Annotated in this window: 40 protein-coding genes, 3 tRNA genes and 1 pseudogene (2 of these 44 cut by a window edge); 18 read left to right on the top strand and 26 right to left on the bottom strand. The window is 70.5% G+C overall.

The window, feature by feature from the left end; translation table 11 throughout:
* Positions 1 to 950, bottom strand: partial view of a C40 family peptidase gene (locus tag V3N99_08630; GenBank protein ID MEO3936808.1) — the 5' portion only. 124 nt of this gene lie to the left of the window's left edge; 950 of the gene's 1,074 nt are visible here — the first part of the coding sequence; the start codon lies at positions 948 to 950; its stop codon lies beyond the left edge, outside the window.
* 75 nt (positions 951 to 1,025) lie between these two features.
* Here V3N99_08630 and V3N99_08625 point away from each other — a divergent pair, with 75 nt between their 5' ends.
* A complete protein-coding gene (locus V3N99_08625) occupies positions 1,026 to 1,526 on the top strand; it encodes a hypothetical protein (protein ID MEO3936807.1) in 501 nt (166 codons plus the stop codon).
* Here the strand turns inward: V3N99_08625 and V3N99_08620 are convergent.
* Both V3N99_08620 and V3N99_08615 read right to left on the bottom strand, forming a co-directional pair.
* On the bottom strand, positions 1,516 to 1,929 hold the full coding sequence (locus tag V3N99_08620; GenBank protein MEO3936806.1) for a hypothetical protein: 414 nt from the start codon (positions 1,927 to 1,929) through the stop codon (positions 1,516 to 1,518). The two genes, V3N99_08625 and V3N99_08620, sit on opposite strands and share 11 nt — an antisense overlap.
* Positions 1,926 to 2,468, bottom strand: a complete 543-nt coding sequence (locus V3N99_08615; protein ID MEO3936805.1) for a hypothetical protein — start codon at positions 2,466 to 2,468, stop codon at positions 1,926 to 1,928. The genes V3N99_08620 and V3N99_08615 overlap by 4 nt, the downstream gene beginning before the upstream one ends.
* Positions 2,469 to 2,743: 275 nt before the next feature.
* Here V3N99_08615 and V3N99_08610 point away from each other — a divergent pair, with 275 nt between their 5' ends.
* Positions 2,744 to 3,925, top strand: coding sequence for a hypothetical protein (locus V3N99_08610; GenBank protein ID MEO3936804.1), 1,182 nt, complete (start codon positions 2,744 to 2,746; stop codon positions 3,923 to 3,925).
* Here V3N99_08610 and V3N99_08605 read toward each other — a convergent pair.
* Together V3N99_08605 and V3N99_08600 are read right to left on the bottom strand one after the other, a co-directional pair.
* Entirely contained in the window at positions 3,863 to 4,393 is a 531-nt protein-coding gene (locus V3N99_08605; protein ID MEO3936803.1) for an NUDIX hydrolase, read from the bottom strand. The two genes, V3N99_08610 and V3N99_08605, sit on opposite strands and share 63 nt — an antisense overlap.
* Positions 4,394 to 4,526: 133 nt before the next feature.
* A complete protein-coding gene (locus V3N99_08600) occupies positions 4,527 to 4,802 on the bottom strand; it encodes a hypothetical protein (protein MEO3936802.1) in 276 nt (91 codons plus the stop codon).
* A 582-nt stretch (positions 4,803 to 5,384) separates the two neighbouring features.
* Here V3N99_08600 and mobF point away from each other — a divergent pair.
* The 8 genes from mobF (at position 5,385) to V3N99_08560 (ending at position 28,674) form a co-directional block, all read left to right on the top strand.
* Positions 5,385 to 8,363, top strand: coding sequence for a MobF family relaxase (mobF, locus tag V3N99_08595; protein ID MEO3936801.1), 2,979 nt, complete (start codon positions 5,385 to 5,387; stop codon positions 8,361 to 8,363).
* Between the two features lie 873 nt (positions 8,364 to 9,236).
* A complete protein-coding gene (locus V3N99_08590) occupies positions 9,237 to 10,151 on the top strand; it encodes a DNA-processing protein DprA (GenBank protein ID MEO3936800.1) in 915 nt (304 codons plus the stop codon).
* 1,183 nt (positions 10,152 to 11,334) lie between these two features.
* On the top strand, positions 11,335 to 16,566 hold the full coding sequence (locus tag V3N99_08585) for a DEAD/DEAH box helicase (GenBank protein MEO3936799.1): 5,232 nt from the start codon (positions 11,335 to 11,337) through the stop codon (positions 16,564 to 16,566).
* Positions 16,563 to 19,439: a helicase-related protein gene (locus tag V3N99_08580; GenBank protein MEO3936798.1), complete on the top strand. Its 2,877-nt coding sequence runs from the start codon at positions 16,563 to 16,565 to the stop codon at positions 19,437 to 19,439. The genes V3N99_08585 and V3N99_08580 overlap by 4 nt, the downstream gene beginning before the upstream one ends.
* On the top strand, positions 19,436 to 23,500 hold the full coding sequence (locus V3N99_08575) for an N-6 DNA methylase (GenBank protein MEO3936797.1): 4,065 nt from the start codon (positions 19,436 to 19,438) through the stop codon (positions 23,498 to 23,500). Before V3N99_08580 ends, V3N99_08575 begins: the two co-directional genes overlap by 4 nt.
* On the top strand, positions 23,497 to 26,190 hold the full coding sequence (locus V3N99_08570) for an AAA family ATPase (GenBank protein ID MEO3936796.1): 2,694 nt from the start codon (positions 23,497 to 23,499) through the stop codon (positions 26,188 to 26,190). The genes V3N99_08575 and V3N99_08570 overlap by 4 nt, the downstream gene beginning before the upstream one ends.
* Positions 26,174 to 27,385 carry a hypothetical protein gene (locus V3N99_08565; protein MEO3936795.1) on the top strand — a complete coding sequence of 404 codons (1,212 nt, stop codon included), beginning with the start codon at positions 26,174 to 26,176 and terminating at the stop codon, positions 27,383 to 27,385. Before V3N99_08570 ends, V3N99_08565 begins: the two co-directional genes overlap by 17 nt.
* Positions 27,382 to 28,674 (top strand): hypothetical protein, encoded by a 1,293-nt coding sequence (locus V3N99_08560; protein ID MEO3936794.1) that lies wholly within the window; start codon positions 27,382 to 27,384, stop codon positions 28,672 to 28,674. Before V3N99_08565 ends, V3N99_08560 begins: the two co-directional genes overlap by 4 nt.
* 257 nt (positions 28,675 to 28,931) lie before the next feature.
* Here the strand turns inward: V3N99_08560 and V3N99_08555 are convergent, their stop codons facing one another.
* The 3 genes from V3N99_08555 to V3N99_08545 form a co-directional block, all read right to left on the bottom strand.
* Positions 28,932 to 29,762: an abortive infection family protein gene (locus tag V3N99_08555; GenBank protein MEO3936793.1), complete on the bottom strand. Its 831-nt coding sequence runs from the start codon at positions 29,760 to 29,762 to the stop codon at positions 28,932 to 28,934.
* Between the two features lie 763 nt (positions 29,763 to 30,525).
* Positions 30,526 to 30,599 (bottom strand) — tRNA-Phe (locus V3N99_08550).
* A gap of 152 nt (positions 30,600 to 30,751) precedes the next feature.
* Positions 30,752 to 31,582, bottom strand: coding sequence for an SDR family oxidoreductase (locus V3N99_08545; protein MEO3936792.1), 831 nt, complete (start codon positions 31,580 to 31,582; stop codon positions 30,752 to 30,754).
* Positions 31,583 to 31,629: 47 nt separating this feature from the next.
* Here V3N99_08545 and V3N99_08540 point away from each other — a divergent pair, with 47 nt between their 5' ends.
* Together V3N99_08540 and V3N99_08535 are read left to right on the top strand one after the other, a co-directional pair.
* On the top strand, positions 31,630 to 31,998 hold the full coding sequence (locus V3N99_08540) for a DUF202 domain-containing protein (GenBank protein ID MEO3936791.1): 369 nt from the start codon (positions 31,630 to 31,632) through the stop codon (positions 31,996 to 31,998).
* The gene (locus V3N99_08535; protein ID MEO3936790.1) at positions 31,995 to 32,312 is read left to right on the top strand and encodes a DUF202 domain-containing protein; all 318 of its coding nucleotides are present in this window, start codon (positions 31,995 to 31,997) and stop codon (positions 32,310 to 32,312) included. Before V3N99_08540 ends, V3N99_08535 begins: the two co-directional genes overlap by 4 nt.
* Positions 32,313 to 32,378: 66 nt before the next feature.
* Here the strand turns inward: V3N99_08535 and V3N99_08530 are convergent.
* From V3N99_08530 to V3N99_08485, 10 genes are all read right to left on the bottom strand, one after another.
* Positions 32,379 to 32,452, bottom strand: a tRNA-Asp gene (locus V3N99_08530).
* 49 nt (positions 32,453 to 32,501) lie between these two features.
* Positions 32,502 to 32,574, bottom strand: a tRNA-Glu gene (locus V3N99_08525).
* Between the two features lie 75 nt (positions 32,575 to 32,649).
* Complete coding sequence (locus tag V3N99_08520; protein ID MEO3936789.1) at positions 32,650 to 33,702, bottom strand: PHP domain-containing protein; 1,053 nt, start codon at positions 33,700 to 33,702, stop codon at positions 32,650 to 32,652.
* A 24-nt stretch (positions 33,703 to 33,726) separates the two neighbouring features.
* The gene (locus V3N99_08515) at positions 33,727 to 34,455 is read right to left on the bottom strand and encodes a hypothetical protein (protein ID MEO3936788.1); all 729 of its coding nucleotides are present in this window, start codon (positions 34,453 to 34,455) and stop codon (positions 33,727 to 33,729) included.
* Positions 34,452 to 34,994 carry a SigE family RNA polymerase sigma factor gene (locus tag V3N99_08510; GenBank protein MEO3936787.1) on the bottom strand — a complete coding sequence of 181 codons (543 nt, stop codon included), beginning with the start codon at positions 34,992 to 34,994 and terminating at the stop codon, positions 34,452 to 34,454. The genes V3N99_08515 and V3N99_08510 overlap by 4 nt, the downstream gene beginning before the upstream one ends.
* 102 nt (positions 34,995 to 35,096) lie before the next feature.
* On the bottom strand, positions 35,097 to 35,792 hold the full coding sequence (locus V3N99_08505; protein MEO3936786.1) for a hypothetical protein: 696 nt from the start codon (positions 35,790 to 35,792) through the stop codon (positions 35,097 to 35,099).
* 87 nt (positions 35,793 to 35,879) lie between these two features.
* The gene (locus V3N99_08500) at positions 35,880 to 36,455 is read right to left on the bottom strand and encodes a peroxidase-related enzyme (GenBank protein MEO3936785.1); all 576 of its coding nucleotides are present in this window, start codon (positions 36,453 to 36,455) and stop codon (positions 35,880 to 35,882) included.
* Between the two features lie 12 nt (positions 36,456 to 36,467).
* On the bottom strand, positions 36,468 to 37,049 hold the full coding sequence (locus tag V3N99_08495) for a TMEM165/GDT1 family protein (GenBank protein ID MEO3936784.1): 582 nt from the start codon (positions 37,047 to 37,049) through the stop codon (positions 36,468 to 36,470).
* A 237-nt stretch (positions 37,050 to 37,286) separates the two neighbouring features.
* On the bottom strand, positions 37,287 to 38,570 hold the full coding sequence (locus V3N99_08490) for a hypothetical protein (protein ID MEO3936783.1): 1,284 nt from the start codon (positions 38,568 to 38,570) through the stop codon (positions 37,287 to 37,289).
* A 409-nt stretch (positions 38,571 to 38,979) separates the two neighbouring features.
* Positions 38,980 to 40,041: an AraC family transcriptional regulator gene (locus V3N99_08485; GenBank protein ID MEO3936782.1), complete on the bottom strand. Its 1,062-nt coding sequence runs from the start codon at positions 40,039 to 40,041 to the stop codon at positions 38,980 to 38,982.
* A 299-nt stretch (positions 40,042 to 40,340) separates the two neighbouring features.
* Here V3N99_08485 and V3N99_08480 point away from each other — a divergent pair, with 299 nt between their 5' ends.
* Positions 40,341 to 40,700 carry a hypothetical protein gene (locus tag V3N99_08480; protein MEO3936781.1) on the top strand — a complete coding sequence of 120 codons (360 nt, stop codon included), beginning with the start codon at positions 40,341 to 40,343 and terminating at the stop codon, positions 40,698 to 40,700.
* A gap of 25 nt (positions 40,701 to 40,725) precedes the next feature.
* Here V3N99_08480 and V3N99_08475 read toward each other — a convergent pair whose 3' ends face one another.
* The 8 genes and pseudogenes from V3N99_08475 to V3N99_08440 form a co-directional block, all read right to left on the bottom strand.
* Entirely contained in the window at positions 40,726 to 42,051 is a 1,326-nt protein-coding gene (locus tag V3N99_08475) for a M1 family metallopeptidase (protein MEO3936780.1), read from the bottom strand.
* Positions 42,048 to 45,941, bottom strand: a complete 3,894-nt coding sequence (locus V3N99_08470) for a Pls/PosA family non-ribosomal peptide synthetase (protein MEO3936779.1) — start codon at positions 45,939 to 45,941, stop codon at positions 42,048 to 42,050. The genes V3N99_08475 and V3N99_08470 overlap by 4 nt, the downstream gene beginning before the upstream one ends.
* Before the next feature lie 204 nt (positions 45,942 to 46,145).
* Entirely contained in the window at positions 46,146 to 46,436 is a 291-nt protein-coding gene (locus V3N99_08465) for a hypothetical protein (GenBank protein MEO3936778.1), read from the bottom strand.
* Between the two features lie 114 nt (positions 46,437 to 46,550).
* Positions 46,551 to 47,471, bottom strand: coding sequence for a cation diffusion facilitator family transporter (locus tag V3N99_08460; protein MEO3936777.1), 921 nt, complete (start codon positions 47,469 to 47,471; stop codon positions 46,551 to 46,553).
* Positions 47,472 to 47,625: 154 nt separating this feature from the next.
* On the bottom strand, positions 47,626 to 50,475 hold the full coding sequence (locus V3N99_08455) for a hypothetical protein (protein ID MEO3936776.1): 2,850 nt from the start codon (positions 50,473 to 50,475) through the stop codon (positions 47,626 to 47,628).
* A gap of 652 nt (positions 50,476 to 51,127) precedes the next feature.
* Positions 51,128 to 51,316 carry a hypothetical protein gene (locus tag V3N99_08450; protein MEO3936775.1) on the bottom strand — a complete coding sequence of 63 codons (189 nt, stop codon included), beginning with the start codon at positions 51,314 to 51,316 and terminating at the stop codon, positions 51,128 to 51,130.
* 273 nt (positions 51,317 to 51,589) lie between these two features.
* Positions 51,590 to 52,396, bottom strand: a complete 807-nt coding sequence (locus tag V3N99_08445) for a calcium-binding protein (GenBank protein MEO3936774.1) — start codon at positions 52,394 to 52,396, stop codon at positions 51,590 to 51,592.
* An 808-nt stretch (positions 52,397 to 53,204) separates the two neighbouring features.
* A pseudogene (locus V3N99_08440) lies at positions 53,205 to 53,387 on the bottom strand (ISL3 family transposase).
* 888 nt (positions 53,388 to 54,275) lie between these two features.
* Here V3N99_08440 and V3N99_08435 point away from each other — a divergent pair.
* The 5 genes from V3N99_08435 to V3N99_08415 form a co-directional block, all read left to right on the top strand.
* Positions 54,276 to 54,482 (top strand): helix-turn-helix domain-containing protein, encoded by a 207-nt coding sequence (locus V3N99_08435; GenBank protein ID MEO3936773.1) that lies wholly within the window; start codon positions 54,276 to 54,278, stop codon positions 54,480 to 54,482.
* 316 nt (positions 54,483 to 54,798) lie between these two features.
* Positions 54,799 to 55,407, top strand: a complete 609-nt coding sequence (locus V3N99_08430) for a hypothetical protein (GenBank protein ID MEO3936772.1) — start codon at positions 54,799 to 54,801, stop codon at positions 55,405 to 55,407.
* Positions 55,408 to 55,640: 233 nt separating this feature from the next.
* Positions 55,641 to 56,306, top strand: a complete 666-nt coding sequence (locus tag V3N99_08425; GenBank protein ID MEO3936771.1) for a hypothetical protein — start codon at positions 55,641 to 55,643, stop codon at positions 56,304 to 56,306.
* A gap of 84 nt (positions 56,307 to 56,390) precedes the next feature.
* The gene (locus tag V3N99_08420) at positions 56,391 to 57,134 is read left to right on the top strand and encodes an SAF domain-containing protein (GenBank protein MEO3936770.1); all 744 of its coding nucleotides are present in this window, start codon (positions 56,391 to 56,393) and stop codon (positions 57,132 to 57,134) included.
* Between the two features lie 5 nt (positions 57,135 to 57,139).
* Positions 57,140 to 57,671, top strand: partial view of a hypothetical protein gene (locus V3N99_08415; GenBank protein ID MEO3936769.1) — the 5' portion only. It continues 293 nt past the right edge of the window; only the first 532 of its 825 coding nucleotides appear in the window; it begins with the start codon at positions 57,140 to 57,142; its stop codon lies off the right edge, out of view.

Raw genomic sequence — 57,671 nt, 5'->3', positions numbered from 1 at the left:
TGCCCGGGCAGGGCCAGGCTGCCGTCACTGCCGGGGGTTAAGACCAGGTCGCCAGGAAGCAGATGTGCGGCATCCGTCGGCGTGCCGTCGTGGAGCTGGGTGTAGGTGGTGCGGCTGATCATCACGCCTGCTTGCGCCCAGGCGCTCTGCAGGAGCCCCGAGCAGTCGAATGCCGCCGGGCCGGTGGCGCCCCACTGGTAGGGCTTGCCGAGTTGGGCCAACGCGAAGGCCGCCGCGATCCGGGCCTCGAAGCTGGTGCCACCCGGGATCGCCCACGTTGGCGGGAGTCCATAGGCTCCTGGGCTCGCTGGCGCGACTGGCCCGCCGCTGGCGCCGCAGTCGAGGCGTGCGGCGTCAGCGGAGACGATCCCTAGCACCGTGACGGCAAGGGGCTGCTGGTCACGGTAGTTCGCTCCCACGACGGCCGACCTGCCGTTGGCTGCGCTTGGCGTGCCGTCGAAGGCTGAGCGTTGGACGAGCTGGGCGGCCACCGCGGGAGGCTTGCTCTGCCAGTTCGGCAGTGCCATCAGCGCGTCGACGAACAGGTCGGTGGAGGCGGTCGGGTCCATCCGTTGGGCCGCGCTGCCCCAGCTGGGCCGCTGCTGAAAGATCCCGAGGGAGTCGTGGTCGTAGCCGACGCCGTCGTGGGGGTAGGCCGCGCCCCCGGGGTCGTTGGGGTTGGCCAGCACGCGCATGCCGGACTCGGCAAGACCGACCATGAGGGCCACCATGGCCGCGGTCGGACCGCCTCGCGCAGACGCGGTGGCCGCGACGATCCGTGCGTTCGTGGCCTGGGCGGGAGAAAGCCCCGTCATTGGTCCGGTGGTGACGCAGAGCGGACCGGGCGCCGGCGTGTCGGTGCCCAGCGTCGAGGCGGCGGCGGACCCGACGATGAGAAGGAGCGCGGCGAGCGAGGCGCCGACAACTGTCATCACGGGCTTGGCGGTCATGGGCGGAGTAGGAGCTGCTCGGGGCACGATGGGTTGAGGCGTTGCGATGTCGTGCCCCGGCGCGACAGTGTTGCCATGGACAGCAAGGTGAGGGAGCGACGGATGCGGCTGCGGAAGCACAGTGACGCACCGCCGGCAGTTGGGCCGGCGGAGGCCGGTGATGCGCGCGCTCTGGCTCTCGAGCTCGCCGGTCTACAGGCTGAGCGCCCCGTCGACCCGATGACGCTGGGTGTGGTGCTGGAACCGGGAGAGGTGCTGTGGCGCTTGTCAATGTCGTGGCTGCGCGTCCGGATCGACGGTTTGTGGAGCGACGCGTCGTGGTCTCAGGTGTTGATCACGGATCGGCGACTTCTGGTGCGGCTCGCCTCCAGTGATCTGGTGTCTCTGTGGTGGGGGTCGATGGTCGGCTTCGAGGTCGACCTTCGCGCGGGCCATGTTGTTCTCGACTTTGGTGACGGCCGGCCCCGGCTGCTCTCAGGGCCAGCGGTCGCTGTGGTGGCGGTGGCGGGTGTCGCGCAGCTTTACGGCATCCCGGCGCTGGTGACGCATCCGAGCCTTGCGCCGCTCAGGACCTGACCGTCGCACGCTCCCGGGGTGGCTCGGGTTGCTTGCCGCGGAGGCACAGCAGCTGGCGGCGGGCATATTGGCGCTGCCGTGCATCGAGGGCCACGTTCTCGGCGTAGAGCCTCAGCAGCCCGGGCCATCCGGAGGGTGACCCGGCCAGCAGGCGGTGAACGGCGCGCCGTTGCCCGGGGGTGAAGCCGAGCTGCTCGAGCATGCGGCGAGTGCAGGCTCGGGAGTTGCCGCCGGCCCGCTTGCCGGAGATGGTCACGAGAGGGTTCCTCGCCCCCCGGCCAGCGGCGGCTTCGAGCCGCGACAGGAGCAGGTCGAATGCCGCGATGACCTTCGCCGTGACCAGCACCTCAGGGTCGACGTCGAGCTGCTCGGCGGCCCACCGATCGAAAGGCTGCCGGCTCACGACGCCACCTCGCTCGGGTCCGCGTCAGACCAGACGACGGGTTCGCCGGGAACGACATGGGTGATTCCGCGCAGTGCGTCCGCTCTCGCGGCCCGGCCGGAGCCGTGAGACCCCCGAGTCGCGACGCCGCGGAGCCTAACGAAGAGCTGCAGCGGCTGCATCGCCCGGGCCTGGTCCTCATGCCTGGTGAGCCACTCCATCGCGGAGATGAGCTCGTCGGTGGCCTGCTCGTGGGTAACGGTGATGGAGGCGTCCGAGCCGAGCGGCGTCACGCTCGCCAGCCCTCGCGTGCAGACAGTGGACTGCACGACCAGCCACAGCTCGTCGCGCTCTGGTGACGACGAGCCCAGGGATGGGCAGGCACCCAGAGACTGAGCGATCTGTTTGCCCTGCACTTCTTGCCGGCTCATGTGACCACCTGGACCTTCCCGTTCGGCATATGGAGATATGAGAGAACAGCCGACGACGTGGCGGAAGACCATGACGCCCCAGGTGTGGACAAACATCCTGTCCATTGCGGGCCTGTGGATGACCGCCACGGGCGATATCCACAGCGGCGGCCGATCCCGGCCAACACCGCCCCGGTTATGCACAGGCCGCCGAAAGGCGCGACAGTCGCCTGCGAATCGGCCCACCATGGTCGGGTGCGACCAGAGAGTCCCCGTTGCGACACATCGGCCGCGGCCGGCCGATGCCGCGGTGGCCGCTGCACGGCTGTCGCACAACCTGATTCGGTGTTCATGGCCCTTCCCTCCCCGTGCCGCGTTGCACCTAGGTTCGGTCGCGACGACGCCTGTCCGGAAGGTGACGGACGGTGACTAGGGGTGACTACCAGCAGGTCCCGGGGCCTGCCTCGCCGCTACGGCAGGCGCGTCACAACGCTGGCTGGACGCAGGGCGCCGCGATGCACCGGTTCGTCGAGGCCGTCACAGCGCGTGGGGTCATCCCTCCCCGGGGCGCTTCTCTGAAGCGGATGTTCGCCTACTGGGAGGCCGGCGACCGTTCGGTCACCGTGCCGGTCTACCAACAAGCGTTCTGCGCGATGTACGACGCTTCTCCGGCCGCGCTGGGCTTCGACCCTGCCGTCCCACCTGGCGTCGACCCCCAGCTCGCGGAGCTGCTCGAGCGGCGGCTCGACCTGGTCGACGTCGACAAGGCTCTCGTCGACCTGCTCGAGGCCCAGACCCACGACCTCCGGCTGCTGGACCGTCGACTCGGCTCAGGCGCCCGAGCGGCCATGGCGGAGGATCACGCCGAACAGCTGACTGACCTCCTGCACCGATCGCTCGGGAGGCATCGTGCGGCGCTGGCGGCGGCGACAGCCGAGGCGGCCCTTCTCGCCGGCTGGCTGGCTCTCGATCGGTCTGACATCAAGACCGCATGGCACTGGCACAGTCGCGCGCGCAGCGCCGCCATCGAGAGCGGATCTGGAGACCGCATCGCCCACGCCATCGGCCAGCAGGCGATCGTCCTGCTCGATGCTGGCCAGACCATGGCTGCGCTGAGTGCCGCCCGGGAGGCGTCACAGGTGGCAGCCGATAGCCCGCCGATCCTGCGAGCGTGGATCGCGGCGACCGAGGCCGAGGTCCTCTCGGCAACCGGCGACCGTGTGGGGGCCGCTCGCCGCTTCCGCGATGCTGCCCTGCACCTTTCCAGCAACGGCGAAGAGGAGGTGCCATTCATCATGCTCACCGATATCCACCTCGAGCGCTGGCGAGGGCACGTCCTCCTGACGGCGCACGACGCTGCGGCCCTCGAGACGCTCACCGGGGCGCTCGCCGCAGATAGTGACTCGGTCCGCGCCGCCGCGAGTCTGCATACCGACCTCGCGATCGCCATCCTGCGACACGGTGATCGAGAGGCTGGTCTCCACGAAGCAGGTCGTGCCGCCGAACTGGCAAGTCGCTCGGGCTCGGTGCGGCAGGCCAGGCGGCTACGCGCCGCCCTTGACGCGGTCGGAGGCCAAGAGGTGAAGGAGGCCGACAAGGGTTCCTGAGTTGCGGATCTTCCCGTCAGCGATCAGTGCCGGCACATCGGCGACGCTGACCCACTCGAACAGGCCCTCGTCCCGCTCGACAGGTTGCGCGACCTGGCTCTCAGCCCGGCCGACGAAGACGTGATGCGGGCTGTTGACCATGCCGATCATCGGCTCGAATGACACGACCTCAACCAGGTCCCCAACCGTGTACCCCGTCTCCTCGAGAATCTCCCGCTCGATCGTCACGGCCGGACTCTCGTCGTCCTCAACGATCCCGCCGGGAAGCTCGTAGTTCCAGATCCCGGGCACGAACCGGTGACGCCAGCTCAGCAGGACGTGATCTGCTGCCTCGTTGAGGACGACCCCGACCGCGGCGGCCGGCAAGCGCACCGTGTGGTGCTCGAAGTGCTGACCGGATGGCAGCTCGACCTCGGCGAGACTGACGGTGACCCAGCGGCTCTCGTACAGGGGCCGGCTGCTGTGCACCCGCCAGGCGTCCTCGGCTGGCGTTGTGGCCATCAGGATGCACCTTTCGTCCGCCGTGCGCCGGCCACGCGGTCCGGGCTGTGGCCTCAACCCTAGATGTCGGTCCACCGGCTGGACAGAGGGCGCAAGCTCGTCATTGACTGTCGACCGGCGTTGCCTTCGCTTCACGCATCAGGCGGCGCAGCTCGGTCGGTGGCACGTTGGTCAGTACGGCAGCCCGGCCCAGACCCGACACGCTGACGAGGTCGAGCTTCGCCCGGCTGAGGACCGCGTCCGCCCGGTTGACCTTGACCTGCACCCGCTCGCGGGCTCGGCGGGCATCGTCTACGGCGCGCAGTGCTTCAGCCTCGGCGCGCTGTGCCTCCAGCAGGCGTTGCCGGGATGTCTCGTTGACGGGGTAGCGGGCCATGGTTCGTCTCCTGGGTCGTCGAGGTGGTCGCCGAGGTTCACCATCGATGGCGGGTCACCATGGGATCCCCGCGCTCTGTCGGGTGGACGACGGGCCGGCGTACTTGCTGCACGGCAGGCGAGATACGGCTCGCCGGCGGCGACCTCCAGGGCCCGGGCCGTCGTACCGCCGCCCGAGGACGTCACCGGACCGAACCTCAACGGCTACTGCTTGGCTGGAAACCCGGCCTGACCCTCCCCGGCCCTGGTCCGGCGTCACCGTGCAATGGCGTCGTGGCCCCAACGTCTGGTTGCCCTCGGGCACCGACATCGTCACCGAGGACGACACGTCCATGACCGTCTCACCCATCGTGCCCGCCTGAGTCCTCGGACCGGCCGTCACCCCGAAGCCCCTCCATCGGCCCTTCCGCTCCTGGCCATCGACGCGCCACCACGGGCCGCCCTCGAGCCTCCGCCGCCCCAAGCCCACAGGGCATCCACCCGCCCGGCACCAACACCATCCTCTTCCCGCTCCACACGTCTGGCACCCGCTGCGCGGGTGGACCGGTGGTGCCCCCCGGTGCCGGTGAGCCGGGTCGTGACGATGTCCATCAGGCGCATGACGCTGGGAGCGGGGTACCGCTACCTCATGTCCTCCGTCGCCCGGATGGACCAAGCAGGTCCCGCGGCCGGGCTGCAGGCGTACTACGCCGCCAACGGCACCCCGCCCGGCCGGTTCCTGGGCGCCGGCCTCGCCGGCCTCAACGACGGCAACGGCATCCAGCCGGGGGAGGTCGTCACCGAGGAACACCTGTGGCGGATGCTCGGGATGCTGCAGGACCCCGTCACCGGCGCGCAGCTCGGCCAGACCCCACCGGCCCAGCGCACCATCGCGGTCGACCACCTCGGCCGGCCCAGGAAGCCGCCGCAGACCGTCGCCGGATTCGACCTGACGTTCTCCGCGCCGAAGTCGGTCTCTGTCGCGTGGGCGCTCGCCGACCAAGTCACTCGGGCGAGGATCTACGCGGCACACCGTCGCGCCCTGGACGCGGTCATCGCCTACGGCGAGAGCCAGGTCTTCGCCACCCGAATGGGCCAGGCTGGCGTGGTCCAGGAAGACATCCGTGGTGTCGTGGCGACCGCGTTCGACCACTGGGACTCCCGCGCCGGCGACCCGCAGCTGCACACCCACGTCGTCGTGCTCAACCGCGTCCAGGCCGTCACCGATGGGGTCTGGCGCACCCTCGACTCCAAGGCCCTGTTCCGCGCCGCGGTCGGCATGTCCGAGCTCTACAACGGTGTCCTGGCCGACGAGCTGACCGCCGAGCTCGGCTGGGGTTGGACCCCCGAGCAGCGCCGCCGGTCGGCCGAACCGAAGTGGGAGGTCGACGGGGTCCCGCAGCCGCTCCGTGAGCACTTCTCCCAGCGCTCCAGCGCCATCGAGACCGTCAAGGACGACCTCGTCACCGCCTTCGCTGCGTCCCACGGTCGACAGCCCACCGCCCGCGAAGTCATCCAGATGCGGCAGCAGGCCACCCTCGCCACCCGTGGAGACAAGCACGTCCGGCCCCTGCGGGAGCTGATCACCGAGTGGAAGGCGCGCGCCCGCCCTTTCGTCGGCACCGACCCTGACACCTGGGTCGGAAGGCTCACGAAAACCTCACCGCCGCGGCTGCTGTCGGCAGCCGATCTCGACGACGGGCTGCTGCGTGACGTCGCCGCCATAGTGCTGGCAAAGGTCGCCGACAAGCGCGCCACCTTCACCCGGGCTAACCTGCTCGCCGAGACCCTCCGCGAGCTGCACGGGGTCCGCTTCGCCACCCCCTCCGACCGCGTCACGGTCGCAGAGACGACCGCGACGTACGCCGTCGAGCGGGCGGTCATGCTCACCCCACCAGAGCTCGGGCTCGTTCCCGCAGCGCTGCAGCGCGCGGACGGGTCGAGCAAATTCCGGGCCCGCAACAGCGAGCTCTATGCCACCCAGGAGCTCCTCGACGCCGAAGCCCGCCTCCTCGACGCGGCCGCCGCCACCGACGCCCCGACCGCACCCGTCCTGCCAGAGCCAGACCCCGCCGAAGCGGTCGCGGCCGGCCGGGCGGTGCTCTCGATAGAGCAGTCTGCCGCCGTGTCTGCGGTCGTCACCTCCGGACGCCAGCTCGACCTCATCGTCGGCGCCGCCGGCACCGGCAAGTCCACCACCATGGCGGGCGTCCGCGCCGCGTGGGAAGCCGCCCACGGCCCCGGCATGGTCATCGGCCTGGCCCCCTCCGCCGCCGCCGCGGAAGTCCTCGCCGACGTCGTCGGCATCCCCACCGAGAACACCGCCAAGTGGATCATCGAACACCGTCGCCTACCCGAACGGCGCCAAGAGATCCAGGCGTATGCCGCTCGGCTGGCACGCGCCTACCCCTCCCCGGCCACCCGCGACCTAGAGAAGCAGGCGGCAGCCAGCACAGCGGCATACGAGAGGATCTGCCTGCGGCCGGGGCAACTGGTGATCATCGACGAGGCGTCCATGGCCGCGACGGTGGACCTGGACTACATCACGACTGCGGCCAAACGGGCGGGTGGGAAGGTGCTGCTGGTGGGGGACTGGGCGCAGCTGTCACCCGTGCAGGCCGGAGGCGCGTTCAAGCTGCTGGTCGACACCCGGCGTGACGCGCCCGCCCTGCACGACGTACGCCGGTTCCGGCACGAATGGGAGCGCAATGCTTCGCTCCAGCTCCGCGCAGGAAGGACGTCCGTGGCCGCGGCCTACGTGCGCAACGGGCGGGTCGAGTCCGGGCGCCGTGAGGACATGATCGACCTCATCTTCGATGGCTGGCTCACCGATGTCACCGCCGGGCGAGCGTCGCTCATGCTGGCCGCAGACGCCCAGACCGTCGCTGACCTTAACGACCGGGCACGGACGCACCGCGTCGCGGCAGGGGAGGTCGCTGCGCAGGGGGTGCGGCTCGCCGACGGTGTCACGGTCGGGGTGGGCGACGTGGTCGTGACCCGGCACAACCAGCGGGCCCTCATGACAGGACGCGGCTGGGTCAAGAACGGCGACGACTGGGTCGTCCAGGCCATCGACCAGGACGGGTCGATGCGGGTGCAGCGGGCCGGCGGGGGAGCGGCCGCGCAGCTGCCCGCGGCCTACGTGCAGGCGCATGTTGAGCTCGGCTACGCCAGCACCGCGCACCGTGCGCAGGGCCGCACGGTTGACACGGCCCACGCGCACGTCAGCGCGGCCGTGGTGCGCGAGCCGTTGTACGTGATGGCCACCCGGGGCCGTGAGTCCAACCGGCTCTACGTGGACACGACCTACGATCCAGACGTGGCCACAAGCCACGATGACGCCGTTCAATCGGACCCGGTCGAGGTGCTGGAGGGCGTGATCGGGACCAGCGGCACCGAACTCTCCGCGACGGCAACCCGCCAGGCAGAGGAGGAAGCTGCTCACGCCGAGCGGCGCGTCATGGCCCAAGGAGGGGCTGTCCTCGACGTGCACCGCCAGCGACGCATCCCCGCCGGTCGTCAGGCAGAGCAGTCGCGGCTTTACCACGATCGCGGCCTGGCTCCCGGCGGCCCCAGGCTGTGACGAAGACCGGTTGCTGGGAGCCTGACGATATGACAGCAGAACTGCATCTTTGCCACTGAGGTCGTCACCGCCGCCAAAGACCGCCTCGTCGACATTACGGATGCGGTCGACGCCGCGCTCCCGCTGGTGGACCGCGCGAGGAGGACGAGCTGGCGAGGACGGCGAGGCTGCCTAACCCCGGGCCGGACCTCACCGTGGCCCGTGCTTGTCGAACGGACCAGTTGCTCACCGAGCGGCTGGTCCGTTCGACGTCAGGGTGCGGGCTGGGCGGCTCACGCCGAGCGGGACGCGCTCCGACTGCGCTGCCTGACCGCCGCCGGACGGTATCGGTCATGAGCATCGAACCCGAGCACACGGTGCCTGAGGCGGCCGCCCAGCTCGGCTGCGCCCCAGACGCCCTCCGCGACAAGTGCACTTGACACCAAGGCCCCCCACCATCGGGCGCCCCGCGGTCAATGGGGTCTACCTGACCGAGTCCGACATCGCGGAAATCCGGGTGTCTCGGGCTCGTGCCCCCGAGTCAGTCCGGGAACGCTCAGTCAGTGGCAGACCCCAGGGAGAGCAGCGGCGTCCTAAGCTCCCCCCTCGAAACCAGCGGCGCGGTGGGGTTGACGACCACGCCTCCCCGGACACAAACACGACCGCCGCGATCGCCGCGCTGCAAAGTACGGAGCTAGGATTCGCGGACGGCACGTGCCCTGATCGCCCCCTGGCTGCTGCCCGCAGCTGCTGACGTCCGGAATCGCCTCCGCCGCTCCCGGAGGCCTTCAAATGAGTGCCACGGGCCTGTGCAACCATGGCGCAAGCGGCGTCGAGCCGACGGACGGTCATGTCGGTGGTCGAACATATGATCGAAACCATGAGCGAGGTCCTATGCGCGAAATAGACGAAAGTGACGCCCTACTCCTCGCCCTCGTGACCAACCGAGGGAGTGGGCAGACCGTCGCATCACTCGTGTCTGAGGTCCTCACCGACGGCGTCAATGACGTCTGGCGTGAGAGGTTCCCCCCAGACCTACTCGGATCGGCGCATGACGACCTGCTTGAGCGCGCCTCTGATGAGGTTCGCGACTGGCGGGTCAAGGGCTATCGCTTCACCTCGATCCTGCGGGCTGACTACCCCAGGCGGCTGCGAAGCGTTCACGATGCTCCCCCTTTCCTCTTCTACCGGGGCGAGCTTGGGGTCGTGCAGTCCGGCGGCATCTCCGTGGTCGGGTCCAGAGACGCCTCGCCCGAGGGCACCCAGAGAGCGGCCGACGTCGCACGGCACCTCGTCGAGCGCCAAATAGCCGTCATCTCAGGGCTGGCGCGCGGCATCGACTTCGCAGCCCACACCGCTGCGCTGGAGGCCGGCGGGGTCGCACTGGGAGTTATCGCCAGCGGTATCGCGGGCACCTACACCCCCGCCTCCTCCCGCGACCTTCACGACGCAGTGGCTGCTCGTGGGGCGCTCGTCTCGCAGTTCTGGCCCTCCGCCCACGCCCTCCGCCACACCTTCCTGCAGCGAAACGCCACGATGAGCGGACTGGGCTTCGCTACCTTCGTCATCGAAGCAGGGGAGACCAGCGGAGCCCGAGCGCAAGCCCGCCTCGCCATGCAGCACGGTCGCCCGGTGATTCTCACGGACCGCGTCGTCGAACGCACTCAGTGGGGCCGGGCTCTCGCCGACGGTCAGCGAGCCAACGTGCACGTCGTCACGTCACGGGCCGAAATGCATGACGCCGTCTCGCTGGTCACGAGGACGACAAGCCTGTCCACCCTGGACGACATGCTCGTTGCCTCCCTATGACTGGACCTGCCCAGATCGACCCACAAAGCTTCCTGGGAACCCTCGCTGGCACCTACCTGCGCAATGTCTGGCGGAGCGCAGGAGCATGCCGGCTGTGCGGAGGTAGCGCGAATCCCGGATTTGAGACCTGCTACACCTGCAGCTGCTACGCCCCGGGCGACCAACCCTCCGCCGCTGGCTTTCTGGCGTACGGTGCGAACGGCACGACGGCGGGCACGCTCATGTACGGGTACAAGGACCCCGCAGCGACCATCGACCAGCAGGCCATCGTCAAGCTACTGGCTGCTCGCGGATTCGCTCATGCTCGGTGCGCCGAGCGACTGGTAGGGAGCCGCGTCACACACTGCGCCACTGTTCCGTCGACGAAGGCCCGACCGGATGGACACCCACTCGAGCATATGGTGCGCCCGTTCCTGCCGTGGCCTCTGCACCCGATGCGACACAACCCCGAAGTGGCCGCGGTAAGGCAGCGAGTGCAACCCGACCTGTTCGTCGCCGCCGAGCGGCTCCCGGCCGACAGTCACGTGCTGCTCATTGAGGACACGTGGACGTCGGGAAACAAGCCACTGTCCGCAGTGGCTGCTCTCCGCGCTGCTGGGGCAGGACACGTGAGCCTCCTGTGCCTGGCGCGTTGGCTGTCCTTCGATTTCATGGTCAGGCCACCAGGGCCCGCTCCCACAGGACTTCCAGCCACGATCCTCGAGCAGACCGTGTTCGACCTGAGCATCTGTCCGTTCACGGGCTCCGCCTGTCCCTGAGCAGGCCACTCGCAGCGCGTCCCTCGCCCCGTCAGTGGTCGCTGTGATGATCCGTTCGCGCCCACGCCGGCGCGGTCGTCTCACGCGGTTACGGCCACCGCTTGCACCTGGTCGCCGAGGACCGTTGCCGTTGGACGAGGAGTGAGCTAGTTGTATTGACTCGGGAGGTTGTGGACTGAGACGGCGGCCAGGCCAGCCGCGCTAGCGCAGACCGATCTGGCCATGCGGCGCCTCGAGAACCCCAGGCTGGTAACAGCTCTGATAGCTGCCGGGGGTAACCGTGCCGGTCGCCGACCCGTACGGGCTGGTCCCGCTCCTGCAGGCTCCGACTCCGTCGTATTGATCCGATTTCGCACCCTAGGGCGAGGGTGACGTAGGTTGGCGCCTGTAAGAATCTGTCAGGCGTCGAGGGGGCCGAAAGCAGCATGGACGTCTTCAAGGTCCATGAGCAGGTGATCGCCGACTACCGCGCGTTCACGTCGGGGTTCGTGGAGGTACGGGACGAGCGCATCAAGGCATTCGTCCACCAGCAGTTCGACGACGGTGTGCAGTGGCCCGACCCGTGGGTTGGGCTGAACCCCTCCTTTGCGACGGGCGGGTCCGTACCGGAGCTTGTCCGAGAGGGTCTGCTGCACCCGGAGACGGAGCGGATCTTCCGCCACAAGTCCGACCCACAAGACGCCGGCCGTGACCCGATCGTTCTGCACCGTCATCAGCGCCAGGCGGTTGAGATCGCCCGGACGGGCGCGAGCTACGTCCTGACGACCGGCACCGGCTCGGGCAAATCCCTGGCCTACATCGTCCCCATCGTCGACGCGGTGCTCCGCGAGCACGATGATCGGGGCAGCCGCCGTCCCGGGGTGAAGGCGATCATCGTCTACTCGACCAATGCGCTGGCCAACTCCCAGGTCGAGGAACTGCGGAAGTTTCTGCAGTTCGGCTATCCCCAGTGTGGGGAGCCGGTCACGTTCGCCCGGTACACCGGCCAGGAGACGGCGGATGAGCGGCGCCGGATCCTCGCAGACCCACCGGACATCCTGCTGACGAACTACGTGATGCTCGACCTGGTGCTGACGCGCCCGGACGAACGCAACCAGCTGGTCCGGGCCGCACAGGGGCTCCGCTTCCTGGCGTTGGACGAGCTGCACACCTACCGCGGCAGGCAGGGCGCGGACGTGGCGATGCTGATCCGCCGCCTGCGTGACGAATGCCAAGCTGACGACCTCCAACTCATCGGAACCAGCGCCACGATGTCGAGCGAGGGCACGATCGAGGATCGTGCTCGCGTGGTGGCCGGCGTAGCGACCCGCATCTTCGGCACCGACGTCCGGCCTGAACACGTGGTGGGGGAGACGCTGGTGCGGGCTACCCCGGACGTCGACGCCAACGGTGCCCTACTGGCAAATGCGGTCAGCGCGAACGAGAGTCAGCAGCGGCGACCGTTCGAATCCTTCATCAGCGACCCACTGACCAGCTGGGTCGAGACCACGTTCGGCCTCGCTCACGAAGTGACGGCGGATGGTGGGCAGCGACTGGTCCGCCGACCGCCCACCACACTGCCCGAAGCCGCTGAGACGCTGGCCGAGCTGACCGACGTCGACCGGCTGGCGTGCGCCGTGGCACTGCGCAACGTCCTGCGCGAGGGGTCGACCGTCACCCATCCGACGAGCAAGCGGCCGATCTTCGCGTTCCGTCTCCACCAGTTCCTGTCCAAGGGCGACACGGTGTACGTGTCCCTGGAACCCGAGCTCACCCGCCACATCACCGGTAACTACCAGGTCCGCGTGCCCGGGCACCCTGACAAGGCGCTGCTGCCCTTGGGCTTCTGCCGCGAATGCGGTCAGGAGTACCTCGTCGTCGCCCGCACCACGGTCAACGGGGAGAGCCAGTTCGTGTCGCGTCGCGATGCTGACGCCAGCGGTGGCGATGCCGTGACCGGCTACCTCTACATCTCCTCCGACTACCCGTGGCCGGACAAGGCCACCGAGATCAACCGGGTCCCCGAACCGTGGCTGGTCACCGACCCCGGGACGGACCGTGTCGAGGTCATCGAGAGCAAGAGGAAGTACCTGCCGAGTGCCGTGTGGCTGCGCCCGGACGGCGGCGTGGACAACACCCGCACCGGTCTCGAGGCCTGGTTCGTCTCCACCCCCTTCGCGTTCTGCATGCGCTGCGGAGTCTCTTACGAACAGGTCCGCGGTCAGGACTTCGGCAAGCTCGCCACGCTCGACGCCGAAGGCCGTTCCAGCGCGGTCACGCTGCTGTCCGCGTCGGTGGTCCGCAGCCTCAAGAGCCTGCCCGAGTCCCAGCTGCCACCGACGGCACGCAAGCTGCTGACCTTCGTCGACAACCGACAGGACGCCAGCCTTCAGGCAGGCCACTTCAACGACTTCGTCCAGGTCTCCCAACTGCGCGCCGCCCTCTACGCGGCGCTGGTGAAGGCCGGACCCGGGGGGCTGACCCACGACGTCCTCAGCGACGCCGTCACCGACACCCTCGACCTGAAGATGGTCGACTTCGCTCAAGCGCCCGAAGCCAAGTTCGGGGCCAAGAAGGACGCCGAGCGAGCACTCCGCGCCGCGGTCGAGTACCAGCTGTACGTCGACCTCCAGCGCGGCTGGCGCGTCACCATGCCCAACCTCGAGCAGACCGGCCTAGTCAAGCTCGCCTACCGCGACCTGCCCGAGCTCGCCGAGGACGAGGAGTCGTGGGAAGGCACCTACCTCCTCGACCAGATCAGCGCCGCGCAGCGACAAGAGCTGTGCCAGATATTGCTCGACGAGCTGCGTCGCGTCCGCGCGATCGCCGTCGACTGCCTCACAGAGGACGGCTTCGAGCGGCTCAAGCGCCTCACCCGCGCCCATCTCATCGAGCCGTGGAGCTTGGGCGATGACGACCGGATGGTCGAGGCCGGCATCGCGATCCCGCGGCCGGCCAAGGCGGGAGGGCGGCGCACGGTGCTCGCGGTCTCCGGACGGGGTGCGTTCGGCAAGTACCTGCGACGCGACGTGGCTGGCCTACCGGGCAACGCCTCGCTGAAGTCTGACGACTCGCACCGGGTCATCCTCGACCTTTTTCGGGTCCTGGCGCGCGCTGGCGTGCTGGCGCAAAGCGAGGGCCCGGACGGCAGCGAGTACCGCATCAACGCCGGCGCGCTCCGCTGGGTGGCCGGTGACGGAAGCACCGGCGCTGGCGACCCCCTGCGCAGGTCCTTCGCCGGCGAAGAGACCGCACGGGTCAACCCCTTCTTCCGCGAGCTCTACCGCGACCTGGCCCGCGGCTTCTCCGGGCTGCTGGCCCGCGAGCACACCGCACAGGTGCCACCGCAGGACCGCCTCGACCGCGAACGTCAGTTCCGCGCCGGTGAGCTCCCGCTCCTGTACTGCTCGCCGACCATGGAGCTCGGTGTCGACATCTCTGACCTCAATGCCGTCGCGATGCGCAACGTCCCGCCGACGCCCGCAAACTATGCGCAGCGCTCGGGGCGCGCAGGCCGCAGCGGGCAGCAGGCGCTCGTCCTGACCTACTGCTCCACCGGCAACGCCCACGACAGCTACTGGTTCCGCCGCTCCCGCGAGATGGTCGCGGGCTCCGTCATCGCCCCTCGTCTCGACCTAACCAACGAGGACCTCGTGCGCTCGCACGTCCACGCCATCTGGCTGGCCGAGACGAACGAGTCGATGAAGTCCTCCATCACCTCCCTCATCGACGCCGACGGCGACCAGCCCAGCTACACGCTGTTCCCCGACCTGTGGCGTGCCGTCACCGGCGCCGACGTCGCCCGCCGGGCGCAACACCGCGCCGAGCGCGTCCTGGCCGGACTGCGGACAACCTGGCAGCTCGACGGGGGAGACCCCGCGTGGTGGTCTGATGTGTGGGTCCACGACCAGGTCGCGCGCGCACACCAATCCTTCGACGACGCGTTCGACCGGTGGCGGACGCTCTACCGGACAGCCCTGACCGAGGCCAACGAGCAGCACAAGCTCGCACTCAGCACCACGGCCACCAAGTACGACCGCACCATCGCCGAGCGACGACGCACCGACGCGCGCAACCAGCTCCGGCTGCTCCGCAACGACGACTCCGAGGTCGGCGCTAACGACTTCTACAGTTATCGCTACCTGGCCAGCGAGGGGTTCCTGCCCGGCTACTCCTTCCCGCGGCTGCCGCTGGCTGCCTACATCCCAGCCCGCCGCGGTGGCAGGCACGACGGCGACTACTTGCAGCGCCCCCGCTTTCTGGCGATCTCCGAGTTCGGGCCCAACAGCCTCATTTACCACGAGGGCTCCCGATACGAGGTCACGCGGATCCAGCTGCCCCGCGACCCCGGCGAGACGAGCGGGGGCGGAGCGATCACGGAGACCGCCAAGCGCTGCCCCGGCTGCGGTTACCACCACCCCGTGCAGGTCGGCACTGACGTGTGCGAGAACTGTGGTGAACCCCTCGGCGCCACCCAGCACGGCCTCCTGCGGCTCCAGACCGTGTTCACCCGCCGCCGTGAGCGGATCAGCAGCGACGAGGAGGAACGCCGTCGTTCCGGCTTCGAACTCGAGGTTTCCTACCGCTTCCCGGCCCGTGGCGGAGCCCCCGACCGCATCCGCGCCGACGTGAGACGGCACGGCACCACGATCCTCGAGCTCACCCACGCCGAAGCCGCAGACATGCGGATCACCAACGTGGGACGGCGGCGGCGCAAGAACCCCGACGAGCGCGGCTTCTGGCTCGACCTTCGCGAAGGCCGTTGGCTGAGCGACAAGCAGGCGACCGACGCCACCGTCGACACGGACGGTCTCCCCGACGCCCAGGACGTCAAGGAGCGCGAGAAGGTGGTCCCCTTCGTGCAGGACCGCCGCAACATTCTCATTATCCGCAGCGCAACCCACCTTGAGGAGGAGGTCGCGGTCTCCTTGCGTGCGGCACTCGAGCGGGCCATCGAGGTCGAGTTCCAGCTCGAGGACGCCGAGCTCGACAGCCGCGAACTGCCCGACGCCACCGAGCAGGGCCGCATGCTGCTCACGGAGGCCGCAGAGGGCGGTGCCGGCGTCCTGCGGCGACTGGTCGACGAGCCCGACGCCATCCAGCGAGTGGCCCGTAGGGCGCTCGAGATCATCCACTACGACGCGGAGACCGGCGCCGACCTCGAGCACGCCGCCGGGGCCCGTGTCCGCTGCGAGCGCGGTTGCTACGACTGCCTGCTCTCCTACGGCAACCAGTACGAGCACGCGCTCATCAACCGGCACAGCGTGGTCGAGATCCTCCGCAGCCTCCTCGACGCCCGGGTCGAGGCCGGCGCTGGGGGACGCCGCCGCACGGACCAAGCGAAATGGCTCACCAAGCTCGGCGACTCGACGCTGGAATCCCGCTTCATCGCCTGGCTCCAGTCCACGGGGCGCCACCTCCCCGACGACGCCCAGCGGACGATCGAGGCCTGCCGTGCCCGACCCGACTTCGTCTACGACGGCAACATCCCCGTCGCCATCTTCGTTGACGGCCCGCACCACGACACCGACACCCAACAGCAGCGTGACCGCCAGGCCGAAACCCGCCTGACCGATGCGTCGTGGCTTGTGATCAGATTCCGGTACGACGACGACTGGGCCACCCTGGCCGACCAGAACGAGTGGCTGTTCGGTCGCGGAAGGAGCAGCAACGCATGAGCACCTCGCACGCCGTAGGCAGCCTGGTCCGCGCCCGCGGCCGGGAGTGGGTTGTCCTCCCCGGCACCACGTCCGACTTCATGCTCCTTCAGCCACTCGGCGGCGGCAGCGCCGATGTCGCAGGGGTCTTCCCCGACGAAGGCGTTGAAGCCGCCACCTTCCCGATCCCAACCCTTGACGACCTCGGAGACAGCACCTCCACCGCCCTGCTGCGCACCGCACTGCGCGTCGGGTTCACCTCCAGCGCCGGACCGTTTCGGTCGCTCGCCGGCATCTCGGTCAGCCCGCGCAGCTACCAGTACGTCCCCTTGCTCATGGCCTTGCGGCAAGACGTCGTCCGCCTCCTGATCGCCGACGACGTCGGCATCGGCAAGACCGTCGAGGCCGGCCTCATCGCCGTCGAGCTCCTCGCCCAAGGCTCGGCTCAGCGGATGGCGGTGCTGTGCTCGCCGGCCCTCGCCGAGCAGTGGCAGCGCGAACTCTCGACGAAGTTCGGTATCGACGCCGTCCTGCTGCTGACCAGCACCGTGAAAAGCCTCGAGCGCGGCCTGATGATGAACGAGTCGCTCTTCGACCGCTACCCACACGTCATCGTCTCCACCGACTTCATCAAGTCAGACCGCCGCCGCCACGAGTTCTTGCTCCGCTGCCCCGAGCTGGTCATCGTGGATGAGGCCCACAACAACGTCGCGGGCTCCGGTATCGGCCAGAGGGGCCGCCACCAGCGCTACGAGCTGCTGCGCGAGCTCGCCGCGGACAAGAGTCGCCACCTCATCCTCGCCACAGCGACCCCACACTCGGGCGACGACGAGGCTTTCGCCAACCTGGTCGGCCTTCTCCACCCCGACCTCGGCACCGCCGACCTGACCAGCACCAAGGGTCGCGAGCTGCTCGCCGGACACTTCGTGCAGCGACGCCGCGGCGACATCCGCCGCTACCTCGACGAAGACACCCCCTTTCCCAAAGACCGACTCACCCTCGACGTGGCGTACAGCCTGTCGCCGGCCTACCGCGACCTGTTCGACGACGTCCTCGCCTACGCGCGCGACCAGGTCCAGCAAGACGCCGGCAGTGCCAAGGCTCGGGTGCGCTGGTGGTCCGTCCTGGCGTTGCTCCGCGCACTGGCCTCCAGCCCTCGCGCCGCCGAGGCCACCCTGCGCACCCGCGCCGCCAACAGCGAAGCCACCACCGTCGCCGAGGCCGACATCCTCGGCCGCGCGGCCGTTCTCGACGAGAGCGACGACGAGTCGCTCGAGGGGATGGACACTACCCCCGGCGCCCTGGTGGAGACCGACGCTGAGATGGGGACCGACGTAGCCACCACGCCCAGCGCCACCGAGCGCCGACGCCTGCTGGACTTCGCCAACCGCGCCGCCCAGCTCCAAGGCCCCGTTCAGGACCGCAAGCTCGGCAGTCTCACCCAGCAGGTGAAGACGCTGCTCGCCGGCGGCGACAACCCCATCGTCTTCTGCCGCTTCATCGACACCGCCCACTACGTCGCCGAGCACCTCGCAGGCACGCTGGGCACCAAAACCGCCCCAGTGACGGTCATCAGCGTCACGGGACAGCTTCCACCCTCTGAGCGCGAACGTCGTGTCGCCGAGCTCACCGCCACCGACGGCATGCACGTCCTCATCGCCACCGACTGCCTGTCCGAAGGCGTCAACCTCCAGCAGGGCTTCTCGGCGGTCGTCCACTACGACTTGTGCTGGAACCCGACCCGACACGAGCAGCGTGAGGGCCGCGTCGACCGCTACCTCCAGCGCAAAGACATCGTCCGTGCCATCACTCTCTACGGCGAAGACAACGGCATCGACGGGATCGTCCTGGACGTCCTCATCCGCCGCCACCGCGCCATCGCCAAGGCCACCGGCGTCGCCGTGCCGATCCCCGGTGATGGTCAGGGACTCATCGACGCACTCGCCGAGGGGCTGCTGCTTCGCGGGGAGTCGTCTCGTGACCAGCTGCTGCTCGACATCGACCTCAACGCCAAGGCCGCCGAGCTCGAGCAGGCTTGGTCATCGGCAGCTGAGAAGGAGAAGGCCTCGCGGGCCCGATTCGCGCAGAACACCATCCAGCCCGAAGAGGTCGCTCAGCAGGTCGAGGACGTCCGCGCTGCCCTCGGATCTCACGGCGACCTCCGACAGTTCCTCACCGCCTCTCTGCGCTCTCTCGGCTCCACGATCACCGGCACGGACGATGGGTTCACTGCAGTGACCGGCACCCTGCCCCTCGGCGCCCGCACCAGCCTCCCGCCCAGCCTGCACGACCCGTTGCCGTTTCACGCCGACCCACCCGCAGACCGCGGCCACGCAGTCATCGCCCGCACGGACCCAGTCGTGCAAGCGCTGGCCCGTTACGTGCTCGAGAGCGCCCTGGATTCCACCGTTGCCCCCCACGATCGACCCGCTCGCCGCGCCGGCGTGATGCTCACCGAGGCCGTCCGCACCCGCACGACCCTCTTGCTGGTCCGGTTGCGGTTCCACCTGACCTTGCCGACCCCATCCGGGCCTCAGCAGAAGGTCGCCGAGGACGCCTGCGTCCTCGCCTTCGAGGGCGCCCCGGACGCGGCTGCATGGCTCGTCGACGACGAGGCCGAACGCCTCGTCGACGCTCAGCCCGCTGGCAACGTGCCGCTTCCAGTTGCCCATCAGTGGATGAGTGGCGTCCTCACCGGGTTGGGCGCCCTCCAGCCGGTCCTGGCTCAGGTGGCCGAGCACCGCGCGCAGCGGCTCCTCGATGCGCACCTGCGAGCCCGCGCCGGCTCCACCAGGGACGCCGAACGCTCCCGCCGCGGTCTGAGCGTCACCCCCCAGCAGCCCGTCGACATCCTTAGCGTCCAGCTACTCATGCCCACGCGAGGCGCACAGTGAGCGCCCAGCACACTTCGGCCGCCACCGGCGCCGCCCGCCTGTCGACCGTCCGCGTCGTCGGCGGCCTGCTGCCCAACGACGTCGTCACGGCCGTGCTTGCTGGCACCATCGACGGCCTCAAGGGGACCGACTATCACCTCGGCTCCGAGACTCCCCGCGAAGCAGCTGCCCGCGCCTGGACCCACCTGCTCGCCACCTACCGACGCTTCCGTGATGACCTCACCGCGCTCGCTGCAGGCGACCCGGCCGTGGCGGTCACCCGCGAGCGCTGGCTCAGCCAGGTCTTCGCCGAGCTCGGCTACGGCAGGGTCCCGGTCACCCCCGCCGGCGGGCTCACTGCCGGCGAGGGGACAGCGATCAAGCAGTACCCCGTCAGCCACCTGTGGGGGAGCAATCCCATCCACCAGCTCGGGTGGGGCGTGCCCCTCGACGCGCGGAGCCCTGGCGTCGCCGGCGCTGCGCGCGCCCCGCACGCCATGGTGCAGGAGCTGCTCAACCGGAACGACGACTTCCTGTGGGCGATCCTCACCAACGGCCGGACCCTGCGCCTGTTGCGCGACTCCACCACGCTGGCCGGGTTCGCTTACGTCGAGTTCGACCTCGAGGCGATGTTCGACGCCGAGCTCTTCTCCGAGTTCACCCTGCTGTACCTGCTGGCTCACGAGTCTCGCGTCGAAGCGGCCGGCCCCGCTACTCCGGCCTCATGCTGGTTAGAACGGTGGCGTACCACGGCCATCGGCCAGGGTGTACGCGCCCTGACGTTGCTCCGCGACGGGGTCGAGAGAGCCTTGGAGACCCTTGGCACGGGGTTCCTCCAACACCCCCCGAACTCCGCGCTGCGCCAGGCCCTCGCGGACGGCTCTGTCCAGCTCTCAGACGTCCACGCCGCCTTGCTGCGGACGGTCTACCGGCTGCTGTTCTGGGCTGTGGCTGAGGACCGTGGGGCACTGCTGGCGCCGGATGCCACCGCTGACCAGCGGGATCGCTACCAGGACTACTTCTCCTCGGCCCGTCTGCGCGACCTGGCGCTGAAGCGGCACGGCAGCGGTCACGACGATCTGTGGCAGGCCTCGACGTTCGTGTTCAGCGCGCTCGCCCACTCGGACGGCGAGCCCCGCCTCGGACTGCCGGGACTCGGCGGCCTGTTCAGCGCCACCGCCGCCGACGTGCTGGCAGGATCCCGGCTCCCCAACACGGCGCTGCTCGCAGCCGTCCGGTCGCTGTCTGTGGTGCAGCCGAAGGGTGAGCTGCGGCGGATGGTGGACTTCGCCCACCTCGGCGCCGAGGAACTCGGCTCGGTGTACGAGTCGCTCCTGGAGCTCGTGCCCCGCTACGACCCGTTCAGCCACACGTTCGCGATGGAAACGCTGGCCGGCAACGACCGCAAGACCTCCGGCAGCTACTACACACCGTCCGAGCTTGTCGAGCTCGTCCTCGACACGGCGCTCGACCCTGTGCTGGACGACGTCGAGAAACGCACCCGAACACCCGAGGACCGGGCCGAGGCGCTGCTCGCCCTCAAGGTCTGCGACCCCGCGGTCGGGTCGGCGCACTTCCTCGTCGCTGCCGCCCGCCGGATCGCACTGCGGCTAGCGGTGGCGCGCACCGGCGAGCTCGACCCCACGCCCACCGACTACTCCGACGCCCTCCACGACGTGGTCGGCAGCTGCCTCTACGGGGTTGACCTCAACCCGATGGCCGCCGACCTCGCGAAAGTCAGCCTCTGGCTTACCGCGATGACCCCCGGCAAGCCGCTGTCGTTCCTCGACCACCACATCAAGGTCGGCAACGCCCTTCTTGGCGCCACCCCGGCCCTCCTAAGAGACGGCGTCCCGGACGATGCCTTCACCGCCCTTACTGGTGATGACAAGGCCGTCGCCGCCCGGTGGAGGAGGGCCAACAAGGCCGAGCGCGCAAATCGCGGCGGTGACGACCTTTTCAGCGACGGCGCTGTCGACCTAGACCCGGCTCACGCCCGCACTGTCACCGCTGAGGTTAATCAGGCGCTGCGGGCTGCCGCCACTCTTGCCGAGGTCACCTTCGCGGCCCAGCGCTATGCCACCCTCGAAGACGACCTAGAGAGCGAACGCCATCGCCTGGCCGCCGACGCCTGGTGCGCCGCGTTCCTCGTGGAGAAGAGCCCAACCTCGGTCCCGATCACCACCACCGTCGTGGACGACGTCGCCGCCGGAACCGCCGACAAGACAGTCCTGGACGCGGTCAGTGTCATAGCCGCCCGCCACCGACTTTTCCACTGGCACCTAGAGTTCCCCGACGTTTTCGGCATGGCCGACGGCGGCCCTGTCGGCGATACGTACGGGTGGACGGGTGGTTTTGCATCGATTCTTGGGAATCCACCTTGGGAAAGAGTCAAGCTCCAGGAGCAGGAGTTCTTCGCCACACGCGCCGAGGACATCGCCATGGCCAAGAACGCCGCGGCCCGCAAGAAGGGGATCGCAGCCCTGGAGGGCGGGGAGCGCCATGCCCTCTTCGTGGAGTTCAACAACGCCAAGCGTCGCTCGGAAGCCGAGAGCCACTTCATGCGTACCAGTGGCCGGTACCCGCTCACTGGCGTGGGGGATGTGAACACATATCAGGTGTTCGCCGAGCATTTCCGTGGCGTCCTTGCCTCCGCTGGGCGCAGCGGTATCATCACGCCCACCGGGCTGGCGACCGACGCCACTACCGCGGCCTTCTTCGCTGAGACGTTGGGCAGCGCGCGACTGGCTGCCTTCTACGACTTCGACAACGAGTCACGCATGTTCGCTGGTGTACATCACGCGTTCCGGTTCGCCGTCACGTCGATGACCGGTGGAGCGCGTGTAACGGACGTGCAGTTGGCCTTCGTTGTGCGGCATGTGGCGGACATCCCCCTGAGCCGATTCGTTCTAGCCCCAGAAGAAGTGCTGCTGCTCAATCCCAACACCGGCACGCTACCCGTATTCCGGTCACGGGTGGACGCCGACATCACCTTGGGCTGCTACAGGCGGCACCCGGTCCTGATCCGGGATGGCGGCGCAAACTCCTGGAACCTTACCTTCGTGCGCCTGTTCGACATGGCCAACGATAGCGGCCTATTTAGATCCGCCTCCGACTGCGCCGACGAGGGGTTGGCCTATGGCGGCTGGGCGTGGGAGACGTCGGAACGGACCCTGCCGCCATTGTACGAGGCCAAGATGCTGTCCCACTGGAACAACCGGCTTGCCACCTACGCGAACGCTTCCCAAGCACAGCTGAACCTCGGGTCGTTACCACGCCTGACTACTCTGCAACTCGATAATGCGGACGCTGATGTAATGGCCCGGTACTGGGTCGACGAGGACGCAATTTTGAAAGCGCTGCCCGTTTGGTGGGACCGGGATTGGCTGCTCGGTTGGCGCGACATCACGAAGGCGGAACAGTATAGGTGCTTCATACCCAGCGCCTTGCCCGTCTCTGCAGTGGGGCACAAGTTTCCGCTGGCATTCCCCCTCAACCCAACTCACGGTCCGCTTCTTCAAGCGGTATGGTCGTCAATGGCCTACGACTACGTGGCCCGCCAGAAGCTCAGCGGAACGGGAATGAGCTATTTTATTGTCAAGCAACTCGCCTGCCCGACCCCTTCGACGTTCGACCAGCCTGTCTTGTGGGCGAACGCGACCCTTGCGGACTTCGTCCGGCCAAGGGTGTTGGAGCTGGCATACACCAGCCACAGGATGGCCGGCTACGCCCGCGACGTTCTGGCATGGCCCGCCGGCTCGTCGGTCGGCGCACCATTCCGTTGGATTCCGGAACGCCGCGCTCAGCTGATTGCAGAGCTCGACGCCGCGATGCTGCACGTCTACGGCCTGTCGCGGGCCGAAGCCGAGCATGTCCTTGATTCTTTCGTAGTGATGGCCAAGTACGAGATGCGCGATTTGGGTGAGTACCGGACCAAGCGGATTGTCTTCGCCGCGTACGACGCCTTCGCCGAAGCAGCTGCAACCGGGGTCCAGTTCGTCTCCCCACTCGACCCGCCACCCGGCGCGGGTCTCCGCCACCCCGAACGACCGTGGCCGGCACGCACTGAGAGGTCGGCATGACCATCACGCCTGACCCGGCTCCGTCGACGGCACACATGACGCCGGACCCGCAGTGGACCCAGCGCTACCGACTGAGGCTCCGGGCCGCGCTGGAGGAACTGCTTCAGCAACCGGTGCCTATCCCGTTGGCGAAGCTCCAGGCGCTGGCGGAGGCGCGGGTGCCGCTCAACGACTACGACCGCAGTGTCACGAAGAGCGGAGCAGTTCGCGCCTGGAACAACATGAGCTGGCTGCTCACGACCAGCTACGAGCACGCCGGCTGGCTTCACGCCACGTCCGACGGCGGGTTTCGTGCAGCCAGGGAGGGTGCGGACGCCTTGGGCGAGCACCCGGACCCGCAGTCGCTGTACGAAGCATCTGACGTGGCTTATCGCGACTGGGACGCCCTCCGGAAGGCTCCGCTGACTCCTGCCTCGGTCGACACCGCATCTCAGGTCGTACACGACGGGACCGGTTTCAGTCACGCGCGGATGTCCACCGAGCCGGTGATCGCGGCATGGCGTTCCGGCGGCTCGGCACTCGTCCCCGGCGTCAACGTCTGGAGTCACGACGCCGCCACCGCAGCGCGCGACTACTTGGCAGCAGAGCCGACGCCGGCGGGTCCAATGCCCGGGCTGGCGCTCGACACGGCACGAGTGCTCGCTGCCGAGATGTGGGTGTTGCTTGTCGCACCCATCAGCGACATGCGGGGCTCCACGAAGCGTGCCCGGGTCCGCAGTCCGCTGCTGCTCACGAAAGAGCTGCCGCCCGGCCTGCCGTGGAGGATGTCTGCACACCTGGAACAGGGCTTCGTTCATGCCGGTCAGGCACTCATCGCGACACCGTGGCTGATGCTGTCATCCTTCGCGAACCTCGTGGTGCACTGGCATGAGCAGCCTGCTGAGACGCGTGACGCGGTCTGGGACGACCCCTGGGCGTTTCGGGACCTGGCCGCCGCAGCACCGGGTGTCGATCAGCGCGTCGCGGCGCTGCTGTGCGTCGTCGTCCACCCGGCCTCGTTCACGACTGTGCTGCGGCCAGCCGACCGACAGGCGATCGTGGCTGCGCTTGGCACCGAGCCCGGCGAGTCGACTGGGGACGTGGAGAAGGACCTGAAGACGGTCACGCTGCGACTGCAGGCTGAAGCTGATGGCGCGGCGGTTCGCTACGACCAGGCGCCGCTGCTCCAAGCGTGGAGTGACGACGGAGGGCAGCGGGCCTGGCTGGTCCGCGGCGAGGTCGACCAGCAGAACCGGGTCCCCACCTGGGTGCGGCAGGGGATCGTGTCGATCACCGTCGGCAAGCTGACCCAGCTGCCCAAGGAGCCGACCCAGAAGTCATTGGGCGACCTGGTGGACGAGCACTACGGGGACCTTCAGGTGGTGAAGCGGGAGGCCAAGAAGCGCGACGTGCTCTCCTTCGCACTCGGGATGAAGGGAGGCGACCTCGTCGCCACCGTCGACGGCGGAGCGCTCCGGTTGGGTTGGCTGCTGGACGAGGCGGCACGGCTCCAGTCCATCGGAGGGATGACGCTTCTGACGCGCGGAGTCAGCTGGTATGCCGACGTCGCTCCTGATGTGAAGGCACTGCCGGGCAGCATCCGGACACGAGTGCGGTTCAAGGGTGAAGACGTCCTCGACCTGACTGATCTTGCCGGACCTCTCGAGGAGCTCACGGGCAGCGACGACGAGCTGACCCAACCAGGCGACGGTGAGATGGACGAGCTTCTGGCCTCATCCGTCACTGATCCGGAGCAGACCGAGGACGAGCCGGTCACGGTCGAGGTCGCCGTACTGGCCTGCGACGAGAAGGAGCTGGCGGAGAAGCTACATCACGCGGACTCGTCGTGGGTCGAGGAGCTGTTGCTCAGCCTCAATGAGCGCCGGCAGGTGGTGCTGGAGGGGCCGCCAGGCACGGGCAAGACGTACCTGGTGCAGGCACTTCTCGAGGCTTGCGGACTGACGGAGGCCCAGTCGGCGCTGGTGCAGTTCCACCCGACGTACTCCTACGAGGACTTCGTCGAGGGATTCCGGCCGGTAGCGACTTCGGACGCTGGCGGAGCGTCCCTGACGGTGACACCTGGGCCGCTCAAGCGCATCGCGGACGAGGCCCGCAACGCGCCGGGAAAGCCGTTCGTGCTGGTCATCGACGAGATCAACCGCGCGAACATCGCGAAGGTCTTCGGCGAGCTTTACTTCCTCTTGGAGTACCGCGGGGCCGAGGTTGAGCTGCTGTACAGCGCGGGAGAGCGCTTCTCGCTTCCGCCCAACCTGTTCGTCATCGGCACGATGAACACCGCCGACCGCTCGATCGCGCTGCTCGACGCGGCGATGCGACGCCGGTTCGTGTTCCTCTCGATGGGCTCGGATGAGCCAGCCTTGACGGGAATGCTCCACCGCTGGTGCGCGGCCACCGGCCGCCCGACGCAGCTGGCCGACCTTCGCGACCGCCTCAACGCCGAGATGTCCAAGCGTGGCTTGGACCCTGCGCTGGCCTTCGGCCCGTCGTACTTCATGCGAGAGGGCGTCGAGACCCCGGCGGCGCTAGACCGGCTCTGGCGCCGTGAGCTGCGCCCGATGCTGGTCGAGCACCACTATGGCAAGCACGCGCAGGTCGACGCCTGGTACCCGTTCCCCGCATGGGTGCGCGAGCTCGGCCTAGCCGGCACCGGTGCCACCCCAGTGGGTGAGGCGGTTGCCGAGCCGCAGTGACCTGGAGCGGCTGTCCGAGGGACAGACGCTGTACCCGGTCGACCTCACCACCGCGGAGGCCGCTGCGCTCAACACGACGCAGCTGGTGAAGGCCACCCCGCACGAGCTGGGCTGGAAGGTGACGGCCGAGTACTCAGTGGGGGCAGTAGCGCGCGGCGACCTCGTGGTGCGCGTCGCTCCGAAGATCGGGGCCGTCCAGGTGCTGCGCCTGCTCGCCATGGCGGACGGTGCGGCCGACCTGGCCCTCGATGACGAGCGGGTCGAGGTGGCGGACGACGCCGACCTGTCCGCCGTCCTCGCCCGGTTGTTCGTGCTGGAGGCTGCGCATGCACTCGCGGCAGGTCCGCTGCGCGGCTACCGCACCGAAGACCAGACCCTGTCCGTACTCCGGGGGCGGCTGCGCCTGCGGGAGCAGTACCTGCGGAGGTTCGGGCAGCTGAGCCCGCTGGAGGTGACCGTGGATGAGTGGACCGTCGACACTGCCGAGAACCAGCTCATCCGCTCGGCCGCGCTCGTACTCCTGGCACTGCCCGGGGTGGCGGCTGGAGTGGAGGCGGACCTGCGTCGGGTGGACCGGATGCTGGCCGAGGCCGCGCGGCTAGTGCCAGGTGCATCACTGCCGGGGTGGCAGCCGACGCGGTTGAACGCCCGGCTGCATGCTCTGCTGGGGCTGGCCGAGCTGACGCTGCGGCACGTGAGTGTGGAGAGCACGGCGGGGGACACCGTCGTGCACGGATTCCGGGTGAACATGGCCCACCTGTTCGAGCGGCTGGTGGCGCGGCTACTGGCCGAAGTCGACCCGGCCTGGTCGGCGCAGGTCACACTGCCACTGGATCATCGGGACACCCTCGTGATCCGCCCTGACCTGGTGCGCGACGACGGCACCGGATGGACCGGCGTCGCAGACACCAAGTACAAGGTTCTCGACGACGCCGGCAAGGTCTCGAACGCCGACATCTACCAGCTCGTGACCTACGGCGCACGCCTCGGCCTCACCACGGGGCACCTGATCTACGCCGACGGCGGGACACCCCCACCTCGATACGAGGTGATCGGCGCTGACACCGCCATCGCCGTCCACCGGGTCGACCTCACCGCGTCACCGGACCAGCTGCGCGCGCAGGTGTCGGTGCTGGCAGCGACACTCACTCCGGCCCGGATCGAGAATGCACTGAGGATGGTGGAGAGCGCGTGAGCGACGACGAGAGCTTGGCTGGCAGCGAGATCCAGCTGGTGGCTGACGAGCACGGCCTGGCGGTGTTCGGCGCGCCCAGCGCGGTCGAGCAGTTCTTTGCGTCCGAGGGCATGGTCGCTTCGGGACCGGCATCGACGGGTCTGGGCGTAGGCCGCCTCCGTGGACTCCTCGGGAAGGCGTCGGCGGCCACACGGGCCGGCTCCGAGATCGCCGCGAACTCGGGGCGGTGGGTGAAGCTCACTGAGGAGTCGGCGAAGGAGATGAAGAAGTACGGGCTGCGCAAGAGCTCGAAGACCGGTCTCTCGACCGGGGTGCTCAAGGGCAGCAAGGGCCAGGTGAAGGGTTTCGTCCAGTTCGTGCGTGGTCCCGGTGCTGCGCTCACCAACCCGGAAACGCTCGCCAGCGCGTCCGCCTTCATGGCGCAGCTGGCCATGCAGCAAACGATGGAAGAGATCACCGACTACCTGCAAAGCATCGACGCGAAGCTGGATCACGTCCTGCGGGCCCAGAAGGACTCGGTGGTCTCTCGGCTGACAGGCGCTGGCATGGCCATCGACGAAGCGCTGACCGTCAGCCGTGCGCGGGGCAAGGTCGACGAGGTGACTTGGTCAAAGGTGCAGAACCTGACCACGACCATCGCTGAGGTGCAGGGCTACGCCCTGGCACAGCTCGACGGACTCGCGGTCGCGCTCGACTCCGCCGACAAGGTGTCGGACATCGCGAGTGCGACAACGGCTGCGGCGACGTCGACCCAGGAGTGGCTGGCGGTGCTCGCTCGGACGTTCCAACTGCAGGAGGGTCTCGACGTGCTCGAGCTCGACCGGGTGTTCGACACGTCGCCCGACGACGTGGACGCCCACCGACGAGGCTTGGACGAGGCCCGACGCAAGCGGGTCAACGACATCAGCGCGGCGACGGGGCGGCTGCTGGTCCGGATCATGGCGGCGGCAGGCACCGCGAACGAGAAGGTCCTACTGCACCCGGGCGCGTCGCCGCGGGCGGTGCGTGCCGGCGGAAAGGCCGGGGGCGCGATCGTCGACTTCCAGCTGGTGCTCGGACTGGAGTCGAACCGAGGGGAGGTGGAGGTGCGCCGATGGTCTTCTGCGGCTGGTGAAGTTCGCGACCGCGCGCTCGAGACCGGGTCCGCGGGTATAGGTGCGGTCCGACGTGGGGGAGGCGCTGCCTTGGTGCATGCCCGCGAGGGGACCAGCAGCGCCCGCAGGTCAGTACAAGCATTGCCCGGCAGGCTGAAGGCCAGCCGCGGCCGACCCGCTCGCGACCCTGACTGACGGCGGTCAGGGGTAGCAGTCGGTGAAGTCGCGCACCGCAGCAGAGCCCGGAGATATCCATCAGTACCAGCATTTGAGTGAGGTCGGCATCGGACGTTGGACAGCGCCGACTCTCCACCAGCTCGACTTGGCGACGGGTGCGCAGATCCCAACGGCGTCGTGATGCGCCGGCTACCCGTCGCCGCTCGATTAGCTCGCCGCGGGTTGTGCGCCCCGCGTCGGTGTTCCCGGGTATCGGAGCACGCAGGCTGAGCTTCCTAGGCGCCGGGCGCCCTACCGAGCATCGCCAGCATGTAGTCAGCGACGCTGCATGCTTCGCGGACGACCAGCATCGCGAGGTCTTCAGTGACGCCGGTAGGCAAAGTTCGCCCGTGGCCTACCCCTTGTAGGTTTCGCAGCGTGTTGACCTGCGAAGCAATGGCCCATGTGGACTGGTGAATCTCTCGGATGGCTTCCCAGCCAGGCAGGTCTTGATCGACCTGCGTGGGCAGGATGCCAAGCCTCTCCCGCGCAATGTGCCAGAGCGCCGGATAGGCGATGTTCGCAGGGACGGGCATCCCAAGCTCCTCAAGAACGAACTTGGCGACGGCCTCGAGGAGGTCCTTGGCCTGGCCGATAAGCAACCCGGGGTCGGAGGTTGAGCGGCGGATGCGTGCGACCATCTCGTCGAGGGCTTCGCGGCCGCCGGAGTCGATGTCAACGCCGGCGAATGGGTGGAGGTGCCCGGTGTCGTCAAGTCGCCAGCCAACGGCGCCGAGAGCGCGGCGCAGCTGCCGTTCGTCGTCCGACTTCTGGACATCGTCAGGATCGCCAATGAGGCTCTTCCGGCGGAGGAGGCCAAGCAGGCCGTCGACGAGCTGCCGGGCCCGGGCAGGCGAGCGTTGGGCTTCGCGGAATGCCCCGAGGACACGGTCCTGCTTGTTCGGTCCCTGCCCGACACTGGGCCTCACGTAGTTGTCGGAGTATCCCGACTGCGTCAGAACGCGCGTGACATCCGTGTGGGAAGGCCCTGCTCCTCCGTAGAAGAACTGAGCCACGGCACCCGCCACGTCATCGGTGAGCGGGCCTGCGGAGAACGCTGCGGACACTATCGGGCTCCTTGTGCTCGGTGGGGTGCAACCACGGAAACGGGGTCAAGGCGGCTCCTCGTGGCGGGCGGCCTGCGCCGGAGCCGGTCAACTGCAGGGAGTTGCAGTCGATCCGTGGCGCCGGCGGCGATGTCCTCGTTGACAATTGCGGTGTAACTACGACCCCGGCTGGCCGCGGGCGTCCGTGCGGGCGCGGTCTACGGTATCGCCCGGCCAGTAACGGTGCCCGGGACTCTTTGCAGCAGTCTGCGAGGAGCCAGAAGTTCTCCGCAATCAGAGGGTGGGCGAGGGGCATCCCGGGGAGGAGGGACAACACCTTCGAGGGCTGGCGCGTTAAGACTTCCGACGACGAACCCAGGAGGTCTTCGCAACCCCAAGGAAGTCCGCGACGTGCTCAACCAGAAGGTCGGCGGCCTCCTCGGGTGCACCGAGAACACCGAGGACTATCAAAGCCACAGCAACTGGCCACGGCTCGACGGACAACTCCCGGGACTAATGCGTCCGAGCAGCGCCGCGCCCCTCCGTTGGCTCGCGAAGACCGCAGGTTGCTCCGTCACAGCGGCGACGAGTTCGGCCGTCTACGGCCGATTCTGCCCTTAGACGAACTATCTCGACGCCAAGACGTCGTGCAACATCTCGTGCAACATCTCCCGGCGATTCGCGGCGATCCGGGGTCTCTGACGGTCAGTCGGCTTACGGCGGCACGCACCGCCGGGACACACAAAACCGCAGGTCACAGGCCTGTGACCTGCGGTTTTGGGGGTGGCCAGGGGCGGGGTCGAACCGCCGACCTTCCGATTTTCAGTCGGACGCTCGTACCAACTGAGCTACCTGGCCGCGTACAGGGCACCAGGGCCTCGCACGAGAGAACCGGACGAGTCCGGCTCGCCGAAACTATACCGGAGGCGAGGAGGTGCGCCGTACGGGCACCGATGCGTCCGCGTCACGGGGGCCAAGAAGCCGCCGCGACGCGGACGCAGGGGGCCGGCTCAGCCCTGGGCGAGCTGCGCGACGTGGTCCCACTGCTCCCAGGTCTCGATCCGCGAGGCGTAGTCGGCCTTTGCGATGCCGAGCGGGGCGGCGCCGAAGAAGACCCGCAGCGGGGGCTCGTCGGCGTCGACGACCTGCAGGATCGCGGCCGCGGAGGCGGTCGGGTCACCGGCCCCCCCGGCGCCGACGCGGGCCTGACGCTGACGCTGCATCTCTTCCTTGGCCTCGGTGTAGGCCGGGAGCCCCGCGGAGTGCTTGGCCGACGCGCCGCCCCAGTCGGTGGCGAAGCCTCCCGGCTCGACGATCGTCACGTGGATGCCGAAGCGGGCGACCTCGCCCGCCAGGGCCTGGCTGAAGCCCTCGAGGCCCCACTTGCTCGCGTGATAGAGCCCGATGCCGGGGAAGGCCGAGATCCCGCCGATCGACGACACCTGGATGATGTGGCCGGAGCCCTGCTCGCGCAGGTAGGGCAGCGCCGCCTGAGTGACCCACAGGGCGCCGAAGAGGTTCGTCTCGATCTGGTCGCGGGCCTCGGCCTCGGAGACCTCCTCGATGAAGCCGAAGTGGCCGTATCCGGCGTTGTTGACCACGACGTCGAGCCGTCCGAAGTGGTCGTAGGCCGCCTTCACGGCCGCGACGTCGGCGTCGCGGTCGGTGACGTCGAGCGGCAGCGGCAGGAAGGCGTCTCCATACCGTGCGGTGAAGTCGTCGAGGGTGCTGGTGTCGCGTGCGGTGCCCGCCACGCGGTCGCCGCGCTCGAGGGCGGCCAGGGCCCACTCCCGGCCGAAGCCGCGCGAGGTGCCGGTGATGAACCAGGTCTTCTGTGTCATGCCCTCGACGGTACGACTGCGCGAGCGCGCCGGACATACTGGGGGCCATGAGCAGCCCCGAGCGCCGGTGGCCCGGCTGGGTCTACGACGAGGGTGACGAGCCCGACCCCCGCTTCTCCTTCGCCAACGAGCGCACCTTCCTGGCCTGGGTGCGCACGGCGCTCGCCCTGCTCGCCGGTGGGGTGGCGCTGCAGGCGCTGCCCCTGACCACCGCGCCGGGCCTGCGTCGCGTCGGGGGTGCCGTGCTCGCGGCGCTCGGGGTGCTCGCGGTCGTCGCCGGATGGGTGCGGTGGGCCACCGCCGAGCGGGCCATGCGCCGCCACGAGCCGATGCCGGGCTTCGCCGTCGCCGGGTCGCTCGCCCTGCTGCTCGTCGTGGCCGCGCTGACCGTGCTCGTCGTGACCCTCGCGCCGTGAGCGCGACCCCCGGGCTGGCGGTCGAGCGCACGACCCTCGCCTGGCAGCGGACGGCGCTCTCGCTGCTGGGGGTCTCGCTGCTGCTGGCGCGGCTGGCCTACGAGCGGCTGGGTCCGGCCGTGCTCGTCGTCGTCGCCGTCAGCCTCGCCCACGTGGTCGGCCTCCTGCGCGGCCTGCGGCACCGCCAGCACGCCCGCCTGGGCACCTCGACGAGCCGTCGGCCCCCGATGGCGGTCGGGACGCACGCCGCGCTGCTGTCGCTCCAGGTGACGCTGCTTGCCGCCGTCGTGGTCGCGGCAGCGCTCGCGGGTTGACCCCTGCCCCGGATGCCGCCAAGCCGACGAGGAAGGGCCCGTCACCGAAGTGACGGGCCCTGAGGGCGACCCCGACCGGGCTCGAACCGGCGACCTCCGCCGTGACAGGGCGGCGCGCTAACCAACTGCGCTACGGGGCCAAACTGGGTGGTGCTGGTGGTGCTGCGTGCGGATGGTGCTGGTCGTGCGTATCCCCAACGGGATTCGAACCCGTGCTACCGCCGTGAAAGGGCGGGGTCCTGGGCCGCTAGACGATGGGGACCCGGGTCCGTCGAGGACTTGTAGGAGCATAGGGGATCGTGCGGGGGGCCTCCAAATCGCCCGCTCGCCCCCGGGCCTACCGCCCGGCGCGGCTCCAGGCGAGCACGCGGTCGACCGGCCAGGTCGTGACGATCCGGTCGGCGTCGATGCCGAGGCGCTCCGCCCGCTCGCAGCCGTAGGCCTTCATGTCGAGCTGCCCGGGGGCGTGCGCGTCGGAGTCGATGGTGAAGAGGCAGCCGATGTCGCGGGCCAGCTCGATCAGCTCGTCGGGCGGGTCGCACCGCTCGGGGCGTGAGTTGATCTCGACCGCCGTGTCACCGGCCAGGCACGCCTCGAAGACGGCGCGCGCGTCGAACTCCGACTGCGCACGGGTGCCCCTCGAGCCCTCGACGAGGCGTCCGGTGCAGTGGCCCAGCACGTTGACCCGCGGGTCGGAGACGGCGGTGACCATCCGCCGGGTCATCGGCTTCGACGCCATCTTGAGCGTGGAGTGCACCGACGCCGTGACGACGTCGAGCCGAGCCAGCATCTCGTCGGTCTGGTCGAGGCCGCCGTCGTCGAGGATGTCGACCTCGATACCCGACAGCAGCCGGAAGCGGTCACCCAGCGAGGTGTTGATGGCCGCCACGACGCCGAGCTGCTCGCTGAGCCGGGCCACCGACAGCCCGTGCGCGATCTTCAGGCGCGGCGAGTGGTCGGTCAGGGCCAGCCACTCCTGCCCCAGCTCGACGGCCGCGAGCACCACCTCGTCGATCGGGCTGCCCCCGTCGCTCCAGTCGGAGTGGCAGTGCAGGTCGCCGACGACCGCGGCATACAGGGCTTCGCCGCCGCGCGTCAGCGGCTCGGACTCCTTCTCCTGCAACGACGTCAGGTATGCCGGCACCACGCCTGCCGTCGCCTGCGCCACCACCGCAGCGGTCGCGTCACCGACACCGGCGAGCTCGGTCAGCGTGCCGGCGGCGGCTCGCGCGGCCAGCTCGTCGTCCTCCAGCCCGGCGACGACCCGGGCCGCCTTGCGGAAGGCGTCGATGCGGTAGCTGCCGGCGCGCGACCGCTCGAGGAGCAGCGCGATGCGGCGCAGCGCCTCGACGGGGTCGACCGGGGCGGTGAGCGGCTCGAGCAGGATCACCGCGTCAGTCTCGCAGGGGTGGGCTCAGCCGGCGGGCAGGAGGGCGACCGGGGTGCCGTCGGGCAGGAGGCCGCGCGCCAGCTCGAGCGCCGCCGGGTCGGGCGTGGGCAGCGTGATCTCGACCCGGGTGGGGTCGGAGAGCAGGACGACCGATCTGGCGTCGTACGGGGGAGCCGTCAGCCGGGCCCGCAGCTGGTCGACGAGGGGGGTGAGGTCGCCCGCGGGGCCGGACGGGCCGGTGGCGACGCCGCTGGCGAAGGGCACGGCCTTCGAGACCGCCGTGGGGGCGGACCCCAACGTGCCCCGGGCAGCCCCGGCTCCGGTCGCCGCCTGCTGCGGGGCGCCGGCGGCGCTCCCCGCGGCGTCGAGCGCTGTGCTCTCCGAGCTGGTGGAGGCCGACTGGCGGAACAGCTGCGGGAGGGCGGGCACCGCCACGGCGCCGAGCACGACCGCGGCGGCCACGCCCACCAGCACGCGCGGCCACCGCCGACGGGTCAGCGGCACCAGCACCGTCGGCGTCGGCACCGGCGCCGGCGATTCCTGTGGCTCGTCGTCGGGAGTCACCCCGGAAGCTGCGTCGGGATCGGAGCCGGTGACCTCGGCCTCGGCGGCGCGCCCCGCGGCGACGGCCAGCGCCGCGAAGTCGCGGGCCGGGGGCGGGGTGAGGTCGTCGACCTGGTGCAGCCGCCGGCGCAGCTCACGACGCAGGCGCAGGGCCTCGGACGAGTCGTCGGCGGGTGGGGTGGTGGTCATGAGGTCACCTCCTCGTCGCGGGCGCCGTCGGGCGCATCGAACGAGGTGTCGAGGCGGCCCCGCAGGCTCGCCAGCGCCCGGGACAGCCCGCTCTTGACCGTGCCGAGCGGCAGGTCGAGCTCCTGGGCGATCTGCGGTACCGTGAGGTCCTCGTAGAACCGCAGCACCACCATCACCCGCTGGCGCTCCGGCAGCTGCGCCAGGAGGGTCTCGAGGGTCAGGCCGAGGGTGGGGTCGGCCTCGACCACCGGTCGCTCGGGCACGTCGTCGACGACGATCTCGCGCCCCCACTTGCGGCGGTCGTTGAGGTGGGCGCGCAGCATGGTCGTGCGCGTGTAGGCGAACGCGGCGTGGGGTGAGCTGATGCGCGGCCAGGCGACGTAGACGCGGGTCAGCGCCTCCTGCACGAGGTCGTCACCACCGGCCCAGCTGCCGCACAGCAGGTATGCCGTGCGGCGCAGGGCGTCCTGACGCTCGATCACGAAGTGCATGAAGTCCTCGTCGTGCTCCCGGGGGCCGGGGTCGCTGGGGGACGGCATGGTCAACGCTCCCCTTCGCGCCCACGGCAGTGGTCACCCTGGAAGACACCCGACACGGGTCGCATCGTTGCACCCCGGTCCTCTCGGGTCGTCGGACAGTCTCTAGGAGGCGGCGACCGGGCCGTAGCTGTCCCGGTCGACGGTCGCCAGGCAGTAGCCGGCGCGCCCTCCGCTGACCTTGACCGTGACCGCGCCCGGACCCTCCATGCCGCGGGCGATCTTCCCGCCGCCGGTCAGCCAGACCGCCACGGGCGCGGTGGTGCGGAAGGTGAGGCTGGCTCGCGTCTGGTCGCCCACCCGACGGCACGACAGCACCACGTCGCTCACGACCCCCGGCCCCGGACGGGGGGCAGTGGAAGGTGGGGCGGTCGGCACCTGGGTGACCGCCGGGGCCGGGGTCGACGGTGTCGACGGGGCCGCCGGTGCGGCCGTGAAGGTCGGCTGCTCCGGCGGAGGCAGGTCGAGCGTGGGGCTCGGCACGGGCGCGGGGGGCGGCGACGTCACCAGCGTGGTGACGTCGGTCGTCGGTGTGGAGTCGTCGGTCGCTGTGGTCTCGGCGTCTGCGGGGGTCTCGGTGGAGAGGGCGCTCGCGATGGAGTCGGCCGCTGCCCCACCGGCCCCGCTCGGGCCCGGTGCCGCGCCCGTGACCGAGATCATCCAGATCGTCACGACCACAGCGAGCGTGCCCAGCCCCGCGGCGGCGGCGATCGCGATCACCGTGCGTCGGCCCTCGCGCCGGCCGTCGTCGTCGCCACCGTCGCCACCGGCCAGGGCGCCGAGCTGGTCGATCTCGTCCATGTGGTGCCCGGCCCTTCGTGTCGGTCCCCGGGTGAGTTCGGTTCAGGATAGGCGAGGCGGGACACCGCTGGCGCGCTTCTGGCCGGATCAGGCCGGGCGCGGCACCCGGCCCATGAGGTAGAACTCGGGGTTGGGCATCATCCCGGTGACGCTGGCGACCCGGTTGGACAGCCCGAAGAACGCCGTGATCGACATGATGTCCCAGGCGTCCTCGGCGTCGAGGCCGTGCACCGCCAGAGCGTCGATGTCGGACTGCTCGACCTCGTGGCTGCGGGCGTTGACCGCGTGCGCGAAGTCGAGGATGGCCCGTTGACGAGCGTCGATGTCGGCGGTGCGGTGGTTGACCGCGACCTGGTCGGCGAGCAGCGGCTGCTTCTCGTAGATGCGCAGCAGCGCGCCGTGCGCCACGACGCAGTAGGTGCAGCGGTTGGCGCCCGAGATGCTCGTGACGACCAGCTCGCGGTCGCCCTTGCTGAGGTGCGACTCCGCCCGCAGCATGATCGCGTCGTGGTAGGCGAAGAAGGCCCTGAACTCGGCCGGACGCCGCGCGAGCATGAGGAAGACGGTCGGCACGAAGCCGCTCTTCTCCTGCACGGCGAGGATGGTGTCGCGGATGTCGTCGGGGACGTCGTCGATGACGGCCAGGGGGTAGCGGGGCTCCATGCCCTCAGCCTGTCACGCCCGGCTGGCGATGCCCTGCACGAGCAGGACGACCCCGAAGACGACGAAGGCGGTGGCAGCGCCGATCTTGATGACTTTCTCAGGAAGATTCTTCCCGAGCACCCGCCCGATGATGATGGCGAGCGCGTCGGCGGCCACCATGCCGACGGTGCTGCCGAGCCAGACCCCGAGCCAGTTCTGCTGGGCGGCGAGGGTGATGGTGGCGAGCATGGTCTTGTCGCCGAGCTCGGCGAGGAAGAAGGCGACCCCGACGGCGACGATCGCGGCCCCCTTGCTGGTGCGGGCCTTGTCGGCCTCGGCGTCGGTCAGCTCGTCGCCGCGCAGCGTCCAGGCGGCGAAGGCGAGGAAGGCCACGCCCGCGATGATCGAGATGATCCACTGATAGCTGGCGAAAGCCGTGCCGATGAGCAGGCCGATGCCGACCGAGGCCAGGTGCACCAGGGCGGTCGCGGCGGTGATCCCGATGAGGACGTCGCGGGTGCGGTAGCGGGTGGCGAAGGTCATCGCCATCAGCTGGCTCTTGTCTCCGAGCTCCGCAACGAAGATCACGGCGGTGCTGAGCAGAAGGGCGTACATGTCGGTGTCTCTCCTTTGCGGCCCGGCCGCAGAGTCTGAAGACGACACCTGACGGCCAGGCACGTCCGGTGGGGGTCGTGGATCTGGCCGAAAGTCTCGTCCGCCACCCGTGGGTGACCCACCGCACCGGGCTGCTCGGTCATCGAGCGCGCCAGTATGTCGACACGGTGGCAGGAGGACTACTCCCTCTCGCTGGCTCGAGGGTACACGGCGATCCACGCACCGGGGGTGCCGCGCTCAGCGTTCGGCGGCGGCATCCCAGACGAAGACGTCGGGGTCGCCGTTCGTGTCCACCGCGACGAGGGTCGTGGCGAAGGAGACGAAGGCCAGGTGGGCGCCGTCGGCCGAGATGGCGACGTCCTGGGTGTAGCCCGACTCCGAGTCACCCTGCGCCCCTGCGGTCGAGACCGACACCCGGGTCGTCGTGCTCCGGGAGAGGTCCCGGCGGAAGACGTCGACGAAGCCGTTGGTGTCGTGGGGGACCAGCTGAGCAGACCTCGAGGTGAAGAGGGCCACCGACCCGTCTGCGGAGAGGGCGACGACGTCGCTGCCGAGGGCCGCGCCACCCGTGGTGCTCTGCGACAGCAGGGTCGCTCGCCCGGTGACGCGGTCGAGGCGGTAGGCGTCGAGGTCACCGTTGTCGTCGCGTGGGTCGAGGGCCTCGTCGGTGGCCAGCGCCACGTAGCGACCGTTGCCCGAGAGCTGCCAGGAGGTGAGGGTGTGGCGTGGGTCCAGCCCCGGGACCCGGCGGGCCGCGGTGCTGTCGAGGCTGCGCACCCACAGACGCACCCGGTCGTCGAGCCCGAGGGTGGCGAAGAGCACCGACCGGCCGTCGAGGGCGAGGCGTGGCTCGAACGCCGCAGCGACGGGCCCCGCCCCGGTGGGCAGGACGGAGGCGCGGCGCACGGTGCCGCTGCGCAGGTCCCGGACGTAGACGTCTTCCGCCTTGTCCGTGTCGTCCGGTGAGAGGTTGGACGCGGCCGTCTGGAAGGCCACGAGCCGGCCGTCGCGCGAGACGGACGGGAAGAAGCAGGGGCGGTTGGCGGGGCGGCCGCTCGGTGTGGCGGACACCAGGGTCGTGGTCCCGGCCCAGAGGTCCCGGGCGTAGATGTCAGTGCTGGTGTTGGTGTCCTGGGACACGAGTGCGGCCTCGGTGCTGAAGAGGACGACCCGCCCGTTGGCCGACATCGTCGCCTCGGTGCTCGCGGCCGGGACCTGCGCGCCCGAGGAGTCGACCGACGCACGGACGGTGGTGCCGGCGAGGCGGTCACGGACGAAGACGTCGGGCTGGCCGTTCGTGTCGCCGGCGACGAGGTCGGGCGAGAGCGAGACGAAGGCGACGTACCGGCCGGAGGACGAGACCGCCGGGGCCTCGGGGAAGCGGGTGCCGTTGCGCGCCTGGCTCCCGTCGTCGGCGACCGACACCCGCGACACGCTGTACGCAGCCCCCGGCGCGGTCAGGGTGGGGCCCTCACCCGAGGCGGCGGCCGCGGACGCCGCGGGCGCGATCACGGCCGCCACGAGAGCGAGGGTGAGCCCTCGCCTTCGGCGCGGGGCGGCCGGGTGGTCGGGGCGGCGTGGGCAGAGAGGGCGGAGTGGGCGTGGAGACGCCGACGTGGTGGTGGACATGGGCTCTTCCCGGTGGTCAGCCCCCTGCATGGTCCGTGCAGCGAACGCCCAGTCGACGTCCAGCCGACACGCTAGTCGTGAGGACGGAAGGGGACCACCCTTTTGTCACCGCGGTTGCGTGCCGGTCGCTCAGACCTCGACGCGTCACGGCATCGGCGGCCGGGGCCAGGTGCGTGACGCGGCGGAGGGTCGACCGTGACGGCCTCCGACCCGGTGGCCTGCGCCTGCTCCCCCGTCCACGGGCGGTGGCCGCGCTCGGTGACGATGGCGAGGCTCCGGTCGTCGGTGCTCCCGTCAGGTGTCACCCCGCCCACCACCGCGTCCCCTCGGGCAGTGGTGGGGTGTGCTGCGGCCGGGGCAGCGCACGGCTGCGGCGCACGTCACGGGGGGCGCAGCCCCACCAGCGGCGGGCGCTGCGGCTGAGCGTCGACTGCTCAGACAGGCCGAGGAGAGCCGCGACCCGGCCCAGGGGCAGGTCGGTGGTGGTGAGGTAGTGGTGCGCGCGCTCGCAGCGGACGGAGTCGAGGATCGTGGCGAAGGTGGTGTCCTCGCGGGCCAGGGCCCGCTGCAGCGTGCGGGGGTGCACCGCGAGCAGCGAGGCGACGGCGGCGAGCTCGGGCGCGGAGGTGCCGAGGGTCTGGCGCAGCGCGTCGGCGACCCGCGGGGCCAGCACGTCGTCGGGTGGGGTCTGGCGCTCGAGGAAGTCGAGGGCCATCCGCCGGATGCCGGGGTCGGCCCCCTCGAGCGGCCGCGAGACGAGGCTGGTGGGGATGCGCAGCAGCGCCTCGGGCCGGCCGGTGAGCACACGGACGCCGAAGAACTCCTCGTAGACGCTGACCGGCGCGAGCGGCTCGTGCGACAGCTCGACGGTGCGCAGGCCGTAGGGGCCGCCGACCACCGAGCGCAGCAGGCCGTCGAGGAAGCCGAGGCAGATGTCGATCACCTGGCGCGGCGCCGCCAGCGGGCCGGGCGCCGTCTCGTAGACCAGGGCACTCACGCCCCGAACGCCCTGGGGGTCGGGCGCGAGCCGCACCCGCAGTGAGGGGGCGTGGACGAACATGTAGCGCGAGGTCGCATCGAGGGTGTCGCCGACCGTGGGGGCGTTGCTGATGGCGACGGCCAGGGGGCCGAGGAGGCTGATGTCCTGGTGGCGCGAGACGAGCAGGCCCAGATCGGGTCGCTCGAGCCACGCGGCGGCGAGCTCGAGCACCGTGGCGACGGCGACGTCGTCGACGAGCAGCTCGTCTGTGTCGAGCGCCAACGGGTCGAGCCGGGCGCGGCGGGCCATCGCGTCGGGGTCGCCACCCAGCCCGGTGACGACCTGACGGAATCCCCGCAGCCCCGCCGACCGGATCATCGCCATGTCGTTCAGCGTCGAGTGACCGTCGGATGAAGTCAAGTCTCCCCGCGTGTGATGCGCGAGGGTGGACAGATGAGCACACCCACGAGGGCCGCGACCATGCGCGCCCAGCGCCTCGACACCGAGACCCGCACCCTCGAGGTCACCGACGTCCTCGTGCCGGCGCCGAGGGCATCCGCGCGCTGCAGGAGCACGTGGGCAACCCGGTGCGGATCCTCGTCCAGCCGGAGGGCGACGACGTCCGCGGCGGCATGGGGACCAAAGTCCCTCAGAACGGGTCCCGAACTGACGATGGTTGTCCTATGAGGCGACCATCCACGCGAGGCACCGACGGGGCCAAGGAGTCCTGGTGGACGGCGATCCTGCGACCGCGGGCGCAGCCGCTGCCCCCTCCGGCCCCCATCTCTGAGCTGTTCATCTCCAGCACCGGCTGCTTCGTGGCCGTCGACGAGGCCCTCGGCGACGGCTGTCTCGCCGCGGTGGTCGTCGACGACCTCGTGTGGCGGATCACGCTCGAGGAGTGGCACTCCCGCCAGCCCGAGAGCCGCTGGTCCTCATCCCGACGCCGGTGGCTGGAGGAGTACGACGAGCTGTGCGCCGAGCGCCTGCGCATCACCACGGTCGCGCGCTTCTACGGCGCCGAGGAGCCCCGGCGGCGCTAGCTCAACCCGTGGGTGCGCGGGTGCGCTAAGGCAGCGGTGGCAGCGCTGGCAGCGGTGCGTCGTAGAGCCAGCTCGCCAGCAGCGGCCCCACGTCGGCGCCGGACACGAGCGTCGCGAGCGAGATGAACTCGGTGGTCGTCACCGAGCCGTAGCGGTGGTCGACGAGCCAGCGCCGCAGCAGGCCGAAGAAGGCGTCGTCGCCGATCGTCAGCCGCAGCGCGTGCAGCGTGAGCGCCCCTCGCTTGTAGACCCGGTCGTCGAAGAGCTCGTCGGCACCCGGGTCGGCGATGACGAGGTCCTGTGGCTCGGACGTCAGCCTCCCGTGGTGGCGCACGGCCTGGGTGTGCGTCGACTCGCCGCCCGACTCCTGCGACCAGATCCACTCGCTGTAGCAGGCGAATCCCTCGTGCAGCCAGATGTCGCGCCAGTGCGTGAGCGTGGCGCTGTTGCCGAACCACTGGTGGGACAGCTCGTGGGCGATCAGCCGCTGCGCCCCCCAGTCGGTGCGCGCGAGGGTGGAGCCGAAGGTCGACAGCCCCTGTGACTCGAGCGGGATCTCGAGCACGTCGTCGGTGACGACGACCGCGTAGCCGTCGAAGGGGTAGGGCCCGAAGAGGCGGGTGAAGACCTCGAGCATCTCCACCTGGCGCCCGAAGGCGCGCCCGACCGCCTGCGCGTGCCGTGCGGGGTGGGCGACCGTCACGGGCACCGTCGCGTCGGGCGCGGTGAGGGTGGTGACGGCATACCGGCCGATCTGGAGGGTGGCGAGGTAGGTGGCCATCGGGTGGCGCTCCTGCCACACCCACGTCGTGCGGCTGTGCCGGGGGGTGCGCTCGAGCAGGACCCCGTTGGCGACGACGGTGTAGTCGGAGGGGACGGTGACGCCGAGGCGGTAGGTCGCCTTGTCGGAGGCGCGGTCGTTGCAGGGGAACCACGACGGCGCGCCGTGCGGCTGGGAGGCGACGATGAGGCCGTCCTCGAGCTCTTCCCAGCCGGCGTCGCCGTCGGGTCCGGGGACGGTGCGCGGCACCCCGGCGTAGGCGACGGTCACCCGCAGCCGAGCGCCGGGCGCGACGGGCCGCGCGAGGCGCAGCACGATGCGACCGGAAGTGTGCCGCCACTGCCGCAGCTCGGCCCCCTGGATCGTCACCTTCGAGACCCGCAGCACGTGCAGGTCGAGCACGAGGCGCTCGCCGGGCGTCACGACGACGACGTCGAGGACCGCGCGGGCGGTGAGGTGGTTGCCCGCGGGCTTCCACGTCAGGTCGAGGTCGTAGTGCGAGACGTCGTAGGCCGGGTCGCCGTGGCGGGGGACGAGGGGGTCGGCCGTGACGTCGGAGGCCTGGCTCACGCGGGCTGCGTGGAGGCAGGGGAGGGCTCGGTCTCGGCCCACGGGCCGATCGGGTTGCCCACCCAGCGCGTCTTGTCGGGCACCGACTCACCTCTCATCACCAACGACACCGGGCCGACCGTAGCGTGCCGCCCGATCGAGGCGGCGGGCAGGATGACGCTGTTGGTGCCCAGGGTCGCGCCGGTGCCGAGGACGACCCTGTCCATGCTGAGCAGCCGGTCGTGGAAGAGGTGCGTCTGCACGACGCAGCCCTGCCCCACCGTGGCGCCGTCGCGCAGCTCGACGAGGTCGGCCTCGGGCAGCCAGTAGGTCTCGCACCACACGCCCCGCCCGATGCGGGCACCCATGCTGCGCAACCACATCGACAGCACAGGGGTCCCCGTCGCCCCCCGGGCGAACCACGGTGCGGCGAGTACTTCGACGAACGTGTCGGCCAGCTCGTTGCGCCAGACGAACGAGCTCCACAGCGGGTGGTCGCCCGCGCGCAGTCGGCCGACCAGCAGCCACTTCGCCGCGGTGGTGACTCCCGCAGCCACCGCTCCGGCCACGACGAGGACGACCCCGCCGTATGCCGCGGCCATCCCCCACGAGCTCCGGGCCAGCGCCTCGAGCGCAGCGACCACGACCACCACGAGGAGTACGTGCGCCCAGACCGCGACGATGCGGCAGGCCTCGACCAGCGCCCGCGCCACCCGCAGCCGGCGCGGCGGGTGCACCGTGTGCGACCGGTCGACCACCGTGCCGTCCCGGCGCAACGGCTGGGGCGGGCTGCCGAGCCATGACGTGCCGCGCGTGGCGGAGGCGCGGGCCGGTGCGGCCGAGAGCACGGCGACCAGCCCGCGACGCGGCACCTTGCGCCCCGGAGCGGTCATGCCGGAGTTGCCGACGAAGGCGTGCTTGCCGATCTTGACCTCACCGATGCGCAGCCAGCCGCCCCCGAGCTCGTAGCTGCCGAGCAGCGTGTCGTCGGCGAGGAAGGCACCCTCGGCGATGCTGGTCAGGCCGGGGATCAGCAGCACGGTCGACGCCTCGACGTCGGGCCCGACGCGGGCACCGAGCCCCCGCAGCCAGATTGGTGTGAGGGTGCTCGAGTAGAGCGGGAAGAGCCACGTGCGTGCCTCGTCGAGCAGCCGCACGGTGGTCCACGCCTGCCAGGCGATCCGCCCGTGCACCGGGTGGTGACCGCTGACCAGCCCCCGCCCGAGCAGGCGGGTGAGGAGCAGCACCAGCAGGGCCAGGGTCAGAGCTCCGACGAGCGTGCCGACGGGCAGCCAGGTGACGGCCCGCCGCAGGGAGTCGCCCAGGTCGAGCGCCCCCCGCAGGTAGGCCGCGCCGCTGGCCGCGCCCGCGAGCACCGCGACGATCGGCAGCAGCGAGAGGACGACGGCTGAGAGGCCGTAGGCGACCACCCACAGGGATCGGTTGTGAGGCCGCTCGTCGTCCCAGGGACCGCGAGCGGGGCCACCCTGCTGGGCGGGCGCACCCGACCACCACTGCCCGTCCGGCACCATCCCGAAGACCGCGGAGCCCGGGGTGACCTCGGCCCCGGCGCCGACGTCGGCGCCCGGGAGCAGGGTCGATCGGGCGCCCACGCGGGCCCCGGCACCCACGCTCACCCGGCCCAAATGCAGCACGTCGCCGTCGACCCAGTGGCCCCGCAGGTCGACCTCCTGCTCGATCGAGCAGGCGTCGCCGAGGCTGAGGAACCCCGTCACCGGTGGCAGGCTGTGCAGGTCGACGTCATGGCCGACGTGGGCGCCGAGGGCGCGAGCATACTGACGCACCAACGGTGCTCCTGCGAGGTTGGTGGCCCCGAGCTCGTCGGCGATGCGCTCGGCCAGCCAGACGCGCAGGTGCACCGAACCGCCGCGGGGGTGGTCGCCCGGTGTCACGCCGGCGAGGACGAGCCGGGTGAGGGCCACGCTGACCGCCATGCGGCCGGGGGCGGTCACGAGCAGCACGACGCCGGGCACGAGGGCCCACCACGGGGCCCGCGGCAGCCACGGCAGGCCCCACACGCCGCCCAGCAGCGCGTTGCCCACGCCGATCCACACCAGCCAGCGCAGCCCGCTCACCGTGCGCAGCACGACGGTCGCCAGCACCTGGCCCGTCTGGGTCGACAGCGCGACCCGACCCACCTGACGCTCGACGCGGGTCGTCGGTGCGGCCATGGCGTCGAGGACGGTGGCGAGACCGGTGAGGGTGGGCGCGGCATAGACGTCGGCGACCGTGACCTCGGGGAAGCGCTCGCGCAGCCGCGAGACGAGCTGGGCCGCGGTGAGGCTGCGGCCACCCGCGTCGAAGAAGTCCTCGTCAGCGGTGGTCGCGGGCGAGCCGAGGATGTCGACCCAGAGGGTCTGCAGCCACCCGGCGGTGCCGCCGAGGACGTCCGCCCCGGCACCGTCGGAGGGCAGCGGCCAGGGGAGTGCGGGGCGGTCGATCTTGCCCGAGGTCGTGGTCGGCAGCGTGTCGACCCGCGCGAGGCGCGGCACCATCGCTGCGGGCATGGTCTCGCGCAGGTGCGCCATCGCCGCCGCCTGGTCGAACGAGGCGTCGGTGGCGACGTAGCCGATGAGCAGGCTGTTGCCCGAGTCGGTCCGACGCACGGCCGCGGCGGCGCCCGTGACACCCGGCAGGGCGAGCAGGGCGTTGTCGACCTCACCGAGCTCGATGCGTCGGCCGCCGAGCTTGATCTGGTCGTCGAGGCGACCGACGAAGACCAGGCCCTCATCCTCGTGACGCACGAGATCGCCTGTGCGGTATGCGCGCTCCCAGCCGAGGGTCGGCATGGCGCCGTATTTCTCGGCGTCCTTCTCGGGGTCGAGGTAGCGGGCCAGGCCGATGCCGCCGATGATGAGCTCGCCGGTGCCACCGAGGTCGACGGGGCTGCCGTCCTTGTCGACCACCGCGAGGTCCCACCCGTCGAGGGGGAGGCCGATGCGCACGGGGGGCTGGCCTGTCAGCGGGGCGGCGCACGCGACCACGGTGGCCTCGGTGGGGCCGTAGGTGTTCCACAGCTCGCGGGTCGGTGTGGCGAGGCGGGCGCCGATCTCCGGCGGACAGGCCTCGCCGCCGAGGATGAGCAGGCGCACCTCGGCGAGCGCGTCGGTGGGCCAGAGGGCCACGAGGGTCGGCACCGTCGAGACGACCGTGATGTCGTTGGCGACGAGCCAGGGGCCGAGGTCCATGCCGCTGCGCACCAGCGACCGAGGGGCAGGCACGAGGCAGGCGCCGTGGGCCCAGGCCAGCCACATCTCCTCGCACGAGGCGTCGAAGCCGACCGAGAGGCCGGCCATCACCCGGTCGCGTGGCCCGATCGGCTTGTCCTGCAGGAAGATCCGCGACTCGGCGTCGACGAAGCCGGCCGCCGACCGGTGGCTGACGGCGACGCCCTTGGGCGTGCCGGTCGAACCGCTGGTGAAGATCACCCACGCGTCGTCGGTGGGCGAGGGGTCGGTGAGCTCACCGGCATACGGGAGATCGGGGGTCTCGGGCGTGTCCGGCGTCTCGAGGTGTCGCGGCTCGACGACGAGCTCGGCGCCGATGACCGCGGCGACGTCGCTCTCGGTGAAGACCAGCGTGGCCCGCTCCTGCGGGTCGTCGGCGTCGACCGGCACGTAGGCCGCTCCGGCGAGCAGCACCCCGAGGATGGCGACGTAGAGGTCAGTGGTGCCGGACGGCAGCCGCACCCCGACGCGGTCCCCGGGGCCGACGCCCAGGTCGGCGAGGGTGCGACCCACGACCTGGGCGGCCTCGAGCAGCTCGAGGTAGGTGAGCTGCCCGCGTCCGTTGTCGACCGCGATGGCGTCGGGAAGGCCGGTGACGGTCTCGCGCAGGATGTCGACGAGCGTCCGCGGGGCGGGGGCGTGGTCGGCCCGCAGCAGGGTCACGGGACTCGCGCGGGTCGGGAGATCACGACGCCATTGTGGTGGGTCCGGGTGAACGCCGGGTTGCCGGACTGCCGCTGGGCTGCCACCAGCCCTCCCGCCTTCGCTCAGCCCTGACCCACCGACGGGCAGGCCCCCGGAAGGAGGTCGCTCGGGTGACGACCCGATGACCGAGCCGCGGTCCGGCTGCTGCTGCGGCGTCGACCCTCAGGATCGATCGGCGGGCCGGTCGTGGTGCAGGGCGTCGCGGGCCCGGTCGAACTGCGCCTCGTCGATCTCGCCGGCCGCGAAGCGGCGCGCGAGCACCTGCTCGGCGGCCTCGTACGCCGAGGGCCGGCTGGGCCAGCGGCCCGCCGCGAGCCGGGGGTGGCGGGTGCGGTCGCTGAGGCTGCGGACGACCCAGACGGTCAGGCCCACGGCGACGAGGGCGAACGCGAGCATCACCAGGCCCATCGTCGTCGTGCCGGTCGCGCTCCAGGCGTCGTTGCCCCACATCATGGCGGTTCCCTCTCGTCGATGGCCTCGGGTCGTCCGCAGCCACCCCAACAGCCTGTGTCCCGGTGGGTCGCACGGACAGGGGCATAGGTCCCGACGGGTGGTGCTGGGGCGCCGTCAGGGGTGGGAGGACGACTCGTGGCCGACGTGAGACGCCTGCTCGAACTGGAAGGTCGAGTGGTCGACGCTCACCGCGAAGTGCTCGGCGACACAGGCCTGCAGGTCGTCGAGCATGCCCGCGAGATGCCCGTCGTGGAAGCACTCGTCGTCGACGACCACGTGAGCCGTGAGCACCGGCAGTCCCGTGGCGATCTGCGAGGCGTGCAGGTCGTGCACGTCCTGCACGTGCGGCAGCTCGAGGATGTGTCGGCGCACGTCGGCCAGGTCCAGCCCGGTGGGGGTGCTCTCGAGCAGCACCCGGGCCGCGTCACGCAGCAGGGTCAGGGTGCGCGGCAGGATCAGGGCGCCGATCAGCAGGGAGACGACCGCGTCGGCGCGGGTCCACCCCGTGGTCGCGATGACGACGGCGGCGACGATGACGGCGACCGAGCCGAGGGCGTCGTTCAGCACCTCGAGGAAGGCGGCCCGCAGGTTGAGGTTGCTCGAGCGGGCAGAGGCGAGCAGGGCGATCGAGACCGCGTTGCCGACGAGACCGACGACGCCGAAGACGAGCATCCCGCCGGAGGCGACGTCGGCCGGCGAGACGAGTCGCCGTACGCCCTCGATGAGCACGTAGACGCCCACCGCCAGCAGCAGGGCCGCCTGGGCGAGGGCAGCGAGGGTCTCGGCCCGCTGGTAGCCCCAGGTGCGCCGGTCGTCGGCCGGTCGCGTCGTCAGGTGCGCGGCGACCAGCGCCAGCACCAGCCCGGCGACGTCGGTGAGCATGTGGCCGGCGTCGGCGAGCAGCGCGAGGCTGCCGGTGAGCACGGCACCGACGACCTCGGCGACGAGCACCGTCGTGGTGACGCCCAGCACGACGGCGAGCCGCCTCCGGTGGTCCGGTCCGGCGGGGAGCGCGTGGTCGTGGTCGTGCGCCACTAGGACGGCGTCGACGAAGGGCAGGGAGGCGGCACCATCCGACCGTACCCGCCCGAGCCCGGCCGCGTAGGTAGCCAGAGAATCACCCCCCAAAGCGCTGGGGAGGTGATGCTCTGACCACCTAAGGGCTGCGTCAAGCCGGCTGAGGGGTGCGTCAGCCGGCGTCCGTGACCGTGCCGGTGACGTCGAGGGCCGACATGAAGCGCAAGCCGGTCACCGGGTCGGCGTCCCCGACGACGTGCACCGACTCCACCCCTTCGGTCAGGGCGTCGGTCGAGATCGGGATGACGATGTCGGCGGTCCGGACGCCTGCGTAGAGCGGCACGACGAAGCGGGGGACCGCAGCCGACAACGGGCGTGGCCGCATCCCCGGTCTGACGTTGGCGCCGATGGACTGCAGCCAGTCGAACGGGACGTCAGCGGTGCTGAGCTCTGCGCCGCCCGGCACGGCCGCGAACGTCAGCGGCAGGTACAGCGTCGTCGGCTGCGCAGGGGCGACGGCGATCCGCCACCGCAGCGCCGACCCCTCGGTGACCGCCGGGGCGATCGCGGTCACGGTGACTCTGGGTGGCGGGTCGTCGTCGAGCACTGCCACCTCACCCTGGTAGTCGCCGACGACGATCCCCGAGATGGTCTGGGCGATCAGGGAGCGCACTCGGGTCGGGTCGAAGGTGGTGTTGCCGTCGACGGGCACCGGGACCGTCACCTCGGTGGCTCCGGCCGGGATGGTCACCACCCTGCTCGTGGGGCGACCCCGGGGCGAGCTGGGGTCCGGGCCCAGCGAGATCCACAGCCGGGCCGGCGCACTGACGTCGCCGGTCAGGCGCAGGGGCACCTGCAGGGTGGCGCTGACGTCCCCCTCGGCGACCTGCAGCGGGCCCAGGTCGACCCGGGGCAGCCGCACCGGCGCCGTGGAGACGGTGCCGGGCGACCAGCTCCAGGCGTCGAGCAGGTAGATCGTGCCGTCGGGGGAGCGGGGCAGCAGGTCCGTCCGGGTGACGGCGCGCAGGTTGATCCCGCTGGCCGCGACTGCGGGGCCGGTCAGGGGGCTGCGGACCTCCAGGGCCCACCCCTTGGCCACGACGCCGTCCAGCGGGCTCGTCACCTGCACTGCGGGGAGCGTCACCGCGCGCCCCGCCGTGTCGGTGAGTCGCAGCGCGAACCGGGCTGCGGCGGGGGCGTCGCTGGCGACCCGCATCGACAGGGCGGCCGCACCGGACAGGTTGGTGGGGGAGCGGCGGGTGATGCGCACCTCGCCGGTCTGTGCCGTCCACGACACCCTCAGGGCCCGTCGGCTGGGCTCGCCGGGGGTGTAGGCGAACGAACCGAATGACGGACCGGTGACCGGGCACCCGGTGGCCATGCTGCTCGGGGCGTCGGTGCGGCACACCTGCGCAGTGGTGGCGCCGCTGGTGACGATCGGCAGCGGGTCGGCCGGGACGACCAGCGGGCGACGGTTCTGTCCGAGGGCCGCCGTCAGCACCCGGGTGCTGCCCACGGACCGCGGCACGGTGCCGGTGCCGTCGAGCAGGGGAAGCATCTGCTGGTCGCGTCGGAGCAGCAGCGCCGCGGCCGCGGCGACGTACGTGGCCCCGACCTGACGCTGGGCGGCCGGGGTCAGCCGGACCGAGTCGGCGGCCGAGGTGTCGCAGCGGGTTCCGGAGCCGTCGTACCAGTCGTCGAAGGACGGGGCGGCGGACTCTCCGGGCGTCCACTCCTGGTTGAAGAAGTTGTGGTTCGCCCCGACGACCAGCAGCGAGGTGCGCAGCACGGGGTCGGCGCCCGGTGAGCCGGCCAGGTCGCGGCCGTCGTCGACGTAGTTCTGGCCCTGCAGGTCGGAGACGTCGCCGTCGCAGCTCGGCAGGAGCACTACCGCGGGGACCCCGGGGGCGACGTTGCGACCGAAGTCCGTGGGGGCGATGTGGACGTTGCCTCGAATGGTCCAGCCGGGGGCGGGGCCGGTGATGGAGTCGAGCGCGGCCCGGTTCACGCCCTCGCCACCGCGGGAGTGGCCGACGAGCAGCACCCGGCTCAGGTCTGCGGGGGCGACGGCACGGACGGCCGCCGGGGCCAGTCGCCGTCCGGCCCCGGACCAGCGCAGCCACTGCTCCAGGTGGTGCCGGATGAGCACCGACCGGGCGCTGGCGCCGCCGTCGGTCAGGGCGAAGTCCTGCCCGTTGATGCCGTTCGCCGAGATCGAGACGGTGACATATCCCTGGCTGGCCAGGAGGTCCTGGGTCTGCTGGTAGCCGCGGTAGCTGGGGATCGGCAGCCAGCCGGCCGGGCAGGGCCAGTCACCACTGTCGAGGCCGTTCGTGGTGTAGCAGGTGCCGTGTCGCCCGTGGAGCAGGAGCACGAGCGGACGCGGCGAGGTGCCCGCGGCGGCGACGGTCGGCCCGACCACGAGCGCCGTCACCTCCACTGGCGCAGGGATGCCGGGCACCTGCAGCCCGGGCAGGGCGTACTCCCCCGAGGCGGTGGGCAGGCTGCCTGGGGTGCCCGGGTCGACCGCGGCCGGCGGTCCCTGGGCGGGGAGCGGGCTGGCTGGTTGCCGTGCGCCCGGGGCGGCGCCCGCGGTGATCGCGACTCGGTCAAGGCGTCGGGCACCGGCGCTGACCGACAGGTCAGCGCCGGACAGGGTCGCCGGGTCGAGCCCGGTCGGCAGCGTCACGCTCACCGACCGCAGGTCCGACGACTCCCGCCCGCGCCCCAGGAGGGTGCTCCCGGCCTTGACCTCGAGCGCGGCGTCACCCATCCGCACCGGGCCGCTCGCGTGCCAGGTGAGCTCGGCAGGCGCGCCGGGCGTTCGGGTGAGGGTCCAGCCCGCGGGCAGTGGCGGGACCGTGGGTGCGGAGGTGACACCACTCGGGCCGGAGTCCGCCGCGGCGGTCGAGGTCAGCGCGGCCGCGGCGAGGGCCGTCACGGTCAGAGCGGTCAGCAGCCGCGCGGCGACCTCAGTCGTCGCGGAGTTGCGACGGGTGCGACGGCTGCGGAACGGTCTCATCAGATCCTGCCTCGGAGGCGGCTCGCGGGTCTCGGGGCCGTCCCGAGTCGATCGTGCGCCCGGGGACAGTGGAGCAGCAGCTCACCCCTCGCGGCAACCACCCACGGTGCTCTTTCTGTATGGAGTGCCGCCCCGGTGGTCGGGCTCGTCTGCTGGTCGCGCTACCCGTCGTGCGGCCGGAGGGTTCTCCACCAGCACGGACCCGACGAGCCGATCAGTACCGCCGAACAGCGAGAGCCCACCGTGTGCCTCGGGTAACGGTGTCGGGGGTCGAAGGATGTGGAGGAGAGGGCGGACCGCTACCGCCCGTCGAGGCCGACAGGACCCCGACCGTGCAGCTGCCTCCTGGGGCGTGGACGAGACGTGGGTCACCGGTGAGCTCGGGGGCAGTCAGGGTCGGTGCGCAAGGAGTGATCGGTGGGCTGGCGGTCAGTCTCTACGGTGAACGGCGACACGGTCACGAGGTGATGTCCAACCCCCGAAGAGCACGCATCCGATCCTGGGCGGCCTTCTCCCGACTGCTGTCCCGCTCGTCCACCTCGTGAATGTGCATGACGAAAGGTACCGGCGCGACTCTCTGCGGCGGATGAGGCGTGTGGCCTGGGCGGTCACGTCGTCGACGTCCGCAGCGAACGCGACGGCCGCCCGGCGCTCACGAGCCAAGGCTCCACCAGATCGTCAAAGAGCTGGAGTACGCGGCCGACGGTCCCGGGTGCGGAGTGGGGGGATCGCCGGAGCCGACGCTGGTCGCCCGGTAGCCGAAGCCGTCCTCCTCGCCGACCTCCCAGGTGAAGGGGACGACCGCCCCGACGGCGAGGGCCCGCAGCTCGTGGTGGGTCAATCGCCAGCATGTGTGCCCACACGTGTGCCCGGGTGGCCACGTCCGGCGCCGGCGAGTCGCGACGGACGCGACGGCCTCCGGGGTGCCTGATCGGCTGGTCTGGCTCGCGCGGCTGTGGCGTTGCCGCGAACAGGCCTGCCGGTCGGGGTCTTCTTACACGAAGAGGCGCTCCCACGCGGACCGGTACTGCGCGTGCCGTCCATGACACAGGGGGCACCCGGTACTCACGGACGGGCGACCGACTGGTGGGGGACGCCCGCCCGTCCGAGCACCTCAGGTGGCGCTGGCGTTCGTCCCTTGGTCGGTCTCGTCGTTGCTGTCGTCGTCACAACCCTGGGTGCCGGCGTCGTCGCAGACGTCCGCGCCGGTGCCACCGTCCACGACGTCAGTGCCGTCTCCGCCCTCGACGACGTCTGCTCCGTCGTCTCCGTAGACGGCGTCATTGCCGGCTCCGCCGTCGAGGTGGTCGGACTCGGTTCCCCCATGCATGAGGTCATTACCGGCACCCCCGGTCAGGACGTCGTTGCCGGCGTCACCGTTCTCGTGGTCGTTGCCGTCACTGCCCTGGATGGTGTCGTTCCCCGTGCCCCCACTAAGGGTGTCATCGCCGGTGCCTCCGTCGAGCGCGTCGTTGCCGGGGCCGCCGTCCTCGTGGTCTGCTCCGTCTCCGCCCGAGATGTGGTCGTTCCCGGCGTCCCCGAAGTCGGTGTCGTTCCCCGACCCAGAGATGATGGTGTCGTCCCCGTTGCCGCCATGGATGACGTCGTTGCCGCTGTCGGTGGAGATGTGGTCGGCCCCGTCACCGCCGTAGACGGTGTCGTTGCCGGCCCCGGTGCAGATGAGGTCGTTCCCGCCGAGTCCGTAGACCGTGTCGCCGCCCCCGAAGGTGACGATGACGTCGGGCCCAGCAGTGCCGACGATCACGTCGTGTCTGGGCGTGCCGACCTTGGTGGCGGCGTGCCCGAAGCAGGTCGGCGTCGCAGCCTGCGCCGCACCGAGATGGGTGCCGTAGAGGAGGGTGAGGGCACAGGTTGCTGCCAGGGCGGTGAGGGTCCGGCGGCGCGTCGCGGAAGGGCGCAAGCGAGGTGGTGTCGTGTGTGGGGGGATCATGAGCCCGGCTTTCGGTGTGAGGAGTGGCAGCCCGATTTATGGCTATAGTCCGATTATGGGGCCAGGTAGGCCCCCTGACACCTGTTTTCAGGGAACCGTCAGGTCACCGCTCCGGCTCAATTCACCCCGGCCAAGGAGACACGGAAACTTGTGCGCGAAGGCAAGGTTGTGCGGGCCCAGCGGACACGTGAAGTCCACGACAGCGCCGAGGCCGGTGAGGTAGATCCGTCGGCGTACGGGTTGGGCAGTCGGCCTTACTGGAGCTGAGGACTGCGTGCAGGAACAGGACGGGTCGACGATCGGGGTAGGTCGACTGCGCTGGGCTACTTGAGACGCGCCGAATGCCCTACCGGGCCCGTGCCATCCGCGTTCGGCGTCGGGGAGGAGTTGGCGATAGATGGCGTCGGGGATCCAGCACTTGCTCGAGATCCCCGTCGATCGTCAAGACCCGTAGGCCCTCGGTACGGACGGTGACCACCGCCATCGAGGGCGCGTCGAGGGCGTCCGTCTTACGGTTGCGGCCGGTGTCGAAGGGCGAACCCGGGCAGCGAGCTCGGCCGGGACGTCTACGACGTCCTCACCGTGTTCACGTAGTCGCCGGGCCAGGGGTCGACCGACTCCGTTGGCGTCCTCGACCGCCCACACCCGGTCGGGCCACGCCTTGGCGTAGGCCCGAATCGCGTTGTCGTCGGACTGGTCGGCCGGAGAACGGCACCCGAACAACTTCTCCCGTCGGCGACGGCCCTAATCAGGCTCTCCTGACTGATGTCTGGGTGGGTCACGCGGCTTGGCGGCCTGGGAGGTCGGGTCGGTAGCCGCCGAGGGCGAGCAGGGCGAGGGCGATGAGGGCGTCGGTGTTCTTGAACCCGAACGCCATCCGCATCAGCAGCCGGATCTTGCGGGCCAGCTCCACGAACGACGGCAGCCTCGAGCGGGACGCCCAGGCCAGCCAGTCATCAAGTAGATGGGAGCCGTGGCGGTCCTTGGTCCGGATGATCTGGCTGAGCGCGTGGTCCACGCAGCATGTGTCCCCGCATGTGTCCCCACGGAAGACTTGCGTGGAGGTCGCAGACCTGTGACCTGCGGGTTTGTGGGCCCCGTGGGACTCGAACCCACAACCTACGGATTAAAAGTCCTCGGGACCCGGTGTCAGGCAGGCTCATCCGGTCGCTTGACCTGCATGTTTGTGCTCAGCCTACGCCGGCGCGCCAACCTGCAGAAGTCAGCAACTGCACCACATTTGCACCGCGAGCTGGTCCCCACGCGCTCGGTAGAGGCTGGAGAGAGCTCGAGGAGAGTCTGGGCCGCCGCACCTGCCGGGTCGCGGCGGTCAGCCTCGCCGGCCTTGCTCGAGACGCTCACCTGAGAGCCGGTCCAACGACCAGGCCAGCATCGCCGACCTCATCGCGGGCACCGGGCCGGGCTGTCACGGCTGGCCAGCGTCGACGCCGTCGCTGCCGCCGCGGTGATGTTCACTAGCGGGGTTCGGGCGGGAGTGGGCGGGTTGGCCATCGAGCTGGGCTGGCCGGGTCCATCTGCAGCGTCCACTCACTCCGGCTCGACGGAGAGACACCAGGGGGCGGCTGCGGCAAAGTGGAGGCTGGCTGCCGTGCACTCTTCTAGGGTGGGGTTCGATATGGAGACCGCCCCAGCCATCGACGCTGACGCGCTTCGGGCCGCGCGTGAACAGGCTGGAGTTAGCCAGAACGACCTAGCCCGTCGGGTCGGGATGTCCAGCGGCACCCGGGTCTCGCGGTGGGAGAGGGGCGAGGCTCGTCCGCGAAACCCGGAGATCCTGCACGCCATCGCTGCAGCTCTGGAGGTTGAGGCCGTCACTTTGCTTCTCCCTGTGCAGGATGGCCCGGACCTTCGGTGGCTGCGGTTCGCCGCCGGTCTGAGTGTCGGGCAGCTCGCCGAGGCCGCGCACACGTCGGTCTCCACCGTCAAACGGTGGGAGGCGGAGGGACTCGTGGCTCCCAGCGAGACAACTGTGCGTGCCCTGGCTACAGCCCTGCGCGCGGCGCCGGCCGACGTCCGCCGCGCACTCCAGAGCTGAGAGCAACCTCGCCCTTCGGGACGTCCGGGCAAATTCGGCGAGCGCTTAGGGGGGACCTCCGGGCCGATGTGTGGTCGGATGTTGCCCACATCGCACCAGTTGGACAGGGCGTCGTGCCGACGACGACCAGCAGTGGGGCCACCCACAATGCGGGGGCGAGGGATGAGCGTTCTCGAACATCTGAGGTCGCGACTGACAGAACCCTCGCCATATGCCGCTTTAGGGTCTAGCCTCTATATCACCGAATTGGGGTGCGGGTGAGCGCCCCGTGCCTTGGGCACGCCTCAGGGTCTTAGGAGACTCGAAGGGAGGAGACATGAAGGCGACCTGGACTGGAGCCGTCCTCGGTGCTGTCCTGCTCGCGGGCTGCACGGCTGGCGGAGCGACGGACCCCACTGGCCCCACGTCCCCGTCAGCCTCGCCGGCCCCTCCCTCATCCACCACCACGACGGCGACCCCAACCACCTCCCCGCAGGACGCCGCTACCGCTTCGGCCGAGGAGGTTCTGCGGGCCTACTACCGCGCGCAAACGACCTGCTTCGAAGACCTCGCGACGGCACCTCTGACCTGCTTCGATCCGGTGGCGATCGGCACTGAGTTAACGAACATGCGTAACGCGATCGCCAGCGCCAAGCAGATGGAGACGAAGATCTCCGGAGAAATCGGTCTGATCTCGGTCAAGCGAAAGAGCGTTGATCTGACAAACAAGGTCAACCAGTCGCCCCCGATTGTGCCGACCGTGGTCTTCACGGTGTGCACCGACGTGACCGCGTACAACATCGTGGACAAGGCGGGCAAGTCCATCGTCCCGCCGGGCCGCCAACCTCACGTGCTGGTCGACGTGTCGGTCTATAACTACAAGCTGCCTGACTCGACTCAATGGCGCGTGGGGTATGTCGTCCCTGTCAAGGGCGGAACATGCTGACGCGCGCCAGGTCCGCTCTCGTCATCGTCGTGGCGATGATCGTTATGTACGTGGCCGCTCCACCTGCGCACGCCGACCCACCGATATGTGTCTCTTACGGCCCCACTGGGCTCTGCAGGGTCTGGGCCGGTGGCGGCGGTGGCGGCGGTGGCGGTGGCGGTGGCGGCGGTGGCGGTGGCGGTGCGGGCGGTGCGGGCGGTGCGGGCGGTGCCAGTGGCGGCGGTGGTGTCCACTTGATCGCCATCGACGGGGTGCAGTGTCGTCCGGCCGGACTCACGAATCCGCAACCACCGCAGTCCGAGGCCGTCTGGGCGGGGCATACAGACGGTGCGATCTTCGACTGCGTCGTGCCCGCCCATGTTGGTCCGGGAGTGATTATCGCCGCGTGGACGATCAGTTACTGGGCGGCGTCTGCGCCTCCTCCTCCTCCGCCGAATCCTCTTCAGCTGGCGCGCAACGCGGTCGCGTCGATGAAGTTGTCCGCGATCACGATGGGCCTGGTTCCGGAGCCGGGGGCGGGGTCGGTCGGGCTGGTGGGCATGCCGAACTGGATGTGGGTTGAGCGTCCGACCCAGGGCACGTGGGGGCCGATCACCCGCACCGCGTCGGCGGCCGGCTGGACCGTGACCGCGACCGCGCGCGTCGCTCAGGTGGAGTGGGCCATGGGCGACGGGCAGACGGTGACCTGTGGCGCGGGGACGCCCTACCAGGACTCCTATGGCCGGCAGGCATCGCCGACGTGCGGGCATACGTACACGCGGCAGGGGAGCTACACCGTGACGGCGACCTCGCACTGGGTGGTCACGTGGGCCGGGATCGGGCAGGCCGGGACGATTGCGATGGACCTGTCTCAGTCCGCTGCGGTGACCATCGGCGAGGCCCAGGTCCTGAGGCAGTGATGCGGGGATGCGGGGATGCGGCGATGCGGTGGTGCAGCGGTGTGGTGATGCGGTGATGTCGCGATGTGGGGAAGGAGCCAGACGATGACCAGTACCGTCGAGCGGCCGGCGAGCCGGGCCCGGCGCCGGGTTCGCCCGGGCGCGCAGCCCGGGCCGGGACCGACGTCGAGCGTCATGGCGACGCCGCCGAGGCCGCGCCGTCGGTGGGGGGTGTTCGCGGCGATGGCGGGCGTGGTGTGCCTGGGGGCGCTGGGCAATGTCTGGCTGCACCAGGTCACGAACAACGCCCGGGAGGTGGTCGCGGCCCGGGTCACGATCGAGCGCGGCTCGCTGATCACCCGGGATGAGCTGATGTCCGTGCAGATCGGCACCGACCCGGCGGTGCGCAGTGTCCCGGCCGGGGGGCTGGACCGGCTGGTCGGCCAGCGTGCGGCCGTGGACGTTGCGGCTGGCTCGCTGCTGACCGGGGGGTCCGTGACGGCCCAGAACGTGCCCGGACGGGGTTACTCGCTGGTGGGGGTCGGGGTGATGCCGGCGATGATGCCTGGGGCACAGCTGACCGCGGGGGACCGGATCCGGGTCGTGGGCACGCCCGGGCAGCTGGGCGAGGCGACGCCAGGCACGACGACGGGCACGACGGCGGGCATGACGGCCGCGCCGGTCGAGGTGGCGGCGGTGGTGGTCAGCACCGTGACGGGGGCGGACACGACGGGGCTGGGAGCCCAGACGCTGATCACGGTCGAGGTCCCGGTCGGTGATGCTGCGGCGCTGGCGTCGATGGCGGCCACGGGCAAGGTCGCGGTCGTGCTGGACTCGCGGGATCGGTAGAGACGGTGAGCCTGATCGTGCTGACGTCCGCGTCGGGGTCTCCGGGGGTGACGACCACCGCGCTGGGGCTGGCGCTGGCGTGGCCGCGCCCGGCGCTGCTGGTCGAGGCCGACCCCACGGGTGGGTCGTCGGTCGCGGCCGGCTACCTGCGCGGGTCGGTGGTGCCCCCGGAGGCGATGATCGCGCTGGCCCTGGCCCAGCAGGACGGGTCCCTGCTCGAGGCGCTGCCGCAGGTGTCGATGCCGCTGCCGGGCTCGTCGGCGATGTTCGTGCCTGGCGCCCGCTCCCATGAGCAGGCCCGCACCCTGTTGGGGCTGTGGGAGCCGCTGGCTGGTGTGCTGCGCGCCCTGGAGGGCACCGGGCAGGACGTGATCGTGGACGCGGGCCGGCTTGGGCTGTTCGGTAGCCCGGAGCCGCTGCTGAACAGGGCCGATCTGGCGCTGTTGGTCACGCGCAGCGACATGGTCTCCTTGGCCGGGGCCCGGTCGTGGGCGCAGACGCTGCGGGAGCGGTTCGGCGGGGCCGGGGCCGTGACTT

It is taken from the genome of Dermatophilaceae bacterium Soc4.6 (genome assembly GCA_039889245.1).
Lineage (GTDB): Bacteria > Actinomycetota > Actinomycetes > Actinomycetales > Dermatophilaceae > Lapillicoccus.
Note: the sequence above shows the minus strand (reverse complement) of the source record. Positions and strands in the feature narration are given on the sequence as shown.

Coding starts and splice junctions, on each gene's coding strand:
- V3N99_08485 (MEO3936782.1), bottom strand. CDS start 40,041: ATGGCGATGATCCGGTCGGCGGGGCTGCGGGGATTCCGTCAGGTCGTC.
- V3N99_08420 (MEO3936770.1), top strand. CDS start 56,391: ATGACCAGTACCGTCGAGCGGCCGGCGAGCCGGGCCCGGCGCCGGGTT.
- V3N99_08625 (MEO3936807.1), top strand. CDS start 1,026: ATGGACAGCAAGGTGAGGGAGCGACGGATGCGGCTGCGGAAGCACAGT.
- V3N99_08430 (MEO3936772.1), top strand. CDS start 54,799: ATGAAGGCGACCTGGACTGGAGCCGTCCTCGGTGCTGTCCTGCTCGCG.
- V3N99_08465 (MEO3936778.1), bottom strand. CDS start 46,436: ATGATGTGGGGCAACGACGCCTGGAGCGCGACCGGCACGACGACGATG.
- V3N99_08510 (MEO3936787.1), bottom strand. CDS start 34,994: ATGCCGTCCCCCAGCGACCCCGGCCCCCGGGAGCACGACGAGGACTTC.
- V3N99_08585 (MEO3936799.1), top strand. CDS start 11,335: ATGGACGTCTTCAAGGTCCATGAGCAGGTGATCGCCGACTACCGCGCG.
- V3N99_08500 (MEO3936785.1), bottom strand. CDS start 36,455: ATGGAGCCCCGCTACCCCCTGGCCGTCATCGACGACGTCCCCGACGAC.
- V3N99_08580 (MEO3936798.1), top strand. CDS start 16,563: ATGAGCACCTCGCACGCCGTAGGCAGCCTGGTCCGCGCCCGCGGCCGG.
- V3N99_08455 (MEO3936776.1), bottom strand. CDS start 50,475: ATGAGACCGTTCCGCAGCCGTCGCACCCGTCGCAACTCCGCGACGACT.
- V3N99_08570 (MEO3936796.1), top strand. CDS start 23,497: ATGACCATCACGCCTGACCCGGCTCCGTCGACGGCACACATGACGCCG.
- V3N99_08545 (MEO3936792.1), bottom strand. CDS start 31,582: ATGACACAGAAGACCTGGTTCATCACCGGCACCTCGCGCGGCTTCGGC.
- V3N99_08600 (MEO3936802.1), bottom strand. CDS start 4,802: ATGGCCCGCTACCCCGTCAACGAGACATCCCGGCAACGCCTGCTGGAG.
- V3N99_08540 (MEO3936791.1), top strand. CDS start 31,630: ATGAGCAGCCCCGAGCGCCGGTGGCCCGGCTGGGTCTACGACGAGGGT.
- V3N99_08495 (MEO3936784.1), bottom strand. CDS start 37,049: ATGTACGCCCTTCTGCTCAGCACCGCCGTGATCTTCGTTGCGGAGCTC.
- V3N99_08505 (MEO3936786.1), bottom strand. CDS start 35,792: ATGGACGAGATCGACCAGCTCGGCGCCCTGGCCGGTGGCGACGGTGGC.
- V3N99_08515 (MEO3936788.1), bottom strand. CDS start 34,455: ATGACCACCACCCCACCCGCCGACGACTCGTCCGAGGCCCTGCGCCTG.
- mobF (MEO3936801.1), top strand. CDS start 5,385: ATGTCCATCAGGCGCATGACGCTGGGAGCGGGGTACCGCTACCTCATG.
- V3N99_08480 (MEO3936781.1), top strand. CDS start 40,341: ATGAGGCGACCATCCACGCGAGGCACCGACGGGGCCAAGGAGTCCTGG.
- V3N99_08590 (MEO3936800.1), top strand. CDS start 9,237: ATGCGCGAAATAGACGAAAGTGACGCCCTACTCCTCGCCCTCGTGACC.